General features: G+C 64.8%; 43 protein-coding genes. 10 read left to right on the forward strand and 33 right to left on the reverse strand.

Translation table 11 applies throughout. From position 1 onward, the window contains the following. Nucleotides 1–28: 28 nt before the first annotated feature. The 9 genes from bamA to rpsB form a co-directional block, all read right to left on the reverse strand. Complete coding sequence (gene bamA / locus VDP74_RS11695) at nt 29–2,392, reverse strand: outer membrane protein assembly factor BamA (RefSeq protein WP_322999813.1); 2,364 nt, start codon at nt 2,390–2,392, stop codon at nt 29–31. Nucleotides 2,393–2,461: 69 nt separating this feature from the next. Beyond that, nucleotides 2,462–3,796: an RIP metalloprotease RseP gene (rseP, locus tag VDP74_RS11700; protein ID WP_322999814.1), complete on the reverse strand. Its 1,335-nt coding sequence runs from the start codon at nt 3,794–3,796 to the stop codon at nt 2,462–2,464. Between the two features lie 6 nt (nt 3,797–3,802). Next, nucleotides 3,803–5,014 carry a 1-deoxy-D-xylulose-5-phosphate reductoisomerase gene (locus VDP74_RS11705; protein ID WP_322999815.1) on the reverse strand — a complete coding sequence of 404 codons (1,212 nt, stop codon included), beginning with the start codon at nt 5,012–5,014 and terminating at the stop codon, nt 3,803–3,805. Between the two features lie 4 nt (nt 5,015–5,018). Then, entirely contained in the window at nt 5,019–5,858 is an 840-nt protein-coding gene (locus VDP74_RS11710; RefSeq protein WP_322999816.1) for a phosphatidate cytidylyltransferase, read from the reverse strand. Between the two features lie 9 nt (nt 5,859–5,867). Next, entirely contained in the window at nt 5,868–6,626 is a 759-nt protein-coding gene (gene uppS / locus VDP74_RS11715) for a polyprenyl diphosphate synthase (RefSeq protein ID WP_322999852.1), read from the reverse strand. A 31-nt stretch (nt 6,627–6,657) separates the two neighbouring features. Then, nucleotides 6,658–7,218 (reverse strand): ribosome recycling factor, encoded by a 561-nt coding sequence (frr, locus tag VDP74_RS11720; RefSeq protein ID WP_322999817.1) that lies wholly within the window; start codon nt 7,216–7,218, stop codon nt 6,658–6,660. A gap of 8 nt (nt 7,219–7,226) precedes the next feature. Beyond that, nucleotides 7,227–7,943, reverse strand: a complete 717-nt coding sequence (gene pyrH, locus VDP74_RS11725; protein WP_322999818.1) for a UMP kinase — start codon at nt 7,941–7,943, stop codon at nt 7,227–7,229. 100 nt (nt 7,944–8,043) lie between these two features. Beyond that, a complete protein-coding gene (gene tsf / locus VDP74_RS11730) occupies nt 8,044–8,919 on the reverse strand; it encodes a translation elongation factor Ts (protein ID WP_322999819.1) in 876 nt (291 codons plus the stop codon). Between the two features lie 99 nt (nt 8,920–9,018). Next, nucleotides 9,019–9,771: a 30S ribosomal protein S2 gene (rpsB, locus tag VDP74_RS11735; RefSeq protein WP_322999820.1), complete on the reverse strand. Its 753-nt coding sequence runs from the start codon at nt 9,769–9,771 to the stop codon at nt 9,019–9,021. Nucleotides 9,772–9,938: 167 nt separating this feature from the next. On the opposite strand from rpsB, the gene map reads away from it, so the two are divergent. From map to VDP74_RS11750, 3 genes are read left to right on the forward strand one after another with little or no spacing between them, the layout of a single operon-like run. Further along, nucleotides 9,939–10,751 (forward strand): type I methionyl aminopeptidase, encoded by an 813-nt coding sequence (map, locus tag VDP74_RS11740; protein WP_322999853.1) that lies wholly within the window; start codon nt 9,939–9,941, stop codon nt 10,749–10,751. Next, nucleotides 10,748–13,378 (forward strand): [protein-PII] uridylyltransferase, encoded by a 2,631-nt coding sequence (locus VDP74_RS11745; protein WP_322999821.1) that lies wholly within the window; start codon nt 10,748–10,750, stop codon nt 13,376–13,378. The genes map and VDP74_RS11745 overlap by 4 nt, the downstream gene beginning before the upstream one ends. Beyond that, a complete protein-coding gene (locus VDP74_RS11750; RefSeq protein WP_322999822.1) occupies nt 13,375–13,857 on the forward strand; it encodes a disulfide bond formation protein B in 483 nt (160 codons plus the stop codon). Before VDP74_RS11745 ends, VDP74_RS11750 begins: the two co-directional genes overlap by 4 nt. A 78-nt stretch (nt 13,858–13,935) precedes the next feature. Here the strand turns inward: VDP74_RS11750 and purF are convergent, their stop codons facing one another. From purF to aceE, 7 genes are all read right to left on the reverse strand, one after another. Then, on the reverse strand, nt 13,936–15,441 hold the full coding sequence (purF, locus tag VDP74_RS11755) for an amidophosphoribosyltransferase (protein WP_322999823.1): 1,506 nt from the start codon (nt 15,439–15,441) through the stop codon (nt 13,936–13,938). Between the two features lie 14 nt (nt 15,442–15,455). After that, nucleotides 15,456–15,944 (reverse strand): CvpA family protein, encoded by a 489-nt coding sequence (locus VDP74_RS11760; RefSeq protein ID WP_322999824.1) that lies wholly within the window; start codon nt 15,942–15,944, stop codon nt 15,456–15,458. Further along, nucleotides 15,941–16,792, reverse strand: a complete 852-nt coding sequence (locus tag VDP74_RS11765; protein WP_322999825.1) for an SPOR domain-containing protein — start codon at nt 16,790–16,792, stop codon at nt 15,941–15,943. Before VDP74_RS11765 ends, VDP74_RS11760 begins: the two co-directional genes overlap by 4 nt. 45 nt (nt 16,793–16,837) lie before the next feature. Then, the gene (gene folC, locus VDP74_RS11770) at nt 16,838–18,244 is read right to left on the reverse strand and encodes a bifunctional tetrahydrofolate synthase/dihydrofolate synthase (protein WP_322999826.1); all 1,407 of its coding nucleotides are present in this window, start codon (nt 18,242–18,244) and stop codon (nt 16,838–16,840) included. A 277-nt stretch (nt 18,245–18,521) separates the two neighbouring features. Beyond that, the gene (lpdA, locus tag VDP74_RS11775) at nt 18,522–20,309 is read right to left on the reverse strand and encodes a dihydrolipoyl dehydrogenase (protein WP_322999827.1); all 1,788 of its coding nucleotides are present in this window, start codon (nt 20,307–20,309) and stop codon (nt 18,522–18,524) included. Nucleotides 20,310–20,319: 10 nt separating this feature from the next. Further along, complete coding sequence (aceF, locus tag VDP74_RS11780; RefSeq protein WP_322999828.1) at nt 20,320–21,684, reverse strand: dihydrolipoyllysine-residue acetyltransferase; 1,365 nt, start codon at nt 21,682–21,684, stop codon at nt 20,320–20,322. A 14-nt stretch (nt 21,685–21,698) separates the two neighbouring features. Further along, nucleotides 21,699–24,407: a pyruvate dehydrogenase (acetyl-transferring), homodimeric type gene (gene aceE, locus VDP74_RS11785; protein ID WP_322999829.1), complete on the reverse strand. Its 2,709-nt coding sequence runs from the start codon at nt 24,405–24,407 to the stop codon at nt 21,699–21,701. Nucleotides 24,408–24,649: 242 nt separating this feature from the next. On the opposite strand from aceE, the gene VDP74_RS11790 reads away from it, so the two are divergent. Genes VDP74_RS11790 through VDP74_RS11810 form a run of 5 tightly spaced genes read left to right on the forward strand, consistent with a single transcriptional unit; the run spans nt 24,650 to nt 30,569 of the window. Then, entirely contained in the window at nt 24,650–26,398 is a 1,749-nt protein-coding gene (locus VDP74_RS11790) for a PAS domain S-box protein (RefSeq protein ID WP_322999854.1), read from the forward strand. Then, nucleotides 26,395–27,024 carry a response regulator transcription factor gene (locus tag VDP74_RS11795; RefSeq protein ID WP_322999830.1) on the forward strand — a complete coding sequence of 210 codons (630 nt, stop codon included), beginning with the start codon at nt 26,395–26,397 and terminating at the stop codon, nt 27,022–27,024. The genes VDP74_RS11790 and VDP74_RS11795 overlap by 4 nt, the downstream gene beginning before the upstream one ends. After that, a complete protein-coding gene (folD, locus tag VDP74_RS11800; protein ID WP_322999831.1) occupies nt 27,021–27,875 on the forward strand; it encodes a bifunctional methylenetetrahydrofolate dehydrogenase/methenyltetrahydrofolate cyclohydrolase FolD in 855 nt (284 codons plus the stop codon). The genes VDP74_RS11795 and folD overlap by 4 nt, the downstream gene beginning before the upstream one ends. 31 nt (nt 27,876–27,906) lie before the next feature. Continuing rightward, the gene (locus VDP74_RS11805) at nt 27,907–29,991 is read left to right on the forward strand and encodes a M3 family metallopeptidase (RefSeq protein WP_322999832.1); all 2,085 of its coding nucleotides are present in this window, start codon (nt 27,907–27,909) and stop codon (nt 29,989–29,991) included. Next, nucleotides 29,988–30,569 carry an SCO family protein gene (locus VDP74_RS11810; RefSeq protein ID WP_322999833.1) on the forward strand — a complete coding sequence of 194 codons (582 nt, stop codon included), beginning with the start codon at nt 29,988–29,990 and terminating at the stop codon, nt 30,567–30,569. Before VDP74_RS11805 ends, VDP74_RS11810 begins: the two co-directional genes overlap by 4 nt. Before the next feature lie 36 nt (nt 30,570–30,605). On the opposite strand, the gene VDP74_RS11815 is transcribed toward VDP74_RS11810, so the two are convergent. Together VDP74_RS11815 and VDP74_RS11820 are read right to left on the reverse strand one after the other, a co-directional pair. Continuing rightward, on the reverse strand, nt 30,606–32,000 hold the full coding sequence (locus VDP74_RS11815) for a dihydrolipoyl dehydrogenase (RefSeq protein WP_322999834.1): 1,395 nt from the start codon (nt 31,998–32,000) through the stop codon (nt 30,606–30,608). A gap of 156 nt (nt 32,001–32,156) precedes the next feature. Next, nucleotides 32,157–32,357: a heavy-metal-associated domain-containing protein gene (locus VDP74_RS11820; RefSeq protein ID WP_322999835.1), complete on the reverse strand. Its 201-nt coding sequence runs from the start codon at nt 32,355–32,357 to the stop codon at nt 32,157–32,159. A 145-nt stretch (nt 32,358–32,502) separates the two neighbouring features. Here VDP74_RS11820 and VDP74_RS11825 point away from each other — a divergent pair, with 145 nt between their 5' ends. Both VDP74_RS11825 and cueR read left to right on the forward strand, forming a co-directional pair. Then, entirely contained in the window at nt 32,503–34,782 is a 2,280-nt protein-coding gene (locus tag VDP74_RS11825; protein WP_322999836.1) for a heavy metal translocating P-type ATPase, read from the forward strand. Continuing rightward, nucleotides 34,782–35,210: a Cu(I)-responsive transcriptional regulator gene (gene cueR / locus VDP74_RS11830; protein ID WP_322999837.1), complete on the forward strand. Its 429-nt coding sequence runs from the start codon at nt 34,782–34,784 to the stop codon at nt 35,208–35,210. Before VDP74_RS11825 ends, cueR begins: the two co-directional genes overlap by 1 nt. Nucleotides 35,211–35,229: 19 nt before the next feature. Here the strand turns inward: cueR and VDP74_RS11835 are convergent, their stop codons facing one another. The 15 genes from VDP74_RS11835 to asd form a co-directional block, all read right to left on the reverse strand. Further along, nucleotides 35,230–35,811 carry a nitroreductase gene (locus tag VDP74_RS11835; RefSeq protein ID WP_322999838.1) on the reverse strand — a complete coding sequence of 194 codons (582 nt, stop codon included), beginning with the start codon at nt 35,809–35,811 and terminating at the stop codon, nt 35,230–35,232. Nucleotides 35,812–35,898: 87 nt separating this feature from the next. Further along, a complete protein-coding gene (gene pdxJ, locus VDP74_RS11840; protein ID WP_322999855.1) occupies nt 35,899–36,627 on the reverse strand; it encodes a pyridoxine 5'-phosphate synthase in 729 nt (242 codons plus the stop codon). Next, on the reverse strand, nt 36,624–38,060 hold the full coding sequence (locus tag VDP74_RS11845) for an efflux transporter outer membrane subunit (RefSeq protein WP_322999839.1): 1,437 nt from the start codon (nt 38,058–38,060) through the stop codon (nt 36,624–36,626). Before VDP74_RS11845 ends, pdxJ begins: the two co-directional genes overlap by 4 nt. After that, a complete protein-coding gene (locus VDP74_RS11850; RefSeq protein WP_322999840.1) occupies nt 38,057–41,221 on the reverse strand; it encodes an efflux RND transporter permease subunit in 3,165 nt (1,054 codons plus the stop codon). The genes VDP74_RS11845 and VDP74_RS11850 overlap by 4 nt, the downstream gene beginning before the upstream one ends. Before the next feature lie 44 nt (nt 41,222–41,265). Beyond that, a complete protein-coding gene (locus VDP74_RS11855; RefSeq protein WP_322999841.1) occupies nt 41,266–42,531 on the reverse strand; it encodes an efflux RND transporter periplasmic adaptor subunit in 1,266 nt (421 codons plus the stop codon). Between the two features lie 171 nt (nt 42,532–42,702). Next, nucleotides 42,703–43,251: a TetR/AcrR family transcriptional regulator gene (locus VDP74_RS11860; protein ID WP_322999842.1), complete on the reverse strand. Its 549-nt coding sequence runs from the start codon at nt 43,249–43,251 to the stop codon at nt 42,703–42,705. 198 nt (nt 43,252–43,449) lie between these two features. Next, nucleotides 43,450–44,244, reverse strand: coding sequence for an ABC transporter ATP-binding protein (locus VDP74_RS11865; RefSeq protein WP_322999843.1), 795 nt, complete (start codon nt 44,242–44,244; stop codon nt 43,450–43,452). Between the two features lies 1 nt (nt 44,245). Beyond that, nucleotides 44,246–45,133: an ABC transporter permease gene (locus VDP74_RS11870; RefSeq protein WP_322999844.1), complete on the reverse strand. Its 888-nt coding sequence runs from the start codon at nt 45,131–45,133 to the stop codon at nt 44,246–44,248. 138 nt (nt 45,134–45,271) lie between these two features. Then, complete coding sequence (locus tag VDP74_RS11875) at nt 45,272–46,240, reverse strand: ABC transporter substrate-binding protein (RefSeq protein WP_322999845.1); 969 nt, start codon at nt 46,238–46,240, stop codon at nt 45,272–45,274. A gap of 46 nt (nt 46,241–46,286) precedes the next feature. After that, complete coding sequence (locus VDP74_RS11880) at nt 46,287–46,964, reverse strand: phosphoribosylanthranilate isomerase (RefSeq protein WP_322999846.1); 678 nt, start codon at nt 46,962–46,964, stop codon at nt 46,287–46,289. Further along, a complete protein-coding gene (locus VDP74_RS11885) occupies nt 46,961–48,628 on the reverse strand; it encodes a TRAP transporter large permease subunit (RefSeq protein ID WP_322999847.1) in 1,668 nt (555 codons plus the stop codon). Before VDP74_RS11885 ends, VDP74_RS11880 begins: the two co-directional genes overlap by 4 nt. Before the next feature lie 2 nt (nt 48,629–48,630). Further along, the gene (locus VDP74_RS11890; RefSeq protein WP_322999848.1) at nt 48,631–49,242 is read right to left on the reverse strand and encodes a TRAP transporter small permease subunit; all 612 of its coding nucleotides are present in this window, start codon (nt 49,240–49,242) and stop codon (nt 48,631–48,633) included. Nucleotides 49,243–49,363: 121 nt separating this feature from the next. Then, nucleotides 49,364–50,185 (reverse strand): tRNA pseudouridine(38-40) synthase TruA, encoded by an 822-nt coding sequence (gene truA, locus VDP74_RS11895; protein WP_322999849.1) that lies wholly within the window; start codon nt 50,183–50,185, stop codon nt 49,364–49,366. Nucleotides 50,186–50,191: 6 nt separating this feature from the next. After that, the gene (locus VDP74_RS11900; protein WP_322999850.1) at nt 50,192–51,862 is read right to left on the reverse strand and encodes a FimV/HubP family polar landmark protein; all 1,671 of its coding nucleotides are present in this window, start codon (nt 51,860–51,862) and stop codon (nt 50,192–50,194) included. After that, a partial coding sequence (gene asd, locus VDP74_RS11905; protein WP_322999851.1) for an aspartate-semialdehyde dehydrogenase occupies nt 51,862–52,608 on the reverse strand: 747 nt, incomplete at its 5' end. The genes asd and VDP74_RS11900, both read right to left, overlap by 1 nt.

A 52,608-nucleotide genomic window follows, 5' to 3' on the forward strand; every position in this document is an offset into this window, starting at 1 on the left:
GAACTATTGTGCCATTAAACGATCGGAATCAGAAACCTGTACCGATCTGGAATTGGAAGACCTGCTTCTGATCGCCTTCCTTGGCGTTCAGTGCGCGGCCGAAGGACAGCTGCAGCGGTCCCAGCGGGGATTCCCAGGACAGGCCCAGACCTGCGGAATATTTCCAGCCGCAAGGATCGGCCACCTGACCATACTGCCCTTGCGAGCACGGTGAACCGTCAGTCGTGGAAATCTGTCCCACGTCGGAGAACATGAACCAGCGCAAGGTGCGGTCGCGCGAGGCCCCCGGGAACGGCAGATACAGCTGCACGTTGCCGACGATGCGCTTGGAGCCGCCCAGGTAGGTGTCGGTCAGGGAGTCGCGCGGCCCCAGAGAGGCGCCCTCGTAGCCGCGCACCGAGCCGATGCCCCCGGCGTACATGTTCTTGATGACGGGGAAGGCCTTGTCGCTGCTGCCGTAGTTCTTGGCCCAGTCCACCTGGCCGTTCAAGGCCAGCGTGAAGGCGCGACCCAGCGGCAGATAGTATTGCTGTTGCCCGGACAGCTTGTAATAGCGCAGGTCCAGGGTGGACACGTCGGCCGACAGGCGGGTATAGCTGCCCTTGTGGGGCGCCAGGGCGCTGTCGCGGGTGTCCTTGGCCCAACCCAGGCTGAAGATGCCTGCGTTGGTGGTATCGCCGTACTGGTCCACGAAATCCTGGTAGGCCAGCGGGGCTGGATTGCTGCCGGTGCGACGGATGTCCTTGAGCGAGTTGCGCTCGAAAGTCACGCCGGCAAAAATGCGGTCGACTTCCGAGATCGGCACGCCGAAGTTCAGGCCCAGGCCCATGGATTCCACCGTGTACCAGCCGGTGGAGCTGCTGTCGGACACGTCATAGGGCGTGGTGCGGCGGTAGTACAGGGACGTGGTCTTGCTGATGCCGTCCTGGGTCCAGTAGGGATTGGTGTGCGACAGCACGGCCGCGCGGTTGGTCTTGCTGGTGTTGACGTTCAGCGACAGCGAATTGCCGCTGCCAAAGACGTTGTCCTGGCTGATGCCGGCCGACAGCATGAGTTTGTCGGTGCTGCCATAGCCCACGCCCAGGCTGATCATGCCGGTGGGTTTTTCCTTGACGTCGACATTGACGTCGACCTCGTCAGGAGAGCCCGGCACCGGATCGGTCTTGACGTCGACTTCGCTGAAATAGCCCAGACGGTCGACGCGCTCTTTTGAGGTCTTGATGCTGGAGGCATCGTACCAGGCGGCTTCTTGCTGGCGCATTTCCCGGCGCACGACTTCGTCGCGGGTGCGCGTGTTGCCGCCGACGTTGATGCGGCGCACATAGACGCGCCGGCCCGGGTCAACGTAGAAGGTCAGCTTGGCCACATGGGTGTCGTGGTCCAGCGCAGGACTGGGATTGACGTTGGCGAAGGCATAGCCCAGCGACCCCAGATAGTCGGTGATGGATTTTGCCACCGCATTGGTCTTTTCCGCCGAGAAGGTCTCGCCTTCCTTGACCGTGACCAGGGGTTTGAGTTTGTCGTCCAGGCCCAGCAAATCGCCGGCCAGATCGACCTGGCCCAGTTTATAGGGTTCGCCCTCGTGCACCGTCATGGTGATGTAGATGTTCTGGCGATCAGGCGAGATCGTGACCTGCGGCGGTTCCATGGAGAATTCCAGGTAGCCGCGATCCAGGTAATAGGAGCGGATGCGCTCGACGTCGCCTTCCAGTTTTTCGCGCGAGTATTTGTTGGTGCCCGTGTACCAGGTCATCATGCCGCCCGTGGTCAGCTCCATCTGGTCTTCCAGGGTGCCGGACGAGAAGGCCTTGTTGCCGATGAATTCGATCTTGTCGATGGTGGCGACTCCGCCCTCGAAGATATCGAAGCTGACCCCGACGCGATTGCGCGGCAGCGGCGTGATGACCGGGCTGATCTGCACGCCGTACTTGCCCTTGGACAGGTATTGCTGTTTCAGTTCGAAGACGGCGCGATCCAGCATGGCCTGATCGAAGATGCGGCCTTGGCCGAAACCCACCTGGGACAGGGATTTCGACAGCGCCTTGGCGTCGAACTCGCGCATGCCGTTGAAATTGATCGAGGCGATCGTCGGGCGTTCCTTGACGGAGACGACCAGGACGTCGCCCCGGGAATCGATCTTGACGTCGCTGAAGAACCCCGTGCCGTAGAGCTTCTGGATGGCGGTGGCGGCTTCTTCTTCGGTGAAAGTCTGGCCGATCTTCACGGGCAGATAGGTGAAGATCGTACCAGGATCGACCCGTTCGATGCCCTGCACCTGAATGTCGCGCACGACGAACGGCGTGAAGGCTGCGGCCATGGCCGGTGCAAGCAACGCAGCCAGCACCAGGGGAATGGCACGCTTGATGAGACGAGAGTTCCGAAGAGACGACATCCTGGCAATCCTTTTCAGCCGCAGCAGGGACATGGGATAAGTGATGCGCGATTGTAAGTCACAATCCGATCACCTGAAAAGCCGAGAAAAATCATTGAACAAGGCGAGAAACATCAGACTGAGTACGAACCCCATCCCGATCCGCACCCCGAGGTCACGGACACGGTCGGATACAGGGCGTCCACCCCGCAAGGCCTCGATCAGATAGAACAGCAAATGACCGCCATCCAGCATGGGGATGGGCAACAGATTGAGCACGCCGATGCTGATGCTGATCAGGGCCAGGAAACGCAGATAGGCCTCCAGGCCGACACGGGCCGTCTGGCCGGCATATTCCGCTATGGTGACAGGCCCGCTGATGTTGCGCCAGGACACAGCGCCAACGACCATGCGGCCCATCATGCGCATGGTAAAGAAGCTCATGTCCCACGTACGCTGCACGCCCGACCACAGGCTGTCCAGCGGACCCAGCCGCACCAGCACCAGGGGCTGGCGCCCTTCGATGAGAGCTCCGATCCGGCCCACCGTCCGCCCGGCGTCGTCGACCATTGCCGGCGTCAGGGTGAGATCCAGGGCGGCGGACTGCCGTTCCACCCGCAGCGCCAGGGGCTGGCCCGGGTGGTCCTGCACGATCTGCACGAAGGCCTGCACGGAAGGCCGTTCATGCCCTGCCGCGGCCAGCACCAAGTCGCCGGGCTGCAGACCGGCCTGCCGGGCGACACCGTCGACAGTCACGCTGCCGATGACCGCCTGGGGTGCCTGCAAGGCGAGTCCGGCCTGAGCCAGAGGGTCGGGACCATCCGGGCCGAAATCGTGGGCGACGAACTGCAGCGCGGCCTCCCGATCCGTATCCTGCGGCGTCCGTACCGACAGTGTCACCCGTCCGCCTTCGGCCAAGGGTTCCAGCAACCGCCAGCGGGCCTGGGTCCAGGAAGCAATGGCCCGGCCATCGACGGAGGTCAGGCGATCCCCCGCCTGCAGGCCTGCCTGGGCGGCGGGCGTTCCACTGGCGGGAGCCGCCAGGATCGCGGCAGGCTCCTGGGCGCCCCACATGCCCAGCAGGGTATAAATCACAGCCGCCAGCAGCAGATTGGCCAACGGGCCGGCGGCCACGACGGCCACGCGCCGGGACAGGGGCTGCGCATTGAAGGCGGCGCGCCGCGTGGCAGCGTCGGCATCGGGCGGCGCGTCGTCCAGCATCTTCACATAACCGCCCAGCGGAATAGCCGAGAGCGCCCATTCCGTACCGCGTCGGTCATGGCGCCGCAGCAGGACCGGGCCAAAGCCGACGGAAAAGCGCAGGATGCGCACCCCGCAGCGACGGGCCACCCAATAGTGGCCCAACTCGTGGAACGTCACCAGCAGGCCCAGGGCCACGATGAAGGCAAACAGGGTGAACAGCATGAAAAATCAGCCTAAGGCGGCCTGGCAGTAGCTCGTTGCCAGTCGACGCGTATGCGCATCGAGGTACAGGACTTCATCCAGCGAGGACGGCGTCTGGACCCCAAAACGGGCGGAATCTCCCAGACAGCGTTCGATGATGGCGGGTATCTGAGTGTAGCGGATGCGGCCATGCAAAAACCCGTCTACGGCGACCTCGTTGGCCGCATTCAGGGTGATGCAGGCGCCCTGCCCCTGTTTCAGGGCATCCAGCGACAGGCGCAGGCAGGGAAAGCGACGCAGGTCGGGCGGCTCGAAATCCAGGCGCCCCAGGCGGGTGAGTTCCAGCAGGCCCACGCCGCTGTCGATGCGGTCGGGATAGCCCAGGCCAAAGGCGATGGGCGTGCGCATGTCGGGCTGGCCCAGTTGCGCCAGAATCGACCCATCCGTGTATTCGACCATGGAATGCACCACGCTTTGCGGATGGATCACAACCTGGATGCGTTCCAGCGGCATGGCAAACAGCCAATGGGCCTCGATGACCTCCAGCCCCTTGTTCAGCATGGTGGCCGAATCGACGGAAATTTTGCGGCCCATGCGCCAGTTGGGATGCGCGCAGGCCTGTTCCGGGGTGACGTGTTCCAGTTCGTCCAGCGCCGTGCAGCGAAACGGCCCCCCGGATGCCGTCAGCAGCAGGCGGCGCACGCCGGGCGCTGGCTGGCTGGGGGCCCGGGCGCGGTCGGCCGATTGCGGCAGGCACTGGAAGATGGCGTTGTGTTCGCTGTCGATGGGCAGCAGCTCGGCGCCTGCTTCCCGCACCGCCTGCATGAACAGGGAACCGGCCGCGACCAGGGCTTCCTTGTTGGCCAGCAGCACCCGCTTGCCGGCCCGGGCCGCCGCCAGGGCGCCCGGCAGGCCGGCCGCCCCCACGATCGCCGCCATCACGGCAGTGACCTCGGGATCCGCCGCAGTGTCTGCCAGTGCCTGGGCCCCCTGGCGGATTTCCGGCACAGGGCGGCGATCGGGCCAGGCAGCCAGAAAACGCTGGCGCGCGGCATCGTCGGGCACGATCACCACCCGCGCATCATGGGCGGCCGCCTGGGCCGCCAGGGACTCGATGCGGCTATGGGCGCTGAGGGCATAGACGGACAGGCGATCAGGGTGACGGGCGACGACATCCAGGGTACTGACCCCGATGGACCCCGTGGAACCCAAAATGCACAGTCGTTGGACAACAGACATGGAATTACCCGAGCAACAGCAAAAGAATGGCGGCCGGCGCCACCGGCAGCACGGCATCGATCCGATCGTACACCCCGCCGTGTCCCGGCAACAGCTGGCTGGAATCCTTGACCCCCGCGCGTCGCTTCAGCAGGGATTCGAACAGGTCGCCGACGATGGACCAGGCCGCCAGCACGATGCCGGCCAGGATCAGGGCAGGCCACCCCAGGCGCGGCAACAGCAGCGCGCCATAGCTGTCCGGCCACCAGATGGCCGTCGCCAGCAGCCAGAGCGTGGCTGCCAGCACGCCCCCGGCTGCGCCTTCCCAGGTTTTGCCAGGGCTGACACGCGGCGCCAGTTTATGGCGTCCCAGGCTGCGGCCGGTGAAATAGGCGGCGATGTCGGCGCACCAGATCAGGGCCCACAGGCTGATGAGCGCCCCGGCGCCATGTTGCAGGAAAATCCAGGACAGCGCGTACCAGGTGGCGAGCAGCGTCAGTGCGGCAGCCAGCGCCAGACCGGCGGACGGGCAGCGCTCGGGAACCTGGGCGCGCACCACCATCCAGGGAGCCGGCAACAGCCAGAACACAAGCGCCAAGGGCAGCAGGATCGTCTGGAACAGGCGATGCAGGTCCGGCTGGCCATCGACCAGCAGGCGCGATGCGATCCCCAGGATGCAGACAAACAGGACGGCCGCGCCACCGCGCGCCAGGGGGTGCGGCCACACCAGCCGCCACCATTCCCACAGGGCGCAGCCCGACATCAGCGCCAGCAGCGCCAGCATGGGCCAGGGTGTGGCCGCCGAGACGGCACCCGCGACAATCAGGAGCAGGACGATCGCGGTGAGTATTCTTTGGCGCAGCATGGGGCCCCTTCAGGTCTGTGCGCGCAATTGTTCGCTGGTGCGACCAAAGCGCCGTTCGCGGTCACGATACCAGGCAAAGGCCCGGTCGATGTCCGCAGCCCCGAAATCGGGCCAATAACAGGGCGTGAAATACAGCTCGGTGTATGCCAGCTGCCAGATCAGGAAATTGGAAATGCGCTGTTCGCCGCCGGTGCGGATGAACAGGTCAGGTTCGGGCGCATAGGCCATGGCCAACCGCTCGCCGAGGGCCTCTTCGTCCAGCCGTTCCGGATGCGCCGCCAGGTCGGGGCATTCCGCCAGCAGGACTCGAGCGGCCTGCAGGATGTCCCAGCGCCCGCCGTAGTTGGCAGCAATGGTCAGCACCAGAGCGGATTGGTCTGCGGTGCGCGCCTCGGCGTCGCGGATCAGATTGCGCAGCTTCTGGTCGAAAGGAGTCAGGTCGCCCACGATGCGCAGGCGTACGCCCTGTTCGATGAGTTTGTCGACTTCCTTTTCCAGGGTGCGCACGAACAGTTTCATCAGCAATGAAACTTCCTGGGCGGGGCGGCGCCAATTTTCGGAACTGAAGGCGAACAGCGTCAGGTATTCGACGCCACGGCGCCCGCAGGCCTCGACCGCGCGGCGCACGGCCTGCACACCACGCACATGGCCTGCCGTGCGCGGCAGCATTCGCTGCGTAGCCCAGCGGCCGTTGCCATCCATGATGATGGCCACGTGCCGGGGCGTCTGTCCGGTCGCGGGAACACTGCGCGTGGAACTGGCCTGGATCATGCCGCTGGAATCGATCGGTCGACGACGATCAGACCGTCATGATCTCGGCTTCCTTCTGGGAGACGAGCTTGTCGATATCGGCCACGTAGCGGTCCGTGAGTTTCTGGATATCGTCTTGACCGCGACGCTCGTCGTCCTCGGAGATGTCCTTGTCCTTGAGCAGCTTTTTCAGCGTGTCGTTGGCGTCACGGCGCAGATTGCGCACGGCGACCTTGGCGTCCTCGCCCTCGCCTCGCACGACCTTGGTCAGGTCGCGGCGGCGCTCTTCGGTCAGGGCGGGCATGGGCACGCGGATATTGTCACCCATCGAAATCGGGTTCAGCCCCAGATCGGATTCACGGATGGCCTTGTCGACAGCAGCCGCCATGGTCTTTTCCCAGACCTGGACACTGAGGGTACGGGCGTCCATGACGGTGACGTTGGCCACCTGGCTGACCGGCACGGGCGAACCATAGTATTCCACCTGCACGTGATCCAGGATGCCGGCATGTGCGCGGCCGGTACGGATCTTGCCCAGATTGGTCTTCAGGGATTCAATGGATTTACCCATGCGCTCGTCGGTCGAGCGTCGAATGTCGGAAAGGCTCATGAGGGTTCCTATACCTGGACCAGGGTGCCTTCGTCCTCGCCGCAGACGACGCGACGCAAGGCCCCGGGTTTGTTGATCGAAAAGACTTTGATGGGTAGCTTCTGGTCGCGGCACAACGCAAAGGCGGTGGCGTCCATGACTTCCAGGCGACGTACGATGGCCTCGTCGAAGCTGATGCGCGAATAGCGGGTGGCGTTGGGGTCCTTATTGGGATCGGCGCTGTAGATGCCGTCGACCTTGGTAGCCTTGAGGACCACTTCGGCGCCGATTTCGGCCCCGCGCAGCGCGGCGGCGGTATCCGTCGTGAAGAACGGATTGCCGGTGCCCGCCGCAAAGATCACGACCTTGCCTTCTTCCAGGTAACGCAGCGCCTTGGGGCGGATGTAGCGTTCGACCACCTGATCGATGTTCAGGGCCGACTGGACGCGGGCATCCACGCCGTGGTTTTTCAGGGCGTCCTGCAGGGCCAGGCCGTTCATGACGGTGGCCAGCATGCCCATGTAATCAGCGGTGGCGCGGTCCATGCCTTGGGCACCCGGCGCCACACCCCGGAAAATATTGCCGCCGCCGATCACGACAGCCAACTGAACCCCCAACGACACGATGCCGTGAATTTCTTCGGTCATGCGGAGAATGGTGGCTCGGTTGATGCCGAAGGCATCACCCCCCATCAGCGCCTCGCCCGACAATTTCAGAAGGACGCGCTTGTAGGCTGGATTTGACATGCACCAGGTTCCTGGAAGGACGAAACGAAAAAAACGGGTGGAGCAGACGTGCGATGGCACCGCGCGCAGCGCGATGCCATCGTACCTGAATCGGATGAAATCAGGAACCGCTGGCGGCAGCGGCGACTTCGGCGGCGAAGTCCTCGGATTTCTTCTCGATGCCCTCGCCCACCACGAACAGGGCGTAGCGGTTGATGCGGGCGCCCTTTTCCTTGAGCATCTGCTCGACGGACTGTTTGTCGTTCTTCACGAAAGGCTGCGACAGCAGGGTGACTTCCTTGAGGAACTTCTGCACCGAGCCTTCGACCATTTTCGTGACGATCTCGGCCGGCTTGCCGGATTCCTGGGCCTTCTGTTCCGCAACCGAGCGCTCGGCGGCGATCAGGGCCGGGTCCACGCCGCCCGCATCCAGAGCGCGGGGCTTGGTGGCGGCGATGTGCATGGCCAGGTCCTTGCCGACTTCTTCAGCGCCGGCGAAGTCCACCAGCACGCCGATGCGCCCACCATGCACGTAGCTGTTCAGGCCGTCCACGGTCTCAAACCGTTGGAAGCGGCGCACCGACATGTTTTCGCCGATCTTGCCGACCAGGGCCGTGCGGGTCGATTCGACGGTGCCTTCGCCCATGGCGCACTGGCCCAGGGCGGCCACGTCGGCCGGGTTCTGTTCGGCGACCAGGCGGGCCAGGTTGTTGACGAAGCCGATGAAATCATCGTTCTTGGCGACGAAGTCGGTTTCGCAGTTGACTTCGATCAGGGCACCGGTCTTGCCGCTGTCGGCGATATACAGGCCGATCAGGCCTTCGGCCGTGACGCGGCTGGCAGCCTTGGAGGCCTTGCTGCCGAGCTTGACGCGCAGCAGTTCCTCGGCACGGGCCAGGTCGCCCTCGGCTTCCGTCAGGGCTTTCTTGCATTCCATCATGGGCGCGTCGGTCTTTTCGCGCAGTTCCTTGACCATGGCAGCGGTGATTTGAGCCATTCGATTCTCCTGTTCGATCAATGCAGATACCGGCTGGTGCCGGTATCGGACGGGGTGGCGCGGGGCAAGCCCGCGCCGGAGGGGACGAGGGACGAGGAATTATTCCTCGTGCTGATCCTGCTCGACCTCGATGAATTCCTCGCCTTCGGCCAGTTCTTCGACCAGGCCGTTGAGGCTTTGCTCACGGCCAGCCAGCACGGCGTCCGCCATGCCACGGGCATACAGCGCGATGGCCTTGCTGGAGTCGTCGTTGCCGGGGATGACGTAATCGATGCCCTCGGGCGAGTGGTTGGTATCGACCACGCCGACCACCGGGATGCCCAGGGTGCGGGCCTCGGCCACGGCGATCTTGTGGTAGCCCACGTCGATGATGAACAGCGCCTCGGGCAGGGTGTTCATGTCCTTGATGCCGCCGATGGACTTGTTCAGCTTGGCCAGTTCGCGTTCGAACATGAGCGCTTCTTTCTTGCTCATGTGTTCGGTGGCGCCTTCGGCCTGCTGGGCTTCCATGTCCTTCAGGCGCTTGATGGACGTCTTGACCGTCTTGAAGTTGGTCATCATGCCGCCCAGCCAACGGCTGTCGACGTAGGGCATGCCGCAGCGCTGAGCTTCGGCCGCCACCAGTTCACGGGCAGAACGTTTCGTGCCGACGAACAGCACATTGCCGCCGCGAGCCGCCACCTGGCGCACGAATTGCGTGGCTTCCAGGTATTTCTCAACCGTGCGTTCCAGGTTGACGATATGGATCTTGTTGCGCTGGCCGAAGATGTATTCGGCCATTTTCGGGTTCCAGTAACGGGTCTGGTGGCCAAAGTGCACACCAGCTTCCAGCATTTCACGCATGAGGCTCATGGAAATTCTCCAAAGGGTTTGGTCTTGTACATGGCCAGTATCCGGGACTAACATGTCCTGCAAAAAGGACCTGCTGCCAAGACACCCATGGGCGGCCATGCACGCTATTTACAGCGAAGCCTATAATTCTACTATTCATCCTACATTTTCAGCAAGCTTCTCCCATGATTCCACTGATTACAGATCCCCAGGAACTCGACCAGATGCGCGCCGCCTGCCAGGCAGCCGCCAGCATTCTGGACTATCTGGAACCCCACGTGCGCCCGGGCGTCACCACCGGGGAACTCGAACGTCTGTGCATGGATTACCTGACCAACGTGCTGAAGGTGAAATCCGCCACCGTGGGCTACGCACCACCGGGCTATCCGCCCTACCCGGCCTCGATTTGCATCTCGGTCAACCACGTCATCTGCCACGGCATCCCCGGCGACAAGGTCCTGAAGAACGGCGACATCCTGAATATGGACATCACGATCATCAAGGACGGCTGGTTCGGCGACACCAGCCGCATGTACTACGTGGGCGAGCCCACCATCCTGGGCCGGCGACTGGCGGAAACCACCTATGAATGCATGTGGCTGGGCATCGAACAGGTGCGCCCCGGCGCCACCCTGGGCGACGTCGGCCACGCCATCCAGCAACACGCAGAAAAAGCCGGTTTTTCGGTGGTGCGCGAATACTGCGGCCACGGGGTCGGCAAGCGCTTCCACCAGGACCCCCAGGTGCTGCACTACGGCAAGCCAGGCACAGGCCTGCGCCTGGAACCCGGCATGATCTTCACGATCGAGCCCATGATCAACGCCGGTCGGCGGGAAATCCGCACCCTGGCCGACCAATGGACTGTCGTCACTCGCGACCACAGCCTGTCGGCGCAATGGGAGCACAGTATCCTGGTGACGGACCAGGGCTATGAAGTGCTGACCGTCTCGCCCGGCATGCCGGCACCCCCTGCGTTCGCCAAAGCTGCCGCCTCTGCATGATCGCCTCGCAGGACGGTGTCGCGGCCTTGCGCGGCCGCCTGCAGACGCGCCGCGCCGAAGCCATTGCAGCCTACCGCAGTCACCTGCGCCCCGAACCTCTGCTGACGGCCTTGCGCCGGATTGCGGACGAACAGGTCCGCGAACTGCTGAAGACCCACCCCATCCCCCGGGGAGCCTGCCTGGCTGCCGTAGGGGGGTACGGGCGCGGAGAGCTCTATCCGGGGTCCGACCTGGACATCCTGATCCTGCTGGAACGCAGCCCCGATGCCAATGAGCGCGATCGCATCGAAGCCCTGATCGCCGCCCTGTGGGACGTCGGCATGGAACCCGGCCACAGTGTACGCACCGTGACGCAGTGCCGCCACGAAGCCGCTGCCGACATCACCGTCCAGACCGCCTTGCTGGAAGCCCGCTGGCTGGCCGGCAGCCGTGGCCTGTTCCAGGAATTCCGCGCCCGGATGCAGGAAGACCTGGATCCGAGAGAATTCTATCTGGCCAAGCGCACTGAAATGCAGCAGCGCCACGTGCGCCATCAGGACACGCCCTATGCGCTGGAACCGAATTGCAAGGAAGCCCCCGGAGGCCTGCGCGACCTCCAGGTGCTGCTGTGGCTGGCGCGGGCGGCAGGCCTGGGCACAAGCTGGACGGCCGTCGCCCGGACCGACCTGCTGACCCCCGCCGAATTCCGTTCGTTGCGCCGGGCCGAACGCGCCTTCAAGCGGCTGCGCATCGAACTGCATCTGCTGGCGGGACGCCGGGAAGACCGGGTGCTGTTCGATCTGCAGCCACGCCTGGCCCACATCTACGGTTTCACGGACCAGCCACATCGACGGGCCAGCGAACTGCTGATGCAGCGCTACTACTGGGCCGCACGAGTGGTCTGCCAGGTGAACCGCCTGCTGATGCAAAGCCTGGAAGAACACCTGTTTCCCCAGACCCAGGCCAGCACTGCAGCCCTGGACGACGATTTCTGCGTGCGCCGCGATCACCTGGCGCTGCAGCGCCCGGACGCCTTCGAGCGCAACCCGGCCCTGCTGCTGCGCGTGTTCCTGGTGATGCAGCAGCACCCGGAACTGCAGGGCATGGCGGCGGGCACGCTGCGGGCCATATGGCATGCGCGGCGGCGCATCGACCCGCAGTTCCGCGACAACCCGGTCAACCGCAAGCAGTTCCTGCAGATCCTGCAGCAGCCGCGCGGCATCGTCCATGCCCTGCGCGACATGACGATGTGGAACATCCTGCCTCGCTACCTGCCGGTCTTTCGCCGCATCGTCGGGCAAATGCAGCACGACCTGTTCCACGCCTATACGGTGGATCAGCACATCCTGATGGTGATCCGCAACCTGCGCCGCTTCACCATGCCGGAACATGCCCAGGAATATCCCCTGGCCAGCCAGCTGATCGCCGACCTGGACGAGCATTGGCTGCTGTATGTGGCCGCGCTGTTCCACGACATCGCCAAGGGCCGGGGAGGCGACCATTCGCAACTGGGCGCAGCCGAGGTCCGCCGTTTCGCCCGCCAGCACCAGCTGCCGCGCGAGCAGGCCGATCTGGTGGAGTTCCTGGTACGCGAGCACCTGACGCTGTCACAGGTGGCGCAGAAACGCGACCTGAGCGATCCGCGCGTCATCCACGAATTCGCCACCCGGGTAGGCACGCAGCGTCGCCTGGCCGCCCTGTATCTGCTGACTGTCGCCGACATCCGGGGCACCAGCCCGCGCGTCTGGAATGCCTGGAAAGGCAAGCTGCTGGACGATCTGTACCATCAGACCCTGGCCGCGCTGGGCGGCGCCCGCCCCGATACCGGCACCATCCTGGCCTTGCGCAAGGACGCCGCCGCCGCCGAGATCCGCCGCATGGGCCTGCGCGACGAAAGCCGGGATGCCTTCTGGTCGCAGCTGGACGTGGCCTACTTCCTGCGTCACGACGCCAATGAAATCGCCTGGCACACACGGCACTTGTACCATTGCTTCCAGGGGCCGGACCCCGTGGTGCGGGCACGCGTCCTGGGGCAGAGCGAAGCCCTGCAGATCCTGGCCTATGCCCCCGACCGCGCAGATCTGTTCATGGATATCTGCACCTATTTCGACCGGCATGGGCTGAGCATCCAGGATGCCCGCATCCACACGACCCGCCAAGGTTGGGCCCTGGACAGCTTCATCGTGTTGCTGCCCGACGCGGACCGCGACTACCGGGCCCATGCCAGCCTGATCGAACACGAACTGCGAGCAGCCCTGGCAGCGCCGACCGGCGCCCAGACACCGCCATCGACCTTGCGGCGAGGCTCGCGGCGTTCCCGGGTCTTTCCCATCATGCCCAGCATCACCCTGCAGGCCGACGAGCAAGGCGGCACCTGGCGCCTGTCCGTCACCACCGCAGACCGCGTAGGCCTGCTGCACGACCTGGCCCGAGTATTCACCCGCCACGGCGTCAACCTGAAAATGGCGAAGATCATGACTCTGGGCGACCGAGTCGAGGACATCTTCATCCTGCAGGGATCCGTGCTGGAGCAGACGCGCGGCCAGTTGCAGTTCGAACGCCACATCTTCGATGCCCTGGCCGTTGAAACGGACAAGGCTCGGATTCCCGGATCTCATCCGCCTCTTTCAATCGCTGATCCCTCATGAAAACCAACCGATCCGACCGAATCCTGAGAACCACATCCCTGCTGTGCCTGGCGGCCGTGGGCTTCGCCCTGATTTCACAGCATATGTTCAATATGCGGCCCTGCGCCTGGTGCGTACTGCAACGCCTGATCCTGCTGGCCATTGCGGCCGTCTGCGGCCTGGCCAGCACCGGCTGGGGGTCGGCCCTGATCCGTCGGCTGGGCGCTGCCCTGGGGGCCGTGCTGGGCGTCTGCGGCATCATCGCCGCCTGGTATCAGTATTCCGTGGCCAGCAACGCCTTTTCCTGCGCGCAGACCTTTGCCGACCAGTTCATCGCCGGTTCCGGGCTGGATGCCGCCCTGCCCTGGCTGTTCGGCATCTACGCCAGTTGTTCGGATGCCCGCGTCAGCTTGCTGGGCATCGAATATGCGCTATGGGGGTTGATGCTGTTCGCGGTCTGCACGGCACTGTGCCTCTGGGTGCTTGCGCGAAAAGAATAGTGGGCTGCTGCGAATGGATGGGCTCCGGCCGCCGCAGCAAGCAGCCGCAGGCTGCGCAGCGTGGGGGGGCCCCATCCGTCAGTTATCGTCCGCAGTCGCCGGCGTCATGGCGCCGGAGCGGATGGGTTGGCCACGCGTCTGACTGAGACGCTCGAGATAGGCGGCATCGATGTCGCCGGTCACGTACCGGCCGCTGAAGCAGGACGATTCAAATTCACTCAGCGCGGGGTTCAGGTCGCGCAGCGACTGCTCCAGATCAGCCAGATCCTGGTAGACCAGGCCGTCGGCACCGATCTCATGGGCGATCTGATCCGTGTCGCGGCCCGTGGCGATCAACTCGGCCTGAGTCGGCATGTCGATGCCGTAGACGTTGGGGTAGCGCACAGCCGGAGCGGCCGACGCGAAATAGACCTTGTTGGCGCCAGCCGCGCGGGCCATGTCCACGATCTCCCGGCTGGTGGTGCCGCGCACGATGGAATCGTCCACCAGCAGCACGTTCTTGCCGCGAAATTCGAGATCAATGGCGCTGAGCTTCTGGCGCACGGACTTCTTGCGCACGGCCTGGCCGGGCATGATGAACGTACGCCCCACGTAACGGTTCTTGATGAAGCCCTCGCGGTAGTTAAGGCCCAGCCGCGAGGCCAGCTGCATGGCAGATGGTCGGGACGAATCCGGAATCGGCATGACCACGTCCACGTCGCCCAGGCGCAGGGTCTTGGCGACCTTGTCGGCCAGGTATTCCCCCATGTGCAGGCGAGCGTCATAGATGGATATCCCGTCCATGATGGAATCGGGGCGGGCGAAATACACGTATTCGAAGACACAGGGGGTCTGCAACGCGTCCGGATCGCCGCACGGTTCATGACTGACCTCACCGTCCTCGGTGATCACCAATGCCTCTCCGGGCGCAATGTCGCGCACCAGTGCGAAGCCGTTGCCGGTCAGCGCGACGGATTCAGAGGCCAGCATCCATTCCGTGCCGGCCTCTGATTCGCGGCGGCCCAGGCATAGCGGGCGGATACCGTGCGGATCGCGGAACGCCACCAGGCCGAAGCTGCTGATACGGGCAATGACGGCGTAGGCGCCCTTGGCTCGGCGATGCACCGCCCGCACCGCCTGGAACACCGCATTGGCGTCCAGGGTGATGCCATTGGACGCCTGCTGCAATTCATGGGCGAAGACGTTGAGCAGGACTTCGGAATCCGAATTGGTGTTGATGTGGCGCCGGTCGTGCTTGAACAGGGACTCGCGCAGTTCGCGCCAGTTGGTCAGGTTGCCGTTGTGCACGAAGGTGATGCCGAACGGCGCGTTCACGTAGAAGGGCTGGGCCTCGTCCACGCTGGCGCTGGACCCCGCCGTGGGATAGCGCACCTGCCCCACCCCGCTGTTGCCGGGCAAGGCCCGCATGTTGCGGGTGCGAAAGACGTCGCGCACCAGGCCGTGGGCCTTGTGCATGCTGAAGAACTGGTCGTGCGCCGTGGCGATGCCGGCGGCATCCTGGCCCCGGTGCTGCAAAAGCAGCAGACTGTCGTAAATCAGCTGATTGACAGGGCTGGCGCCCATGACGCCGACGATTCCACACATGGTTGAGTTCCGAACTAGTAAGGAAGTAGCTGCGCCACATCGGCGGGCAGCAGGAATTTGACTTGCTGAAAGCCTTTGGTCAGTGCCGCCGAGGTGCGTGCCTGCTGCCACCAGGGCTCGCGGGGCAACTCGGTATAACCGGCCAGGCCGACCAGTGCCAGCACCAGCACCAGGCCGCGCACTGCGCCGAACACGGCCCCCAGACCATGATCGGCAGGCGTCAGGCCAGTGCGGTCCACGAGCGCCCCCAGGGCCATGTTCAACAGTCCGACGGCCAGCAGTGCCAGGATGAAGATGGCTCCGTAGGCGGCCAGCGTGCGCAGCAGGCCGTTCTCGATCAGGGTGTCGAGCCACAAGGAGGCTGTCGGCCCCCACCAGATCGCGGCGACGAAGGCCGCCACGTAGGCGACCAGAGACAGGACTTCCCGCAGGAACCCGCGCAGCAGGCCGATCAGGCTGGATACCACCACGATCGTCAGGACGATGTAGTCGAAGCTGGTCACTTGTCGGAAATCAGGCCGTTCTGATACCCCAGTGCCCGCAGTCGGGCCTGGGCGGCCTGGGCGGCCTCGTGCGAACCAAAGGGACCCACCCGCAGGCGGTAGACTGTGCGCCCACCCGACTGCCCACGTTCGACGTAGGCATCGGTCACTCCGGATTGACGCAGACTGTCGCGACGGCTCTGGGCGTCCTGCTCGGTCGTGTAGGCTGCCACCTGCAGGTAATAGCGCCCCTGCCCGGACGCGGCAGCCGGCGCCGCGCTGCCACGGGCGGCCGCCGGGGACTTGCCGGACAGCAAGGCCAACGCTACTGATCCATCGTCGGTGCGCTCAGCGGGCCTGGTACTGGGTTTGACCGGCTTTTCTGTTTCAACAGGTGTTTTGCCGGCCGCCGACGGCGTGGTTTGCGGCACAGCGGGTTTGGCGGCGGGCGGCGATTCGGGCGCCGCAGGCGGCGTCACAGTCGCCAACTGGCCGTTCCCATCAGCGGAGGACGTCCCTGCCGTGGCATCCAACGGTGCCTTGGGTGGTTCACCGCCCTGGGCGACGGCGCCCTCGGCCGGGGTGCCGGCAGATGCCGGAGCGGTCGGCGCGACTGCGTCTGCAGGAGCGGGCGTGCTGACAGGCGGCAGGCCTGCGGGCGTGGCGGGCACGACTACCGGCGCATGCGTTTCATCGGGCGCGGGTTCGTCGAACAGCCAAGGCACCACGATGAAAGCCGCCAGCACCAGAGCCAGCGCGCCGATCAGACGACGGCGCGCCTTGCTGCGCAGTTCTTTCAGCTGAGCCTCGCTGGCGCCACCGGAACGCGTCGCGCGTTTCCCTGTGTCAGTCCCATGACGAAAAAGCATCGTGCAGCTTACCCGTTAGCAAGGGCGGGCGACGCTCCCGCCCGATCAAGAAAGGACGTCCCGGCCTTCCTGGCGCAGGACTTGAAGTACCGGGCCGACCGTCGCAAATGACCCGAACACGAGAATTCTATCATTGTCGCCTGCCAGTTTCCGGGCTTCGGCAAAGGCTTGTTCCGGACTGTCAAATGTGGAAACCTGCACGTCCCGGGCGGCAACGGCCGGCCTGGGCGCCGCCCGCACACCCGGTTTCTGGTCGCCGCGCTTGATCTCGGCCGCCTGGGCGACGAAGGGATCTACGGGGGCCGCGTCACCGGCAATACGATGCACGGCCTCGGCCAGTTCCTGTGCAGTAGTGCCGCGTGGCCCGCCCAGCGTTGCACACAGCCAGCGATCCACCCGACGCGACAGGCGCGACAGCGTGGCTTCGATGTCTTTGTCGTGCAGCATGCCGACCACGGCATAGGTATGGGGATAGTGCCCCATGCTGTCCAGATTCTGCCCCAGGGTAGCGGCTGCGTGGGGGTTGTGGCCGACATCCAGGATCGTGGCAGGCAGCCCCGGCAGGATCTGCATGCGCCCGGGCAGGCTGACGTGCAGCAGGCCCTGGCGCACATTCTGCTGAGTGACCACCAGCCGGTCCCGCAGGTTTTCCAGCGCGGCCAGGGCCGCCGAGGCGTTCAACAGCTGATTGGCGCCACGCAGGGCCGGATAACCCAGGGCATTGCGGCGCTGGCTGCGCCCGCCGTAGGCCCATTGCTGGCGGTCGCCCGAATAGTTGAAGTCGATGCCGAAACGCCAAAGATCGGCGCCGATCTCGGCGGCATAGTCGATCACGGTCTGGGGCGGCACGGGGTCGGCGCAGACCGCCGGCTTGCCCGGACGGAAGATATGCGCCTTTTCCCAGCCGATGGCCTCGCGGGTATTGCCCAGGTAGGCCATGTGATCCAGATCCACGCTGGTCAGGATGGCGCAGTCGGTGTCGATCAGATTGACGGCGTCCAGGCGTCCGCCCAGGCCGACCTCCAGCACCACCACGTCCAGGTTCGACGCCTGGAACAGCAGCAGGGCCGCCAGCGTCGTCATTTCGAAGTACGTCAGGGTGGTGTCGCCACGCGTGGCCTCGATGCGTTCGAGCTGCGCGACGATGTCGGCGTCCGAGGCCTCCTGGCCGTTGACGCGAATGCGCTCGTTGAAGCGCAACAGATGCGGCGAGGTGTACTGCCCCACCCGATAATTGGCGTCCAGCAGGATGGCTTCCAGCATGGCACAGGTGGAACCCTTGCCATTGGTGCCGGCTACGGTGATCTTGACGCAATCCAGGGACAATTCCAGGCGCTCGGCCACTGACCGGATACGGTCCAGACCCAGGTCGATGGCCTTGGGATGCAGGGTTTCCAGATAAGCCAGCCAGTCGGCCAGCGCAGCGCCTTGGGCGGGAGCAATCGATGACATGAGAATGACAATCACAAAGAAAACGGCAGGTGCTGATAGTAGCACCCGCCGCCAGGAAGAACGCCGGACACCCCCACTGCCTGTACTGCCAGCCATAGGGGCTCCGGATACCACTATTGCCAGTGCTGCCGGCCTAGAGGCCCCGGATACCACTACTGCCAGTGCCGCCAGCCATGGAGGCTCCGGCCGCCGGGATGAACCCGGACACGGGACAGTCCCTGCGGACTGACCCGTGCCTGGTGAATCCGAGCAGCCTGCAGGCTGCGAGGTGGGCGGATTACTTTTTCCGAGCCGGCGGCACGTCCGTGCAGTGGCCGTCGGCGACTTCGGCAGCCATGCCGATGGATTCGCCCAGGGTCGGGTGCGGGTGGATGGTCTTGCCGATATCCACTGAATCCGCGCCCATCTCGATGGCCAGGGCGACTTCGCTGATCAGATCGCCCGCGTGGGTGCCGACAATGCCGCCTCCCAGGATACGGCCGGTCTCGGCGTCGAACAGCAGCTTGGTGAAGCCTTCGTCGCGGCCATTGGCGATGGCCCGCCCGGAGGCCTGCCAGGGGAACAGGCCCTTCTTCAGGGCAACGCCCTGCTTCTTGGCGTCTTCCTCGGTCAGACCGACCCAGGCAACTTCCGGATCCGTATAGGCGACGGACGGGATCACGCGGGCATCGAAGTAGGCTTTTTCACCTGCAATGGCCTCGGCGGCAACGTGCGCTTCGTGCACGGCCTTGTGAGCCAGCATGGGCTGCCCCACGATGTCGCCAATGGCATAGATGTGCGGCACATTGGTGCGCATCTGCTTGTCGACGTCGATGAAGCCCCGGTCGCTGACCGCCACCCCGGCGTTTTCCGCGCCGATCTTCTTGCCGTTGGGCGCGCGGCCCACGGCCTGCAGGACCAGGTCGTAGCGCTGGGGTTCCTTCGGGGCGGCCTCGCCCTCGAAGGTCACCCAGATGCCGTCGTCCTTGGCCTCGGCGGCCACCGTCTTGGTTTTCAGCATGACGTGGTCGAAGCGCCGGGCATTCATCTTGTCCCAGACCTTGACCAGGTCACGGTCCGCGCCGGTCATCAGAGTGGGCAGCATCTCCACGACATCCAGGCGGGCGCCCAGCGCGGAATAGACCGTGCCCATTTCCAGGCCGATGATGCCCCCGCCGATGATCAGCATGCGCTGTGGAATCGACTTCAGCGCCAGGGCCCCGGTCGAATCGACGATGCGCGGATCGTCCGGCAGGAACGGCAGCTTCACGGACTGGCTGCCGGCGGCGATGATGGCCGAGGCGAACTTCACCGTAGTCCGACCGCCATCGGCCTTGCTCACCGTCAGGTGGTGCGGATCGGCAAAGGCGCCGACACCCTGGATGACGGTGACCTTGCGAGCCTTGGCCATGCCGGCCAGGCCACCGGTCAGCTTGCCGACCACGCTGTCCTTGTAGCCACGCAGGGCATCCAGGTCGATCTTGGGTTCGGCAAAGCTGATGCCGTGGCCCGCCAGGGATTTGGCCTCTTCCAGCACACTCACGGTGTGCAGCAGGGCCTTGGACGGAATGCAGCCTACGTTCAGGCAGACCCCGCCCAGGGTGGCGTAGCGCTCGACCAGCACGACCTTCAGGCCCAGGTCGGCTGCCCGGAAGGCGGCCGAATAGCCGCCGGGGCCGGCGCCCAGGACCAGCACGTCGCAGTCTGCATCCGCCGTGCCGGCAAACTGAGCGGCTGCCGGCGCCGGCTGGTCAGCTGGCGCTGCTGCAGGTGCAGGCGCCGCAGGTGCGGGGGCCGCAGGGGTGGCCGCCGCTACCGGCGCGTCGGTCGGCGCCTTGGCGGCGCCACCCTGTGCTTCCACGCGCAGGATGGTTGCGCCCTGGGCGACCTTGTCGCCGATCTTGACCAGGATTTCCTTGACCACCCCGCCCTGATCGGCCGGGATTTCCATGGAAGCCTTGTCGGACTCCACCGTGATCAGACTTTGCTCGGGGGCGATGGTGTCACCCACGGCCACCAGGATCTCGATCACGTCTACCTGATCGAAATCGCCAATATCCGGAACGTTGATGTCAGTCAGACTCATGCGTGCCCCCTTACAGGATGATGCGGCGGAAATCCGCCAGCAGGCCGGCCAGATAGGCATTGAAGCGCGCCGCCGACGCACCATCGATCACGCGGTGATCGTAGGACAGCGACAAGGGCAGCATCAGGCGCGGCTGGAAGGCTGCGCCATCCCAGACAGGCTGCATGGCCGAACGCGACACCCCCAGGATGGCGACTTCGGGCGCATTGATGATGGGCGTGAAGTCGGTGCCGCCGATGCCGCCCAGGGACGAAATCGAGAAGCAACCGCCCTGCATCTGCGCGGGAGACAGCTTTCCTTCGCGAGCCTGTGCAGCCAGTTCGGAGGTTTCCGTGGCCAGCTGCAGCACGCCTTTCTTGTCGGCATCGCGGATCACCGGCACGACCAGTCCGTTGGGCGTGTCGGCGGCGAAACCGATGTGGTAGTAGTGCTTCAGAACCAGGTTGTCGCCGTCCAGGGACGCGTTGAATTCCGGGAACTTCTTCAGGGCCGCCACGACGGCCTTGATCAGGAAGGCCAGCATGGTGACTTTGATGCCGGTTTTCTTGTTTTCCGCATTCAACTGCTGGCGCAGGGCTTCCAGGTCGGTGATGTCGGCCACGTCGTTGTTGGTGACGTGCGGAATCATGACCCAGTTGCGATGCAGATTGGCGCCGGAGATTTTCTTGATGCGCGACAGCGGCTTGGATTCGATTTCGCCGAATTTGGCAAAGTCGACCTTGGGCCAGCCCAGCACGCTGAAGCCTTCGCCCGCCGGCAGGGTAGAGCCCACCGGGCTGGCGCCACCTGTCGCCAGGGCCTGCTTCACGTAGGCGCGCACGTCATCGGCGGTGATGCGGTTCTTCGGTCCGGTGCCGCTGACATGGGCCAGATTGACGCCCAGTTCGCGAGCGAACTGCCGCACTGAAGGCGAGGCGTGCGGCAGATTGCGCAAGGGCAACTCGGCTTCGGCAAATGCTGCTGTCGGCGAGGTGCGGTCCGGGGCGCTGGAAGCCATGGTCGGCGCAGGCGCCGGAGCGGCCACAGGCGCCGGCGCCGGTGCCGGTGCGGATTCAGCCTGGGCGACAGGTGCCGGAGCAGGCGCAGCAGATGATTGGGGGGCCTCTGCAGCCGGCTGTTCGGCAGCAGCGCTGCCTTCGGCGGCTTCGACTTCCAGGATCACGGCCCCTTCCGCGACCTTGTCGCCTACCTTGATCTTGATGGTCTTGACCACCCCGCCCTGCGAGGCGGGGATTTCCATCGAGGCCTTGTCCGATTCCACGGTGATCAGGCTTTGTTCGGCCTGGATCGTATCGCCCACGGCGACCAGGACCTCGATGACATCGACCTGGTCGAAATCACCGATGTCGGGGACTTTGATTTCCACGATGCTCATGTTCCTGGCCCTCCTTAGGCGTGATGCGGGTTGGCCTTGTCGGCTTCAATCCCGTATTTGGCGATGGCTTCGGCGCATTTCTTGATGTCGATGGAGCCTTCGTCGGCCAGGCTGCGCAAGGCGGCCAGCACGATGAAGTGGCGATCGATCTCGAAGTGCTTGCGCAGTTCGGAACGGAAGTCTGAACGACCAAAGCCGTCGGTGCCCAGGACCTTGAAGTGGCGCCCATCGGGGATGAAGGGACGGATCATGTCGCCATAGGCCTTGATGTAGTCGGTGGAGACAATGATCGGACCCTGGGTGCCCTTGAGCTGCTTGGTCACGTAGGCTTCCTGGGCAGTCTCGGTCGGATGCAGCAGGTTGTGGCGTTCCACGTCCAGGCCGTCGCGGCGCAATTCGGTGAAACTGGTCGCGCTCCAGACATCCGAGGTCACGCCCCAGTCCTTTTCCAGCAGTTCCTGGGCCGCCATGACTTCGCGCAGGATGGTGCCCGAGCCCATCAGCTGCACGTGGGTCTTGGCCGGCTTGGCGCTGGACTGCAATTTGTACATGCCGCGCAGGATGCCTTCCTCGTCGCCGGCCTTCAGGCCAGGATGCGGGTAGTTCTCGTTCATCACGGTGATGTAGAAGAACACGTCTTCCTGGTCGTGCATCATGCGCTGCAGGCCGCTGCGGATGATGACCGCGACTTCGTGGGCAAAGGCGGGATCGTAGGCCACGCAGTTGGGAATGAGCGAAGCCTGGATGTGGCTGTGGCCGTCCTCGTGCTGCAGGCCTTCGCCGTTCAGGGTGGTGCGCCCCGCCGTGCCGCCCAGCACGAAGCCGCGCGCCAGCATGTCGCCCGCCGCCCAGGCGTGGTCGCCGAAGCGCTGGAACCCGAACATCGAGTAGTAGATGAAGAACGGGATCATGATGGTGTTGCTGACGGAATACGACGTCGCCGCCGCAATCCAGGAGCTGAACCCGCCCGCCTCGTTGATGCCTTCTTGCAGCAGCTGGCCGTTTTCCGCTTCGCGGTAGTACATCACCTGGCCCTTGTCGACCGGCACGTATTTCTGCCCTTCGGGGGCGTAGATGCCGATCTGGCGGAACAGGCCTTCCATGCCGAAGGTACGCGATTCATCGACCAGAATGGGCACGACGCGCGGCGCCAGGTCCTTGTCGCGCAGGATCTGGTTGAGCACCCGTACGAAGGCCTGGGTGGTGGAAATTTCCCGCCCTTCGGCCGTGGGTTCGAGCACAGCCTTGAAAGTGTCCAGCGGCGGCACCGGCAGAGACTGGTCGGCCTTGACGCGGCGATGCGGCAGGTAGCCGCCCAGCGCCTTGCGGTGTTCGTGCAGGTATTTCATTTCCGGCGAATCTTCGGCCGGCTTGAAATACGGGATCTGGTCGACCTGATCGTCGGGGATGGGGATATTGAAGCGATCGCGGAATTCGCGCACCGAGTCGATGTCCAGTTTTTTCTGCTGGTGGGTCGGGTTCTTCGCCTGCCCCACGTGGCCCATGCCATAGCCCTTGATGGTCTTGGCCAGGATCACGGACGGCTGGCCCTTGTGGCCGGCGGCGGCGGCAAATGCAGCGTAGACCTTGTGGGGATCGTGGCCGCCACGATTCAGGCGCCAGACGTCTTCGTCGCTCATGCGGCTGACCATCTCCAGCAGCTTGGGGTGCTTGCCGAAAAATTTCTCGCGCACGAACTTGCCGTCGTTGGCCTTGTAGGCCTGGTATTCGCCGTCGACAGTTTCTTCCATGACGCGGCGCAGGATGCCTTCTTTGTCACGAGCAAACAGGGGGTCCCAGTAACCGCCCCAGATCAGCTTCAGCACGTTCCAGCCATTGCCGCGGAAGGCGCCTTCCAGTTCCTGGATGATCTTGCCGTTGCCGCGCACCGGACCGTCCAGGCGCTGCAGGTTGCAGTTGACGACGAAAATCAGGTTGTCGAGTTTTTCCCGCGAGGCCAGGCCGATCGCGGCCAGGGATTCGGGTTCGTCGATTTCACCGTCGCCCAGGAACACCCAGACCTTGCGGTCGGCCGTATTGGCCAGGCCCCGGGCGTGCAGGTATTTCAGGAAGCGGGCCTGGTAGATCGCCATCATGGGCCCCAGGCCCATGGACACTGTGGAGAACTGCCAGAAACTCGGCATGAGTTTGGGGTGCGGGTAGGACGACAGGCCCTTGCCCTTGCCACCGACTTCCTGACGGAACCAGTCCAGGTTTTCCTCGGTCAGGCGGCCTTCGAGAAAAGCGCGGGAATACATCCCGGGCGAGGAGTGCCCCTGGAAATACACCAGGTCGCCGCCATGTTCCGGCGATTCGGCATGCCAGAAGTGATTCTGGCCGCATTCGATCATGGTCGCCAGCGAGGCGAACGACGCGATGTGGCCGCCCAGGCTGCCGCCGTCGGCCGGTTCGTGCTTGTTGGCCTTGACCACCATGGCCATGGCGTTCCAGCGAATGTAGGAACGGATGCGTTCTTCCAGAACCATGTTGCCTGGGTGCGGAGGCTCCAGCCCGGGAGGGATCGTATTCACATAGGCCGTATTCAAGGAATACGGAATGTGCGCGCCCGAGCGGCGTGCGAGATCGATCAAGCTTTCAATCAGGAAATGGGCGCGTTCGGCGCCTTCCCGGTCGAGGACGGCTTCGAGCGCGTCGAGCCATTCCTGGGTTTCCTGCCGATCGGGATCCGCCACAGCGGCCTGAGCTTGTTCAAGAGAGGACATAAGGTGTGTCTCCTGTGTGGTTCGAGGGCGCGACCACACATCGCGCCTGCCAGAAATTACGCCGGATGCTGAGGGTGTCCTGAACACGAACATATCCAGGGGTCCGGCACCTGCATCCATTCTAGGAAAGACCTCGGTTCCACACAAGGGAAATTTCATCTCGTGGTATGAATTTTTATTATGTGAAAAATTGAATACCGATTTCGCGTCTAAAATGGCGCAATCGCAAGACCATCATGGCCATGGCAAACCCGAACCGAAAGTCCCTGATCCCGACGACGTTCTACGAGCACGCCCGTCACAGTCGCAGACTGTACTGGCTGACTCCGGCCATCGTGCTGGTACTGTATCTGTGCGTCATGGGGGCGTTCATCTGGCTGCAGCGCCTGCAAAGCGACAGCGTGATGTTCGTCACCATCGACCAGGAAACCCGGCAGCAGCGGCTGATGATGGTGGTCTTCGCCCTGTCGCTGGTGATCGTCTTCAGCCTGCTGGCCCTGTGGCGCTACACACGCTTTCGCACCCAGGCCGAGGCCGCCCTGATCGCCGAAACCGGTTTTCGACGCGCCATGGAGAACTCCATGTCCACGGGGATGCGGGTGTTCGACATGCAGGGCCGCATCGCCTACGTGAACCCGGCATTCTGCCGAATGATAGGCTGGAACGAGGCCGACCTGATCGGCCGCACCGCGCCCTTTCCCTACTGGCTGCCGGGGCGCCATGACCACCACCGAGAAACCCTGGCGCAGCTGCTGTCGGGGCGCACGCCCAGCAGCGGCCTGGAGATCGAGGCCCAGCGCCGCGACGGATCGCGCTTCACCGCCCGTATGTATGTATCGCCGCTGCGCGACCCCAATGGTGAACAGATCGGCTGGATGACGTCCATGACCGACATCACCGAACCCAAGCGCATCCGCGAGGCCCTGACGGCTGCGCACGAGCGCTTCATGACCGTGCTGGAAGGACTGGACGACGCCATCTCGGTAGTCGCCGACACCCCCGAAGGACTGGAACTGCTGTTTGCCAACCGCACCTACCGGCGCCTGTTCGGCGCCCAGACCAGCGGCCACGCGCAACTGCTGGGCGGACGCCTGGGCCGCTTCACCGATGAGACCATGGAACTGTTCTCGCCCACCGCAGAGCGCTGGTTCGAAGTCCATCACCGCATGCTGGCCTGGACCGATTCACGGCGCGTGCGCCTGCAGGTGGCGCGCGACATCACCGACCGCCGCAAGCACGAGGAAGAATCCCGCGTGCAACAGGAAAAGGCCCAGTTGACCAGCCGGCTGACCACCATGGGGGAAATGGCCTCGTCCCTGGCGCACGAACTGAATCAACCCCTGACGGCCATCAGCAACTACAACATGGCCGCCGTCGCCATGGTGAAATCCGGAAAGGCGCCCACCGAATCGCTGCTGCAGGCCCTGGAAAAGGCATCCCAGCAGGCTGAACGGGCCGGGAAGATCATCAGCCGCATCCGCGAGTTCGTCAAACGCAGCGAACCGCGCCGCCAGGCGGTGGGTCTGACCCGCATCGTGGAAAACGCCGTGGGCTTTGCCGACATCGACGCCCGCAAGCGGCAGATCGACATTATCCAGAGCCTGCCCGACCCCATGCCCGAGGTGCTCGCCGACCCCATCCTGATCGAACAGGTGCTGCTGAACCTGCTGAAGAACGGCGTCGAGGCGATGGAACACAGCGAATACCGCAACCTGCACGTGAACATCACAGACCAGGACCCGCAGATCGAGATCGCCGTGATCGACCGGGGCCACGGCCTGCGCAACCCAGAGCGCCTGTTCGAACCTTTCTACAGTACAAAATCCGAAGGTCTGGGCATGGGTCTGAACATCTGCCGTACCATTATCGAATCACATCACGGGCGCCTCTGGGCCAGCCCGAACCCCGAAGGCGGTACCATATTCCGCTTCACCCTGCCCAAGGCGCCCTCCGGCGCACACGCAGAATCCACGGAGGAAACGCAAGCATGACCGACCCTCAAGTCTCCAGCATCATCTATATCGTCGATGACGACGAGGCTGTCCGCGACTCCTTGCGCTGGCTGCTCGAAGCCAACGGATACGCCGTGCGCAGCTTTGCCGGCGCCGAGGAATTCCTGGACTCCTACAACCCGGACCAGACCGCCGTCCTGATCGCCGACGTGCGCATGCCGGGCATGAGCGGCCTGGAGCTGCAGGAAACGCTGATCGCTCGCAAGGCCCCCCTGCCTATCGTCTTCATCACCGGCCACGGCGATGTGCCCATGGCCGTCTCCACCATGAAGAAAGGCGCCGTCGACTTTCTGGAAAAGCCGTTCAACGAAGCAGACCTGCGCCGCATCGTCGCCGGCATGCTGGACCAGGCCACCGAGCGCGTGCGCGAGGCCCAGGCGCAGCGTGACCAGCAGGCAGTGCTGAGTCGCCTGACGGCCCGCGAACAGCAAGTGCTGGAACGCATCGTGGCCGGCCGCCTGAACAAGCAGATCGCCGGCGACCTGAACATCAGCATCAAGACCGTCGAAGCGCACCGCGCCAACATCATGGAAAAGCTGGAAGTCACCACCGTGGCCGACCTGATGAAGATCGCCCTGACCCGCACCGAGGAAGCCAGCTCATGAGCGCCCGCATCATCGACGGCAAGGCGCTGTCGGCCAGCGTGCGCGCCGAAGTCGCGCAACAGGTCCAGGCGCTCAAGCGCCAGGGCGTCACACCGGGCCTGGCCGTGGTGCTGGTGGGCGAGAACCCCGCCTCGCAAGTCTACGTGCGCAACAAGGCCGCCGCCTGCGAGGCTGCCGGCATGCTGTCGCGCGTCATCTCCCTGGGTGCGGACACCCCCGAAGGCGAACTGCTGGACATGATCGAAGCGCTGAATGCAGATTCGGCCATCCACGGCATCCTGGTGCAGCTGCCGCTGCCGGGCCACATCGACACGGGCCTGGTCATCGAAACCATCAGCGCCGCAAAGGACGTGGACGGCTTTCACATCAGCAACGCCGGCCTGCTGATGACCGGCCGGCCGCTGTTCCGGCCCTGCACGCCCTACGGCGTCATGAAGATGCTGGAATCGGAAAACGTGCCGCTGCGCGGCGCCGAAGCCGTCATCGTCGGGGCCAGCAATATCGTCGGCAAGCCCATGGCCATGTTGCTCCTGGCCGCAGGCGCCACGGTAACGCTGTGCAACTCCAAAACTCGCGACCTGGGCGCCCAGACTCGCCGCGCCGACGTGCTGGTGGTGGCCACCGGGAAACCCGGCATCGTTCAGGGCGACATGGTCAAGCCAGGCGCCGTGGTCATCGACGTGGGCATCAACCGCCTGCCTTCGGGCAAACTGACCGGCGACGTAGACTTCGAATCCGCCGCCCAGGTGGCCTCCGCCATCACGCCAGTGCCCGGTGGCGTTGGCCCCATGACTATCGCCATGCTGCTGGTCAACACCCTAGAAGCTGCCGAACGCACGCTCCAGACTTGAAATCGGGGGCCTTCGCCCCCATGTGCCGCCCATGACATCCGCACCGATTGCCGCAGAAAACCCCCTCCTCGTACCGGCCGAGGCTTTCGTCGACTACAGCGCTGTGCGCCCCGCGCACATTGAACCGGCGATCAGCCAGTTGATCGTCGACACTCGCGCCGCCATCGAAACGGCCGCCGATTGCCCCGAGGCACCCAACTGGGAAAACCTGGTCGAAGGCATCGAAGACCCATCCGAGCGTCTGCATCGGGCCTGGTCGATCGCTGGCCACCTGAACGGCGTGGTCAACACCCCTGAACTGCGGGCTGCCTACAACGCGTGCCTGCCGCTGATGAGCGAGTTTTCCACCTGGGTCGGCCTGCACCAGGGCCTGTACGAGCGCTATCGGGATCTGGCGGCCAGCTCGGCCTACGCCAACCTGTCGCCCACCCGGCAACGCATTGTCGACCTGGCCTTGCGCGACTTCCGTCTCAGTGGCGTGGAACTGCAGGGCCAGGCCCGCGAAACCTATGCCCGCAACGCCGATCTGCAGGCCCAGGTCGCGCAGAAATTCTCTGAAAACGTGATGGACGCGACTGACGGCTGGTCGCTGCTGATCACCGACGAAGCCCGCCTGGAAGGCTTGCCCGGCAACGTCGTCGGCAGCGCCCGCCAACTGGCCCAATCCGCCGGCGAAAGCGGCTGGAAACTGACGCTGCACATGCCCTGCTACCTGCCGGTCATGCAGCACGCCCGCGATCGCGAATTGCGTCAGACCGTGTACCGCGCCTACGCCACTCGCGCCTCCGACCAGGGCGACCCGGCGTTCGACAATTCCGAATCCATCGAATCGCTGCTGGCACTGCGGGCCGAGGAAGCCACCCTGCTGGGCCACGCCGATTTTGCCGCCTTGCGCCTGGAAACCCGCATGGCCGACAGCGCGCCCCAGGTCCTGAGCTTTCTTCGCGAACTGGCCGCCCGCGCCCGCCCCAGCGCTCAGCGCGACCTGGAAGAGCTGCGCAGCTTCGCCGCGCAGCACCTGGGCCTGGACTCGCTGGAGCCCTGGGACATCGCCTACGCATCCGAACGGCTGCGCGAGCAGCGCTACGCCTACTCGGACGAGGAACTGCGCCCCTACTTCACCGAAGGCCAGGTGCTCAAGGGACTGTTCGAAGTCATCCACACCCTGTTCGGCGTGCGCCTGCAAGCCTGCGACGCGCCGACCTGGCATGCCGATGCCCGCATTTATCAGGTGCTGGACGCACAAGACCAGGAACTGGGGCGCCTAGGCATGGACCTGTATGCGCGCCCCGGCAAACAAGGCGGCGCCTGGGTGGACAGCGAACGCAGCCGCCGTCGCCACGGCGATACGCTGCACCGGCCGCTGGCCTGGCTGACCTGCAACTTCTCGGCGCCCCACGACGGCACAGAAGCCCAGTTGACCCACGACGAAGTCATCACGCTGTTCCACGAAAGCGGCCATGCCATGCACACCCTGCTCTCGCGGGTGGACGAACCGGCTGCAGCGGCATTCGCTGCCGTCGAATGGGACGCCATCGAACTGCCGTCGCAATTCATGGAAAATTTCTGCTGGGAATGGAGCGTGCTGCAATCCCTGACCCGCCATGCCGATACCGGTGAATCGCTGCCCCGCGCCCTGTACGACAAGCTGACGGCCGCCCGCAATTTCCAGAGCGGTCTGCAAACCCTGCGCCAGGTTGAATTCGCATTGTTCGACATGCTGATCCACACGCAGGACCACGGGCTGTCGATCAGCGCCGTGCTCGACACCCTGGACCACGTGCGCCAGGAAGTCGCCCTGCTGATCCCTCCGGCCTGGCACCGTTTCCCGCACGCCTTCTCGCATCTGTTCGCAGGGGGCTACGGGGCAGGATACTACAGCTACAAATGGGCTGAAGTGCTGTCGGCCGATGCCTTCGCGGCCTTCGAGGAACACGCCCAGGCCCAGCCGGATGGCACCCGCAATGTGTTCGATCCCGACACCTGCCGCCGCTATCTGGATGAGATCATCGCGGTGGGCGGCGCCCGGCCGGCGGCGGATTCCTTCCGGGCCTTCCGCGGCCGCGATCCCTCGCTGGACGCCCTGCTGCGCCACAGCGGGCTGCTCGAACCATGAGTGTCATCAAAAGGCTGTCGGCCGGGCTGGTCCTGTGGGCGTGCGGCCTGGGGGTGGCGCTGGCGGCGGTCCATCCGGTCCGCGGCTTTCTGCCCGACCTGAAGTTCACGCTGCAGGGGGCGGGCGGCGCCACCGTGACCCAGCAGGCCTTTGCCGGCAAGATCGTGCTGATGTTCTTTGGCTATGCCAGTTGCCCGGACATCTGCCCCACCACCATGGCTCAGTTGGCGCAGGTGACGGAAGCCCTGGGGCCCAAGGCCGATCAGGTCCGCATTCTGTTCGTCAGCGTGGATCCTCATCGGGACACGCCGGATATTCTGCAGACCTATGTGGACCAGTTCGACCCCCACGCCATCGGCCTGACGGGCGACGAATCGGCCATCGCCGCCCTGGCCCGCCGTTACCGGGTCGCCTACCAGATCGAGCGCCCGGACACCACCGCCCCGAACGCGCCCTACGAGGTATCCCACAGCCGGGGCATCTACGCTTTCGACCAGCAGGGCAAGGCGACCTGGCTGGCATCCGACAGCGAATCCCAGGAAGACCTGATGGCCGCCCTGCGGCCGATGCTGCACTGATCGCGGCCGCAACGGCTCCGACAGATATCGCCCTGCCTATCCGGCGTGCTTCGCCGCATCGCGCAAGGCGGTGCGGATGCCTTCCTCGATCGTGGGGTGATAGAACGGCAGCTGCAGCATCTGCGGTACCGTCAATTCCATCTGCAGGGCCCAGGCCAGCAAATGGGCCACGTGTTCGGCATCCGGGCCGACCATTTCCGCACCGATGAACCGCTGATCGGCCCGTCGCATATACACATGCAGCACGCCCTGATTGCGCAGCATGACGCGCGAACGGCCCTGGCGAGCCCAGTCGACGGTGCCGATCGCCATGGTGTCGGGATCGTAGGCGCCGTAGCCGCCGCCCACCTGCATGATCTGCGGATTGCTGAAGACCACGGCCATCGGCGCACGGCGCGGCTGGGGTCGGACATCGGGCCAGGCCGCCGCATTGCGGCCGGCCACGCGGCCATCGTCCGAGGCTTCGTGCTGGATCGCATGCCGCCCGGTCACGTCACCCGCCAGAAATACGGGCTGCCCGCGCACCTGCAGGGTGGCCGGATCGATCACGGGCGTGCCGCGATCATCCAGCGGCAGGCCGGTGCGCTCCAGGCGCAGAGAGGCCAGCACGGAGCGGCGTCCAGCCGTCAGCAAGACGCGATCGAAGCGCTCCTGCATCGGCGGGCCGCCTGCGGCCGACCAGCTCACCAGCGCCTGATCGCCATCGCGCGCTACTGCCGTGACCTGCGCACGGCGCACCAGGTTCAATTCCGGCGCCAGCGCAGCGACCGCCGCTTCGCGCACGGCGGGATCCGCCAGATGGGCGAAGCTGTCGGAACGGTTCAACACCCGCACGCGCACGCCCAGCCGCGCCAGGGCCAGGCCCAGTTCGACTCCGATCACCCCGGACCCGATCAGCAGCACGCTGCGCGGCAGATCCTGCCAATCGAACACATCGTCATTGACGATGGCCAACTCGCCCAGCGGCTGATAGATTTCGGGCACCACGGGCTGAGTGCCCGTGGCGACGATGATCCGCGACGCATGGATCTCGTGCCCCTGGTCGCTTTGCAGCACGCCATCGCGCAGGAATTCCACACGCGCATCCAGCCGATGTTCCGGCGGCATGGCCTGGACGTCATCGACGACGAAGCCCACGAAACGATCGCGCTCACGCCGCACGCGGTCCATGACGGCCACGCCATCCACCCGGGGGCCACCGGCCGTCGCGATGCCAAAGCCTGGCGCATGCCGGATCGCAGCAGCCGCCTCGGCAGCGGCAATCAGCAGCTTGGAGGGCATGCAACCCACCCGCGCGCACATGGTGCCGTGCGGCCCGCCTTCGATCAACAAGGGCTTGAGCCCCGCCTTCACGACCTCGCGGTAGGCCGGCAAACCCGCCGAGCCCGCGCCGATGATGGCGACGTCGCACTCGATAACACGTGATTTCATTTTCATATCTCGTCGGAAGAACCTTTTTGCCGCCAGGATGAGTCTGGACACTGACCAGTCCCTGCGGACTGCGCTGCGCCTAGCGAATCCGAGCGGCATGCCGGCCGCGAGGTGGGCAGCAAGCGGGCGAAGCCTGCGCAGCGTGGGGGCCACCATTCACGCTGGCTGGACGTCGTAACCTTCATCAGCAATGGCGGCCTGCAACACGGCTGCGGCCGCCGCCGATTCGATCACCACCCGATGCGTATTCAGGTCCGTCGAGACCGTGGCGCCGGGCGCTGCCGTCTGGACGGCTTGGGTGATCGTCTGCACACAATGATTGCAGGTCATGTCGGATACGATGAACTCGGTTTTCATGAAAGACTCCGGGTAAAGAATGGCACCATGTTAAACCTTGACAGGGTGGCAAGCTCAAGGCTTTTCAGAAGCCTTTAAAACCTCTTGACCTTACCATAAGGTCAAGCTTGATCATACAATCATGCCAATGATCAGGAACCCCGCCATGAGTACGCTCTCCTCCCCTCTCAAGCTCGATCTCGACGTCGAAGGCATGACCTGCGCGTCGTGTGTGCGACGCGTGGAAACCGCCTTGAAAGGCGTCCCCGGCGTGGCGGACGCCAGCGTCAACCTGGCTCTGCACCGGGCTCACGTCACGCTGGCCCAGGCGGGTACGGATCCCCAGGCCCTGATCGCCGCCGTGGCCAAACGAGGCTATGCGGCCCAGGTGCTCGACACGTCCCGCCCCACGACGGAAGACGACCTGGCGGCCGAAGACCATCGGGCCGGGCAGCGCTTCGCCTGGGCGCTGATCCTGACCTTGCCCGTCTTCATCCTCGAGATGGGCAGCCATCTCATCCCTGGCGCCCATCACCTGGTCGGCAGCCTGCTGCCGGGCCAGACCCTGGCCTGGCTGGAATTCGCGCTGACCACGGCCGTGCTGGCCGGTCCAGGGCGCAGCTTTTTCACGCGGGGCGCCAAGGCCCTGGGGCATGGCGGGCCGGACATGAACACGCTGGTGGCGCTGGGCGCCGGCAGCGCGTGGCTGTATTCCACTGGCGTCACCTGGATGCCCGAACTCTTCCCCGAAGAATCCAGACACCTGTATTTCGAAGCCGCCGCCGTGGTCGCCACCCTGATCCTGCTGGGTCGTTGGCTGGAATCACGGGCCAAGGGCCGGGCGGGGTCCGCCATTCGCCAGTTGATCGGTCTGCAACCGCGCACAGCCTGGGTGCGCCGAAACGGCGAATGGGCAGAACAGCCCATCGACAGCCTGGTCGGCGGCGATGAGATCCGCGTGCGCCCCGGGGAAAAGGTCCCGGCGGATGGGATCGTCCTGGAAGGCGAATCCTGGGTGGACGAGTCCATGATCACCGGCGAGCCCCTGCCAGCCAGCCGGGGCGCAGGCGATCGCCTGATCGGCGGCACCCTGAACACCCAGGGCAGCCTGGTCCTGCGCGCCACGGAAGTCGGCGCCCAGACCGTGCTGGCCCAGATCATCCGCCTGGTCGAACAGGCGCAATCCGGCAAACTGCCGGTCCAGCAGAAGATCGATCAGGTGACGGCCTGGTTCGTACCGGCCGTCATGGTCCTGGCGGCACTGGCATTCGCGGCCTGGTGGATCTGGGGGCCCGCACCGGCTTTGGCCCATGCCCTGGTGGCGGGGGTTGCGGTCCTGATCATCGCCTGCCCCTGCGCCATGGGCCTGGCCACTCCGATCTCGATCCTGGTGGCCACTGGCCGGGCCGCCGGCCTGGGCATCCTGTTCCGGCAAGGCGAGGCGCTGCAGCGCCTGCGCGACGTGCGCGTCATTGCCTTCGACAAGACGGGCACCCTGACGCTGGGTCGCCCTGCCCTGACCGACCTGCTGCCGCTGGACGACGGCGACAGCCCCGGCGCCCTGCTGGCGACCCTGGCCGCAGTCCAGGCAGGGTCCGAGCATCCCATCGCTCACGCAATCCGGACGGCTGCCCAAGACCAGGCCCTGATCGTACCCGAGGCCGCGCAATTCGAGGCCGTCACGGGGGCCGGCGTGCGGGCTCAAGTCGACGGACACAATTACCTGATGGGCGCCCTGCGCCTGATGCAGGACGCTGCCGTGCCGGTCCCCGATACCGCGCTGGCGCAGATGCACACCCTGGCCCAGTCCGGCAAGACGCCGTTCCTGGTGGCCTGCGATGGTCGCCTGATCGCCATCGTCGCCGTGGCCGACACGCTGCGCCCGACGGCCAGGCTGCTGATCGAACAACTGCACGCACGCGGACTGAAGACCGCCCTGATCACGGGCGATCACGCGGCGGCGGCCCAGGCCGTGGCGCAGGACCTGGGCATCGACATCGTGCATGCCCAGACCCTGCCCGAACACAAGGCCGAGCGGCTGCGCGAACTGCAGCAGTCCATCGGGCCTCTGGCCTTCGTCGGAGACGGCATCAACGACGCCCCGGCCCTGGCGACGGCGGACGTGGGCATCGCCATGGGACACGGCACCGACGTCGCCATCGAATCGGCCGACGTCGTGCTGATGAACGAGGATCTGACATCTGTGGCGCGCGCCATCACGCTGTCGCACAAGACCCTGCGCAACATCGGCCAGAACCTGTTCTGGGCCTTTGCCTACAACGCCGCCCTGATCCCGGTGGCGGCCGGCGCCTTGTACCCCTGGACGGGCCTGCAGCTCTCGCCCATGCTGGGCGCCGGGGCGATGGCGCTGTCCAGCGTCTTCGTCGTCACCAATGCGCTGCGGCTGAAAACACAGTCCTTGAACACACGCACGGAAAGCCGCTGATGAATACTCTGCACACCATCGGCGAGGCGGCTGCCCGCACCGGCCTGACGCCCAAGATGATCCGCTACTACGAGAGCCAGGCGCTGTTCGCGCCCCAGGGCCGCAGCGACGCGGGATATCGTCTTTATGACGAGGCCGACCTGCACGCGCTACGTTTCATCCGCAGCGCCCGGGAATTGGGATTTTCACTGGCGCAGATCGCCGATCTGACCGACCTGTGGCGTGACCGCCATCGCGCCAGCGCCGAGGTCAAGCGGCTGGCCATGGCCCATATCGAAGAACTGGAAACCAAGGCAGCCGTCCTGCAAAGCATGGCCGCAACCCTGAGGACCCTGGCACGCCACTGCCACGGCGACCAGCGGCCCGAATGCCCGATCCTGGAAGGCATCGCGGCGGCCCGCACCGAACCGCCTGCCAACCACGGATGACGGCGTCAGAGGGCGCGGTCTAGACGGCTGCCGGGTCCCTGCGCCATTCCCGCACGAAGGCCCGGTAGTCCGGGCGCTGCGCGGCCTGTGGCGCATCGATGGGGGTCCCGATCGCCAGATAGCCCATGAAATGATCATCCAGGGGATCGAATCCCAGGGCCTCGCCCATGCTGCCCAGGTAGGTGCCCAGACCGGTGCTCCAGAAACCGTGAAACCCCAGCGCGTGCGCGGCATTGAGCATGTTCATCACGGCTGCGGCCACCGACAGATGGCTTTCTTCGGGGCGGATGCGGCCGTTGGGGTCCGGTCGGCAGGCCAGCAGGATCACCAGCGGGACCTTGGACAACCATTTGCGCGCATTGGCGACCTTATGTTCCGGCAGCGGCCGGTCTTCGGCCAGACCGACGCGCACGGCGATATCCGCCAGCGCCGGCACATCGGCGCCCTGCACCAGGGCGAAACGCCAGGGATGCACTGCGCCATGATCCGGCGCGCGCACGGCGGCCTGCAGGATCAGATCCAGTTGCGCCTCGGTCGGGCCGGGGGACTGCACGAACTTCACCGACTGGCGGCTGAGCAGGGTTTCCATCGTGGAAGACATGGACACTCCGGTAAGAGGCCCATTCTGTCCGACAGGCCCCAGGGATATGAATGAAAGTGATCGCCCCGGCCCAATGCCGGAAAGACACTAGCGGCCAGCCGCCTGAATGATCAGGGCCTTCATCCGCCGGATCGCAGGTTCCCAGCCGTCGAAGACAGCCTGGGCCACGATGGCGTGCCCGATGTTGAGTTCGCGGATGCCCGGCAAGGCGGCAATCGTCTGCACATTGTCGTAGTGCAGACCATGGCCTGCATTGACCCGCAGGCCTTCGCCCACGCCCACAGCAATGGCCGCTCTGAGGCGTTCGAGCTGCTGTGCCCGATGCGCCTCGTCGGGCGCGTCGGCGAAGGCGCCCGTGTGCAACTCGATAACCTGAGCGCCGGCGCGCACAGCAGCGGCAATCTGATCGGCCTGGGGATCGATGAACAGCGATACGCGGATGCCCGCATCATGCAGGCGGGACACTGCCGCATGAACCTCGTCGAAACGGCCCAGCACGTCCAGCCCGCCCTCGGTAGTCAGCTCGCGGCGATTTTCGGGCACCAGGCAGACGTCCTGCGGTTGCAGCCGGCAGGCGATGTCCAGCATCTCGGGGGTGATGGCGCATTCCAGGTTCATGCGAGTGCGCAGAACCGGACGGATCGCCCAGACATCGGCATCCTGGATATGTCGCCGGTCTTCGCGCAGATGCAGGGTGATCAGGTCGGCGCCGGCCTCTTCGGCCCGCAGCGCCGCCTGCAAGGGGTCGGGATACGAGGTCAGCCGCTGCTGGCGCAGCGTGGCCACGTGGTCGATATTGACGCCCAGTTCCATCAGCCTTCCTTTGCCGGCAGATCGTCGGGAGACCAGCCCCCGCCCAGTGCCTTGTAGAGTTCGACGCGATTGGCCAGTGCCGCAGCCCCCAGCTGGATGAACTGCTGCTGCACGCCATACAGATTGACCTGGGCGGTCTGCACCTGCAGATAGCTGTCCACCCCGGTTTCATAGCGGATCTCCGCCAATTTCAGCGCCCGCAGCGCCGATGATTCAGTATCGCGCACGGCGTCGAGCTGGCGACTGTAGGTGGCTTCGCCGGCCAGGCCGTCGGCCACCTCGCGGAAGGCGGTCTGGATGGCTTTTTCGTAGGCGGCCACAGCGATGTTGTCACGCGCCTTGGCCAAGTCCAGATTGCCCCTGACCCCACCCGAGAACAGCGGCACCTGGATCTGCGGCGAGAACTGCCAGTAGCGCTGGCTGCCGCCGAACAGGCCGCCCAGTTCGGGGCTTGCAAAGCCCAGCAGCCCGGTCAGGCTGATGCGCGGGAAGAAGGCAGCCCGCGCAGCGCCGATCTGGGCGTTGGCGGCCTTCAGGTCGTGTTCGGCGCCGATGATGTCGGGACGGCGTTCCAGCAGTTGCGATGGCAGCCCGGCCGGGATGGCCTGCAGCAGCTGGTCGCGACCAAATGGCAGCGGCGCCGGCAGATCGGCGGGCAGCGGCGTGCCCAGGATCAGCTGCAGGGCATTGCTTGCCTGGGCCATGGCGCGTTCAGCCGCCACCTGGTCGGCCCGCACCGTATCCAATTGGGACTGCGCCTGCGCCAGATCCAGATCCGAGGCCACGCCTACGTCGAAGCGCGCCTGGACCAGGTCCAGAGACCCCTGTCGTGCCTGCAGGGTCTTGTCCATCAGGTCGTGCAAGGCCTGCGCGGAACGCAGATTGAAATAGGCTTCGGCAGTCTGGGCGATCAGCCCCAGCTGCACGGTTCGGCGGGCCTGTTCCGTGGACAGGAACTGCTGGTAGGCGGATTCACTGAGGTTGCGCACCCGGCCAAAGAAATCCAGCTCGAAGGTGGTCATGCCGACACCCGCAACGAAACTGCGGTTGACGGCCGGACTGCTCGCCCCCCCGTTACGCATGTTTTCTGGCTGATGGGTGGCCTGTTCCGTGCCCTGCGCCCCGATGGTGGGCAGGCGATCGCTCTGGGCGATGCCGAACTGGGCACGTGCTTCTTCGACGCGAGCCACCGCAACACGCAGATCGCGGTTGTTGTGCAGCGCCAGTTCAATCAAGGCCTGCAGGCGGGGATCGTGAAAGACCTCGCGCCAGGCGGGCAGCGTAGCCTGGTCAGCAGGATCCACCGCAGTCAGGGGAAATTGATCGGGCACCGGAGCCGCAGGCCGATGATAGGTAGGGGCCAGGGAGCAGGCCCCCAGGGCCAGGCACAGGGCCGTCATGGCCCCCAGGCGGCCGTGTCGCATCAAGGATCTCATGTGCGGTCTCCGCTGGATTCTTCGGCAGCCGGAATGTGCGGCGCCTGATGTCCCAGGAGTTTCGGTTTGGTCTTGAACAATTTCAGAATCACCACAAAGAAGGTCGGCACGAAAAGCACGGCCAGCGGCGTGGCCGCCAGCATCCCCCCCAGCACGCCAAGGCCCACGGCATTCTGGCTGGCGGCGCCTGCGCCGCTGGCCAGCACCAGGGGCACCACCCCCAGGATGAATGCGAAAGACGTCATCAGGATGGGCCGGAAACGCAGGCGGGCAGCCTCGATGGCGGCTTCCTTCAGGCCCGCCCCGCTGGCGTACAGGTCCTTTGCGAATTCCACGATCAGGATGGCGTTCTTGGCCGCCAGGCCGATCACGGTCACCATCCCGACCATGAAGTACACGTCGTTGTCCTTGCCCATCAGGCTGCTGAGCAGCACGGCGCCCAGCATGCCCAGCGGCACGGCCAGCATCACCGACAGCGGGATGGCCCAACTTTCGTACAGGGCGGCCAGCACCATGAAGACCACCAGGATCGACAGGCCCATCAGGACCGTGGACTGGCTGCCCGCCTGGATTTCCTGATAGGACAGACCGGTCCATTCATAGCCCAGGCCGGACGGCAGCTGGGTGATCAAGTGTTCCATTTCGGCCATGGCCTGGCCGGTGGAATAGCCCGGCGCCGCCGAGCCACCAATGCGGATGGACTCGTAGCCGTTGTAGCGCACGACCTGAACCGGCCCTCGGGTCCATTCCAGGGAGACAAACGAGGACAACGGCACCATGTCGCCATTGGCGTTTCGGGCATTGAGCCGCAGGATGTCGTCCGGATTCATCCGGGCGCTCTGGTCAGCCTGGACCCAGATGTTCTGCACCCAGCCCTGGTTGGTGAATTTACCGATGTAGGAGGAACCGATCGCCGTGGAAATCAACTGGGCGGCTTCGGAAAAATCCACGCCCAGGGCGGCTGCCTTGGTACGGTCGATGTTCACCTTCAGCTGGGGGCCTTCTCCCAGGCCGGTCACGCGAGTGCCGGTCAGGATGGGGCTTTGCGAGGCCAACTGCAGCAATTGTTGGGTCGCTGCCTGCAGGGCGCCGCTACCCACGCCACTGCGGTCTTCCAGACGCAGGTCGAACCCGGAAGCATTGCCCAGCGAGGAAATAGCGGGCGGCGTGATGGAAATCACCATGGAATCCGGCAGCCCGAACAGCAGCTTGCCCATGGCGGTGCCGGAAATCGCCTGCGCCGAGTCGCCCGGTCCCTTGCGTTCTGAAAAGTCCTTCAAGGGCACGAAAGCGATGGCGGCGTTCAGGCCGTTGCCGTTGAAACTGAAGCCCTGGACGGCAATGATGTTGGCCACCTGCGGCAGGGCCATGAAATATTTTTCGACCGTGTCGATGATTTCCAGCGTGCGATTGGACGAAGCCCCCGAAGGCAGCTCGATGTTGGCGATCACATAGCCTTGGTCTTCTTCAGGCAGGAACGAGGTGGGCAGGCGCACGAACATCCAGCCCAGCACACCAACCAGCACGGCGAACATCAGCATCATGCGCACGCCGCGCTTGAGGCTGCGCGTGACCCAATGGGTATAGCCCTGCGTGGTGCGGTCGAAGCCGCGGTTGAACCAGCCAAAGAAGCCGCCCTTGGACTCGTGGTGGCCTTTGGGAACGGGCTTGAGGATGGTTGCGCACAGCGCCGGGGTGAAGCTGAGCGCCAGCAGCGCCGAGAACAGGATGGACACCGCCATGGCCACGGAAAATTGGCGGTAGATCACCCCCACGGACCCCGACATGAAGGCCAGCGGCAGAAACACCGTGGTCAGCACCAACGTGATCCCGACTATGGCGCCACTGATCTGCGGCATGGCTTTCTTTGTGGCCTCCTTGGGCGACAGGCCTTCTTCAGCCATGATGCGCTCGACGTTCTCTACCACCACGATGGCATCGTCCACCAGAATCCCGATGGCCAGCACCATCGCGAACATGGTCAGCACGTTGATGGAGAACCCCAGAGCCAGCATCACGGTGAACGCCCCCATCATCGCCACCGGCACCACCAGCGCCGGGATCAGGGTATAGCGCACGTTCTGCAGGAACACGAACATCACCACGAACACCAGTACCATGGCTTCCAGCAGGGTGTGGACCACCTGCTCGATGGAAAGGTTGATGTAGGGCGACGTGTCGTAGGGAATCTCGTAGGTGATGTTGTCGGGAAAGAACTTGGACAACTCAGCCATCTTGGCCTTGGCCAGTTTGGCTGTTTCCAGGGCATTGGCGGTGGGCGTCAGCGACAGGGCGAAGGCGGCCGTCGCCTTGCCGTTCAGGCGGGCGCCGAACTGATAGTTATCCGAACCGAGTTCGACCCGGGCAACGTCGTGGATGCGCACCGAAGACCCATCCGGATTGGCCCGCAGCACGATGTTGCCGAATTCTTCCGGCGTGGAGAGCTGGCCGTTGACGATCAGGGGCGCCACGGTGCGCTGCGAACTGGGGTTGGGGGGCGAACCCAGCTGGCCACCGGAAATCACCAGGTTCTGGGATGCCAGGGCGCTGTTGACCTGGGACATGCTCAGGCCGTAGCCGACCAGTTTCTGCGGATCGACCCAGACGCGCATGGCACGGCTGGCGGCAAAGAGCTGGAACTGGCCCACGCCCTTGATCCGCGACATGGGATTTTGAATGTTGCGCGTGATGTAGTCGGCCAGGGCGTACTGGTCGACGGAGCCGTCCTTGGACGACAAGGTGACCACCATCAGGAAGCCGGAGCTGGACTGATTGACCTTCAGGCCTTGCTGCGTCACGGCTGCGGGGAGTTTGGCCGTCGCATTGGACAGGCGATTTTGCACGTCCACCTGGGCCAGGTCGGCATTCGTACCCGGCGCGAAGGTGACGGTTACCTGGGCCTGGCCGTTGGAATCGCTGACGGATTCGTAATACAACAGGCCCTTGGCGCCGTTCAGCTCGTTTTCGATCACGCTGGCCACGCTGGTGGAGACCTCGGATGCCGAAGCGCCCGGATAACTGGCAGTGATGGTCACGGTGGGCGGAGCGACGTCAGGGTACTGCGACACCGCCATGTTGGGAATGGCTATGATGCCGGCCAGCGCAATGGCCAGCGCAACCACCCAGGCAAAGATTGGCCGTTCAATGAAAAACTGTGGCATGAGAGCTCGCGTGAAAACCGGACAAAAGGCGGATTGACGGGTACTTAACCCGCCTTGGCCTGGGAAGCTGCGTCAGCGGCGGGTTTTTGTTCCGAGGAAGCGGGATCGGATGCGCCAGCGGCAGGTGCCGGGCCGCCCGGCTGGGCGCCGGGCTTCGCATCCGAGGGCTTTTTCCAGGGCATGGGTTGCACCGGGGCTCCCGGGCGGATCTTCTGGAATCCTTCGACGACGATCTGATCGCCTGCCTGGACACCGTCATACACGATATAGCCCTGACCGGATCGCGGACCGACCTGCACCGGAATGAAAACGGCCTTGCCGTCCTTCACCACGACGACGGTGTTGTTGCCATCGGCCGTACGCTGGATGGCCTGTTCCGGCACGATCAGGGCCTTGGGATCGGTTCCCTGGGCCAGGCGCACTCGCACGTAGAGGCCGGGCAGCAGAATCTGTTCGGGGTTGGGGAACAAGGCGCGCAGATTGACCTGACCGGTGCCGGGATCGACTGCCACACCGGAAAAGAGCAGTTTCCCGTCGTGACGATATACGCGACCGTCATCCAGCAGGACTTCGGCCCTGGGATTGCCTTGAGCGTCCGGGGTGATCACGCCGTCCGCGATCTGGCGGCGCAATTCGGAAATCTGCGCCACCGGCTGGGTGACGTCGACATAGACCTCGTCCAGGCGATGAACCGTGGCCAGTTGCGTGGCCGAAGACGCGCTGACCAGCGCCCCGACGGTCACCAGCGATTTGCCGATCTGCCCTTCGATGGGCGAGGTCACGCGGGTGTAGCCCAGGTCGATGTCGGCGGCTTCCAGCGCGGCGCGGGCGGCGGCGACGGCGGCCTCTGTCTGGCGGGCCTGGGCCACGGCATTGTCGTAATCTTGCTGGCTGACCGCGTGCTGCCGAATCAGTTTGCCAAAGCGCTGCGCCTGGAGTTTGGCGGTCGCTGCAGCCGCCTGGGTGTTTTTCAACTGAGCAGCGGCCTGGTCACGGGCTGCCCGATAGGGAGCCGGGTCGATGGTGAACAGCAACTGCCCTGCCTTGACGCGGCTGCCTTGCTCGAATTCGATACCCTGCACGATGCCGGTGACCCGCGCGCGGATTTCCGCGTCTTCGATGGCCTGGACGCGGCCGGGCAGGTCCGTATTGACGATGGCTTCCTGGGGCTGGATCTGGACCACGCTGACGGGAACCTTCATGCCTTGCATGCCCTGTTGGGGTTTGTCGCCGCAGGCGGCCAATGCCAGCAGCAGCGCCAACGCCAGGGGCCGCAGCGTCCGGCCAGCGGGCAGTTGCAGAAAGGCCATAAGAAAACTCCCGATTGGATGATTTTTAGATGAAAGAAGGATGGAAAAGGCAGGGTCTGGCGCGATCGAGATCCCCACGAAACCGCGCCACGGCAGGGCTACGGGCCGGGACAATCAAGAAGTATAAGAGGAAATCCTTCAGGCCTGAAGGGGAATTTTCGCGCCGTGGCGTCACGCGGCGCCCCCGGCAAAACGGTCGACCAGAATACCGATACGGGCCGTCAGGACGTCTCTGGGCGGGCGGTCGGCGAACAGGCCTTCGAGGGCCAGCAGGAACACCCAGGACGCTTCAGCATCCCCCAGCACCTGATCGACGCATTCCAGCACGCCCTCGCGGTGATTCCAGGCGACCTTGGGGCGCAGACGCTCGTAGACGTCCTGAAATTCGGTCGCCATGGGCGCATCGGCCATCTCCGACCAGCAATCCAGCACCAGGCACTGGCAGACTCGCTGCAGGCGCTCGCGGGTCGTGCCGGTCTGCATGCCGGCCTGTTTGGCGGGTTCCACGCGCGACAGGACCCAGGCGTCGAAGCACTGGACGAAGATGTCTTCTTTGTCCTTGAACGTGCGGTACAGCAGGGTACGGGAAATGGACGCGCGCTGGGCGATGTCTTCGAGTGTGGTGCGAGAGAAACCGAAGTTCAGGAAGCACCAGCGCGCGGCATCCAGGATACGGGTGCGGCGTGCTTCCAGGGCTTCAGGACTGAGCTTTTGCGACATCTGCTTATTTTGACAAAAAATACTCTTTTTGTCAAAGCATGAATTCCCACCTCGCGGCTTGCACGCCGCTCGGATTCGACAGGCATGTCATGGTCCGCAGGGACCATGACATGTCCGGTCCTCCCCACCTCGCCGCCTGCATGCGGCTCGGATTCGGCAGGCATGTCATGGTCCGCAGGGACCATGACATGTCCGGCCTCATCCCAACAGCAGGCTATCGTCGGCGAGCTCTTCGCCGCGCACGCGCTCGAACATGACCAGCAGATCGGGCACTTCCAGGCCGCGCCGGGTGTCACCCGACACGTCCAGTACCACGCGCCCCTGGTGCAGCATGACGGTACGGTCGCCCACATCCAGCGCCTGACGCATGCTGTGCGTGACCATCATGGTGGTCAGGCCGTGCTCGGCCACGATACGGGCGGTGAGATCCAGCACGAACTGCGCCGTACGTGGGTCCAGCGCAGCAGTGTGCTCATCCAGCAGCAGGATGCGCGAAGGCCGCAACGCCGCCATCAACAGACTGACCGCCTGGCGCTGCCCGCCCGACAACAGGCCGATGCGATCGGTCAGGCGGTTTTCCAACCCCAGGCCCAGCATCGCCAGGCGTTCCCGGAACAGCACGCGCATTTCCGCGCGTACCGCCTGGCGCAGGCTGCGGAACTGGCCACGTCCCAGGGCCAGGGACATGTTTTCTTCAATCGTGAGGTTTTCACAGGTGCCGGCCATCGGGTCCTGGAAGACGCGGGCGACCTTGCGGGCACGGTCCCAGACGGGTTGGCGTGTCACATCTTCGCCATCGATCAGAATGGCGCCGCTATCGATGGCCTGCTCGCCGGAAATGGCGTTCAGGAACGTGGACTTTCCTGCCCCATTGGAACCGATGACCGTGACAAACTGGCCCGCCGGAATGTCCAGGGACATGCCACGCAGCGCCTGGGTTTCGATGGGTGTGCCGGGGTTGAAGGTCAGGTGCAGGTTCTGTGCGCTCAGCATGTCATGCCCTCTTTTTCGACAGGCGCTGTTTGACCAGCGGAATGACCAGCGCCACCGTCACCAGCACGGCAGTGACCAGATTCAGGTCCTGGGCCTTCAGACCGACGAAATCAGCGTTCAGCGCCAAGGCGATGAAGAAGCGATACAACACGGCTCCGATCACCACTGCCAGGGTCGCCACCACCAGACGGCGGGTCGGCAGGATGGACTCGCCGATGATCACGGCCGCCAGGCCGATGACGATGGTGCCGATGCCCATGGAGATGTCCGCCCCGCCCTGCGACTGGGCGAACAGAGCCCCCGCCAGGCCACACAGGGCGTTGGAGATCGCCATGCCCAGCAGAATCATGCGCCCGGTATGAATGCCCTGGGCGCGAGCCATGCGCGGGTTGGATCCGGTCGAGCGCATGGCCAGACCCACCTGAGTGGCGAAGAACCAGTCCAGCAGCAATTTGACGGCCACCACCAGCACCAGCAGGATCAATGGCCGGGCGATGAAGTCGTCCAGACCCTCGGGCTGCAGCACGGTGAATACCGTGGGATCGGTGATCAGCGGCACGTTGGGCGCATTCATGACGCGCAGGTTGATCGAATACAGGGCGATCATCATCAGGATGCTGGCCAGCAGGTCCATGATCTTCAGGCTGACGTTCAGCCAGCCGGTGATCATGCCCGCAAAGCCGGCTGCCAGGGTCGCAATCAGCGTCGCCAGAAAGGGATCCATCCCGTGGTGAATCAGGATGGCCGCCGTTGCCCCGCCCAAGGGGAAGCTGCCATCCACCGTCAGGTCGGGAAAATTGAGGACTCGAAAGGAAATCAGGACGCCCAAGGCGACCAGGCCGAAGATCAGCCCGATCTCGAAGGCGCCCCACATCGAATAAATGGACATGGAATTCTCTGAAAAACCGGCGGCGGTGAATAGCCCCCGATTGCATCTGATGCAGGCGGCGTCGGCTGATCCGCAGTGCCGATCAGCCGACGCCGCCTGCGACTGCGCGATGCGCCGGCGACGGGGGCCCGGGGAGGATTACTTGATGATCTGCGCAGCAGACTTGATCAGGGCATCGGACAGCGTCACGCCCTGTTTCTCGGCAGCACCGGGATTGACGAACAGCTGCTGCTTGGCGCTGGTTTCGGAAGCGATATCGCCGGGTTTTTCGCCCTTCAGAATGCGTGCCACGACCGCGCCGGTCTGGAGGCCCAGGTCGTGATAGTTGACGCCCAAGGCGGCGATGGCGCCCCGTTTCACGCTATCGGTATCCGCAGCGATCAGGGGGATCTTGGCCGAATTGCCGACCTTGACCAGGGATTCGTAGGCCGACACCACGTTGTTGTCGGTGTTGGTGTAGATCACGTCGACCTTGCCCACCAGGCTGCGGGCAGCAGCGCCCACGTCCACCGTGCGGGCTGCCGTAGCTTCCACGAGGCTCATGCCGGCCTTCGGCAGCAGCTCGCGCATTTGCTTGACCACGACAACGGAATTGGCCTCGCCCGGGTTGTAGACCATGCCGACTTTCTTGGCATTGGGTACGACTTTCTTGATCAGTTCGATTTGCTTGTCCATCGACAAGGCATCGGACACCCCGGTGACGTTGGTGCCCGACGGCCCCCAGCCAGGCACCAGTTGGGCGGCGACCGGATCGGTCACGGCGGAATAGACGACCGGGATGGTCTTGGTCGCCGCGACCACAGCCTGGGCTGAAGGCGTGGCGATGGCCACGATCACGTCAGGTTTGTCTCCTACATATTTGCGCGCGATCTGCGCGGCGATGGCGGTGTTGCCCTGCGCCGTCTGGAATTGCCACTTCAGGCCCTTGGCCTCTGTGTAGCCGGCCTTGGTCAGGGCCTCGCGCACACCGTCCTTGACCGAATCCAGGGCGGGATGCTCGACGATGGAGGTCACGGCCACGGACTGGGCCTGCGCCGGCGCAACGGCCAGGATGCCGGCGAGCGCCGTGGCACCCGCCAGCGCGCGAAGAACGGGATGCAGATTCATGTAAGCTCCTTTGAGGGGTCAAGCAACAGCATTGATATTGTGGCGCTTAGTGTAACCCGCAGCGCTGGCGGTCGGCAGCTTGAACTGCCTGCACAAAGGCCTGGATTTTGGCAGCGTCCTTGAGGCCAGGCGCAGTTTCCACCCCGCTGCTGACGTCCACGGCGAACGGGTGCCAGAGGGCAATATCGCGGCCGACCGTATCGGCCGTCAGGCCGCCGGACAGCACCAGGGCTGGAGCGGTGTCATCCCGAGACACCCGCTCGAGCAAGGCAGCATCCAGGCGCTGGCCGCTGCCGCCATAGGCAGGGCTGTAGCTGTCGAACAGCCAGCCGCTGGCGTCGGCATAGGCCTGGCAGGCCGAACGCACGCCATCGGCCGAATCCAGCCCCGGAGCACCGACGCGAAAGGCCTTCAGGTAACGGGCGCCGAACTGTCGGCAGAAATCGGCGGGCTCGTCCCCGTGAAACTGCAGGAGATCGGGCCGCACTGCGTCCAGCACCTGGCAGACCTCTGCACGCTGCGGATTGACGAACAGCGCCACCACAGACACAAAGGACGGCACCTGGGCCCGCAGTTCCGCCGCCTGCGCAAGTGTCACGCAGCGTCGGCTGGGGGGATAGAACACCAGGCCGATGGCATCCGCCCCCGCCCCCACGGCCGACTGGATGTCATCCGGACGGGTCAGGCCGCAGATCTTGATGCGTGTGCGCTGCGAAGCCGTCACTGGAAGCCTCCGCCTGCGTCACCGGACCCATAGGTATCCAGGCCATAGGCGCTGTCCTGACCGAAGGTCACGGAATCGGGATTGACCGTCGGCGCGGTGCTCTTGTAGTGCGTGACCATGCCCGGGAAGCTGAGCACGGCAATCACCATCAGGACCTGGATGACAATGAACGGAATCGAACCCCAGTAGATCTGCGCGGTCGTGACCTTGGGGATCAGTTTGCCGGTTACCCGGTCGTGATAGTCTTCCTTGGGAGCCACGGAGCGCAGATAGAACAGGGCGAAACCAAAGGGCGGATGCACGAAGGATGTCTGCATGTTGACGGCCAGCAGCACGCCGAACCAGATCAGGTCGATGCCCATCTTGTCGGCTACCGGGCCCAGCAGCGGCACGATGATGAAGGCCAGCTCGAAGAAGTCCAGGAAGAACGCCAGGAAGAAGGTGATCAGGCTGACCACGATCAGAAAGCCCAGTTCGCCGCCGGGCACGTGCAGCAGCAGCTGTTCGACCCAGATGTCACCGTTGATGCCCCGGAAGCTGAGACTGAAGATCGTCGAGCCCACCAGGATGAAAATCACGAAGCACGTGAGTCGGGCCGTGCTTTCCATGGCCTGACGCAGCTGTGCCATGGAAAAGCGTCGACGCGACACAGCCATGATCAGGGCCCCGACGGCCCCCATGGCGCCGCCTTCGGTGGGCGTGGCCACGCCGATGAAGATGGTGCCCAGCACCAGGAAGATCAGCGCCAGCGGCGGGATCATGACGAACACGACCTGTTCGGCCAGGGACGAGAGCCAGCCCAGGCGCAGCAGCTTGTTGCCCAGGGCCATCACCAGCGCGGCCACGCCCCAGATCAGCAGGATGATGACGACTCTCTCGTCCACTGGAATGTCGGTGTGGGAACGGAAGTAATACTGCGACCCCCAGTATGCAACGGCGGCGGCGATCACTGTCAGCACCAGCAGGGATCGCAGGCCTCGGCGGCCATGGGCATCGACCTCGCCTCGGGCCTCTGGCGGCAGGGCTGGCGCATAACCGGGCCGGATGAAGGCCACGACCAGGACATACACCATATAGGCACCTGCCAGGAGCAGGCCGGGCAGCATGGCGCCTCGGTACATGTCGCCGATGGAACGGCCCAATTGGTCGGCCAGCACGATCAGCACCAGGGAGGGCGGAATGATCTGCGACAGCGTGCCGGATGCGGCGATCACGCCCGTCGCCAGGCGCCGGTCATAGCCATAGCGCAACATGATGGGCAGGGAGATCAGCCCCATGGAGATCACCGAGGCCGAGACCACCCCCGTGGTGGCGGCCAGCAACGCGCCGACGAACACCACCGCAATCGCCAGGCCACCGCGCAGCGGGCCGAACAGGCGCCCCACGGTGTCCAGCAGGTCTTCGGCCATGCCCGAGCGTTCGAGGATCAGGCCCATGAAGGTGAAAAACGGCACGGCCAGCAGCGAATCGTTGCCCACGATGCCGAAGATGCGCTGAGGCAAGGCCTGGAACAGCAGCGGACTCATGAGATTCAGGTCGACGGCCACCAGGCCGTAGACCACGCCGGTCGCAGCCAGCGAAAAGGCCACGGGAAAACCGAACAGCAGGAACACGATCAGGTTGACGAACATGATCGGGGCGAGATTCGCGACTATAAACTCCATGTTCAACGCCCCCGTGCCGATTCAGCAGACTGGTTGGCCTGTTGGGCCAGGATATCCTCGACGAGTGCTTCCTCGTCGCTCTTGCCGCTGGAGACCAGCATGGGGTTCGCACACCGGCCCCGCAGAAATCCGACGCATTTGATCAGATGCGAAACGCCCGCCAGGATCAGCAGGGCGAAGCCCACCGGGATCAGGAGTTTGGCCGGCCAGCGAATCAGGCCTTCGGTATTCGAGGAGAGTTCATGCGTGATGTAGGATTCCCAGAAATATGGGATCGACAGCCACATGACCAGGCAGGCGGCAGGCATCAGGAAGAACACGACACCGAAGATCTCGATGCCCACCTGGGCGCGTTCCGGCAGTTTCTGCGACAGCACGTCCACCCGGACGTGTTCGTTGCGCAAGAACGTGTAGCCAGCCGCCAGCAGGAAGATCGCGCCAAACAGATACCACTGCAATTCCAGCCAGGCATTGGAACTGAGGCTGAAGAGCTTGCGCATCACTGCGTTGCCCGCGCTGATCAGCGCCACGATCAGGATCAGCCAGGTCACCGTCCGGCCCACCCATGTGTTCAGCGTGTCTATCCACCCTGCTACTTTTAGAAGAATTCCCATCGATCGCCCACAGAACAGAAAATCACTCGGATGGCTGGCATGCGTTGCAAAGTGTTCAATTCTAGCCGAAGGGACAGGCTATCCACCATGGGAATGACCCGGAAATGACAGCATGCCGGGATCACGGGTGCCGGACCGGCAGCAATGCCCCCAGATGGCGCAGCAAGGCATCGGCAGGTGCCTGGATGGGCAGATGCGGTGCGTCCGGATATGCCACGTGCGCCAGGTACAACCCGTCGGGCATGAAGGTCGGCGCAGCCAGCCGACGGTCTCTGGCCAGCAGCAGATCGCCCGCCCAGACAGGCGGGCGGCGGCGGCGACCGATCATCAGCAAAGTACCCATGAGATTACGCACCATGTGATGCAGAAAGGCGTTGGCGCGGAACTCGAAAATCAGGAAATCCCCCTGGCGCGCGATGTCCAGGGCCTGCAAGGTGCGCACCGGACTGGCCGCCTGGCACTCGGCGGACCGGAAGGCGCTGAAATCGTGTTCACCCAGCAGCATCCCGGCAGCTTCCCGCATGGCCTGGTCGTCCAGCCGATCATGCACCCAGCCGACACGACCTTGCAAAATGGGGGAACGCACCGGGGCGCTGCGCAGGATGTAGAAATAGGTGCGGACCCGGGCGTCGAAACGGGCGTGGAAGTCTGCGGCCACGGGCTGGGCCCATTGCACGGACACGCTGGACGGCAGGTGCGCGTTCAACCCCCGCACCCAGGACTCATCGCGCCGCACGGCTTCGGTGTCCAGATGCACGATTTGCTGCAAGGCATGAACGCCTGCGTCCGTGCGTCCGGCGCAAATGGTGGCGACCGAAGGCGTGGCCAGGAAGGCCGACAAGGCCGCCTCTAGTGCATCCTGTACCGTGTGGCCGCCAGGCTGGGTCTGCCAGCCATGCCAGCCCGACCCGTCATAGCAGAGCCCCAGCGCGATGCGAGACACCGGCCGCTACGCCTTGGGGGGTTGCGTCGCGTCCTGGGACTGGAGATCCAGATCGACGCCCTGCAGTTTCTCGCGCACCATGGCCTCGGTGATTTGCGGATTGCCGTCCCCACCGTCGCGGGTGGCATTGGCGCGGCGCAGCAGCCAGGCGATGATGAAGACGATCACGGCCAACAGCGCCGTCATCACCCAAAGCAGATGATCTTGAATCCAGGACACCCGATGTTCAGCCTGTTCGGAGGGTTTCAATTCGCTGGTTTCGGCAGCGGAAGGCGCCTTGGGCGCCAAGGCGGAAGACAAGTCGGCCGGCGTGGATCCGGTCGCGCCCTGGACGGTTTTCGCCGTCCCGCCGACCGCTGCAGCCGCAGTGCTGCTGCCAGTTGTCGCAGCCCCACCGGACGCTGCGCCGCCGCTTTGGGCAGTGCCCGCCTGGGAGCCGGCAGCCCCGGATGCGGCCGTGCCGGCGCTGACCGAAGTCTGCCCCGGTGCCTGGGCCGCACCTGCAGCGGAGCCTTCCGCTGCCGCACCGGAAGCGGCGGACGGGGCATCGGCCTGGGCTGCAGCCTCGTGGCTGGCTTCGCTGATGGCTGAGGCGATCTGCTGAATGGACTGGCCGATGGCCTGGGCACCATGGCTGGCCGCCGCGCGAGCGGCCTGGCCTTGCGACTGCAGGGCTTCGTTCAGGTGCTGGACGTTGTCCTGCAACTGCCCAACCCGGGATTCGGCATCCTTCAGGGCATGGCCCTGGGCCGCGCGTGTGTCTGCGGCGTCGTCCGCCTTGCCGCCTTGGGAGAGCTGGACGCGGTCGCCTGTTCCGGTGTCCGCCGTCGCCGGAGCGGCGGCCGACGCAGCCGAGACTGCGCCCCCGGCGGCCTTGTCCGTCACACCGGGGGCGGCAGCGGCCTGCCGGCCCCGTAGCCGGGCGAAGGCGGCCGTCTGCGCCTGGAACTGGCGACGGGCCTCGGCATCGGAGATCGACAGCATGTCGTCTACCGAAGGCACTGCCAACGAAGCCCCCGCCCGCACCAGATTGATATTCTCGTGGATGAAGGCCTGCGGATTGGCGCGCTGCAGAGCCATCATCAACTGATAGATCGACACGCCGTCGACCGCATGGCGGCGGGCGATGCCAAACATGGTGTCGCCCGATCGCACGGCGATGGCGCCCGCCGGCATGCGCCGCACGCTGGTCGGCGCAGCTGCAGCACCGACCGCCGAAGCGCCGCCCGTCCGGGCGGACGTGCCGGACGAAGACGCGGGCGATTCCACCCGCACGGGACCAGGCGCGACCAGGGAAACCTGATAGCGCTGTTCGCCAGTAGCCGTATGGACATCCAGCAACAGGTCGGCCAAGGTACCCGAAAAGGCCTGGCCCGAGGCAATACGCAATACGCGGCGCGCCCCGCCCTGCACGTCAGGCGTTACCGTCACGGACAGGCTGTCGAGCGCCACCGGAGGCGTCAGGCCGGCCTGAGCCCAGTCGGATGCGGGGGCGGGCCGGGCGGCCAGGGCCTGCAGGTCGGCCGCCGTCAGATCGGAAACCGGCACCAGGATGAGCAAAGGCTCGCCCGCTGCCGACGCCAGGCGCGCATGACCGAAATTGGCGGCCTCGGCCGCCCCGGCCGTCAAGGCGGCCACAGCCAGCAGACCGCTGAGCAGACGGGCGGCCGGCACCATCAGAGTTCACCCAGGGCGATGCGCAGCATGCGGCGCAGCGGCTCGGCCGCACCCCACAGCAGTTGGTCTCCGACCGTGAAGGCGCTGAGGTATTCAGGGCCCATGGACATCTTGCGCAGGCGCCCGACGGGAATATCCAGGGTGCCGGTGACAGCCACAGGGGTCAGGGCCTGCATGGAGGATTCCTTGTCGTTGGGTACCAGGCGGGCCCAGTCGGTGCCCGTGCGCACGGCGTCGTCGATTTCGTCCAGCGGGATATCGCCGCGCAGTTTGATGGTCAGCGCCTGGCTGTGGCAGCGCATGGCGCCGATCCGCACGCACAGGCCGTCAACCGGCACGGGGGTGGATCCAAAGCCAGGCCCGCGCCCCAGGATCTTGTTGGTTTCGGCCCCGCCCTTCCATTCTTCGCGCGACATGCCGTCGCCCAGGTCCTTGTCGATCCAGGGGATCAGGCTGCCGCCCAGCGGCACGCCGAAGTTCTCGCGCGGCAGGTCGGGATTCTGCTGGGCCTTGAGCACGCCCCGGTCGATGTCCAGGATGGCAGACGCGGGATCGGCGAGCTGTTCGCCCACCGCCTGATTGAGGATGCCGAACTGGGTAAGCAGTTCGCGCATGTGGCGCGCACCGCCGCCCGACGCGGCCTGGTAGGTCATGGATGTCATCCATTCCACCATGTCGGCCTTGAACAGGCCCGCCAGGCCCATCAGCATGCAGCTGACCGTGCAGTTGCCGCCGATGTAGTCGCG

It is taken from the genome of Castellaniella sp., assembly GCF_034674885.1.
In the GTDB taxonomy this organism is placed as follows: Bacteria; Pseudomonadota; Gammaproteobacteria; order Burkholderiales; family Burkholderiaceae_B; genus Castellaniella.

Coding starts and splice junctions, on each gene's coding strand:
- bamA (WP_322999813.1), bottom strand. CDS start 2,392: ATGTCGTCTCTTCGGAACTCTCGTCTCATCAAGCGTGCCATTCCCCTG.
- rseP (WP_322999814.1), bottom strand. CDS start 3,796: ATGCTGTTCACCCTGTTTGCCTTCATCGTGGCCCTGGGCCTGCTGGTG.
- VDP74_RS11705 (WP_322999815.1), bottom strand. CDS start 5,014: ATGTCTGTTGTCCAACGACTGTGCATTTTGGGTTCCACGGGGTCCATC.
- VDP74_RS11710 (WP_322999816.1), bottom strand. CDS start 5,858: ATGCTGCGCCAAAGAATACTCACCGCGATCGTCCTGCTCCTGATTGTC.
- frr (WP_322999817.1), bottom strand. CDS start 7,218: ATGAGCCTTTCCGACATTCGACGCTCGACCGACGAGCGCATGGGTAAA.
- pyrH (WP_322999818.1), bottom strand. CDS start 7,943: ATGTCAAATCCAGCCTACAAGCGCGTCCTTCTGAAATTGTCGGGCGAG.
- tsf (WP_322999819.1), bottom strand. CDS start 8,919: ATGGCTCAAATCACCGCTGCCATGGTCAAGGAACTGCGCGAAAAGACC.
- rpsB (WP_322999820.1), bottom strand. CDS start 9,771: ATGAGCCTCATGCGTGAAATGCTGGAAGCTGGTGTGCACTTTGGCCAC.
- VDP74_RS11745 (WP_322999821.1), top strand. CDS start 10,748: ATGATCGCCTCGCAGGACGGTGTCGCGGCCTTGCGCGGCCGCCTGCAG.
- VDP74_RS11750 (WP_322999822.1), top strand. CDS start 13,375: ATGAAAACCAACCGATCCGACCGAATCCTGAGAACCACATCCCTGCTG.
- purF (WP_322999823.1), bottom strand. CDS start 15,441: ATGTGTGGAATCGTCGGCGTCATGGGCGCCAGCCCTGTCAATCAGCTG.
- VDP74_RS11765 (WP_322999825.1), bottom strand. CDS start 16,792: ATGCTTTTTCGTCATGGGACTGACACAGGGAAACGCGCGACGCGTTCC.
- folC (WP_322999826.1), bottom strand. CDS start 18,244: ATGTCATCGATTGCTCCCGCCCAAGGCGCTGCGCTGGCCGACTGGCTG.
- lpdA (WP_322999827.1), bottom strand. CDS start 20,309: ATGAGTCTGACTGACATCAACGTTCCGGATATTGGCGATTTCGATCAG.
- aceF (WP_322999828.1), bottom strand. CDS start 21,684: ATGAGCATCGTGGAAATCAAAGTCCCCGACATCGGTGATTTCGACCAG.
- aceE (WP_322999829.1), bottom strand. CDS start 24,407: ATGTCCTCTCTTGAACAAGCTCAGGCCGCTGTGGCGGATCCCGATCGG.
- VDP74_RS11790 (WP_322999854.1), top strand. CDS start 24,650: ATGGCAAACCCGAACCGAAAGTCCCTGATCCCGACGACGTTCTACGAG.
- VDP74_RS11795 (WP_322999830.1), top strand. CDS start 26,395: ATGACCGACCCTCAAGTCTCCAGCATCATCTATATCGTCGATGACGAC.
- folD (WP_322999831.1), top strand. CDS start 27,021: ATGAGCGCCCGCATCATCGACGGCAAGGCGCTGTCGGCCAGCGTGCGC.
- VDP74_RS11805 (WP_322999832.1), top strand. CDS start 27,907: ATGACATCCGCACCGATTGCCGCAGAAAACCCCCTCCTCGTACCGGCC.
- VDP74_RS11810 (WP_322999833.1), top strand. CDS start 29,988: ATGAGTGTCATCAAAAGGCTGTCGGCCGGGCTGGTCCTGTGGGCGTGC.
- VDP74_RS11815 (WP_322999834.1), bottom strand. CDS start 32,000: ATGAAATCACGTGTTATCGAGTGCGACGTCGCCATCATCGGCGCGGGC.
- VDP74_RS11820 (WP_322999835.1), bottom strand. CDS start 32,357: ATGAAAACCGAGTTCATCGTATCCGACATGACCTGCAATCATTGTGTG.
- VDP74_RS11825 (WP_322999836.1), top strand. CDS start 32,503: ATGAGTACGCTCTCCTCCCCTCTCAAGCTCGATCTCGACGTCGAAGGC.
- cueR (WP_322999837.1), top strand. CDS start 34,782: ATGAATACTCTGCACACCATCGGCGAGGCGGCTGCCCGCACCGGCCTG.
- VDP74_RS11835 (WP_322999838.1), bottom strand. CDS start 35,811: ATGTCTTCCACGATGGAAACCCTGCTCAGCCGCCAGTCGGTGAAGTTC.
- VDP74_RS11845 (WP_322999839.1), bottom strand. CDS start 38,060: ATGAGATCCTTGATGCGACACGGCCGCCTGGGGGCCATGACGGCCCTG.
- VDP74_RS11850 (WP_322999840.1), bottom strand. CDS start 41,221: ATGCCACAGTTTTTCATTGAACGGCCAATCTTTGCCTGGGTGGTTGCG.
- VDP74_RS11855 (WP_322999841.1), bottom strand. CDS start 42,531: ATGGCCTTTCTGCAACTGCCCGCTGGCCGGACGCTGCGGCCCCTGGCG.
- VDP74_RS11860 (WP_322999842.1), bottom strand. CDS start 43,251: ATGTCGCAAAAGCTCAGTCCTGAAGCCCTGGAAGCACGCCGCACCCGT.
- VDP74_RS11865 (WP_322999843.1), bottom strand. CDS start 44,244: ATGCTGAGCGCACAGAACCTGCACCTGACCTTCAACCCCGGCACACCC.
- VDP74_RS11870 (WP_322999844.1), bottom strand. CDS start 45,133: ATGTCCATTTATTCGATGTGGGGCGCCTTCGAGATCGGGCTGATCTTC.
- VDP74_RS11875 (WP_322999845.1), bottom strand. CDS start 46,240: ATGAATCTGCATCCCGTTCTTCGCGCGCTGGCGGGTGCCACGGCGCTC.
- VDP74_RS11885 (WP_322999847.1), bottom strand. CDS start 48,628: ATGGAGTTTATAGTCGCGAATCTCGCCCCGATCATGTTCGTCAACCTG.
- VDP74_RS11890 (WP_322999848.1), bottom strand. CDS start 49,242: ATGGGAATTCTTCTAAAAGTAGCAGGGTGGATAGACACGCTGAACACA.
- VDP74_RS11900 (WP_322999850.1), bottom strand. CDS start 51,862: ATGGTGCCGGCCGCCCGTCTGCTCAGCGGTCTGCTGGCTGTGGCCGCC.